We start from the raw sequence: 47,576 nt of genomic DNA, 5'->3' as shown, positions 1-47,576 counted from the left end.
GTGGCGCGGGCGGCAGCAGGCCGCCGGCGGCCAGGTGGCGTTCGAAGGCCGCGGCGTCGTCGTGTGCGTGGCTGCCCGCGAGTTGGGGACAGGTGCGGGCGAACGCGGCGAAGGCCTGCAGGTAGGTGTCGCCCAGGGCGAGGCCGAGCCAGGGGTGGTGGGCGCGGGCGGCTCGGGCCCGCTTCTCGAGCAGGGCCCGGGACTGGACCCGTATCCGGTCGGCGTCGAAGCCGGGCGGGATCTCGCCGGCGCCGACGAGGGCGGCGAGCAGTGCAGCCTGGGCGGCGGCGAGCGCCGCGCGGGGTTCACCGCCGGGCACGGGCCCGGCCGGTGGCGACGGCGGCGCGGACGGCGCCCAGTTCGGCGGCGAGTTCGGCGTCCGGCGGGTAGTCGCCGTCGCGTTCGAGGAGGACGCCGGGCACCGGGGCGCGGGCGGCGAGTTCGGTGAGGAGGGCGAGCACCGCTGCGGTGACGGGATGGGTGTGCGAGTCGTGCCAGACGCCGTCCCGTTCGACGCCGCCGGCGACATGGACGTAGGCCAGCCGTTCCAGTGGCAGCCGGTCCAGCACGGCCAGCGGATCGGTGCCGAGATTGACGTGGGCGGTGTGCAGGTTGGCCACGTCCACCAGCAGGAACACCCCGGTGCGCTCGACCAGTTCGGCCAGGAACTCCCCTTCCGACAACTCGTCGTCGGGCCACGCCAGCAGCGGTGCGATGTTCTCCAGGGCGAGCGGTACGGGCAGTCCGCCGCGCGCGATCCGTACGTTCTCGGCGAGCACGCCCAGCGCGTCCCAGGTCCGCGGCACCGGCAGCAGGTGCCCGGCGTTCAGGCCGCCCGCCCGGGTGAACGCCACGTGCTCACTGACCAGCGGTGCGCCCAACGCCTGCGCGCACCGGGCCAGATGGGCCAGCCGCGGACCCTCCGGCCGCTCGGCGCCGCCCAGCGACAGCGACACCCCGTGCGGCACCACGGCGGCCCCTCGCCCGCGCAGCGCGACCAGCGAATCCGGCAGCCGCCCCGGATCGAGGTTCTCGGCGACGACCTCGACGAAGTCGATCCCCGGCAGTCGCTCCACGGTCAGATCGATCTCCGCCCGCCATCCGATGCCGACCCCCAGCGCCCCGATCGGCCCGTCCGCTCCCCCGGCCGCCGACGGCTCGCCGGGCCGGCGCTCAGCCGCCGCAGCCGCCACCGCCGCCCCCTCCACCGCAGGAGCCACCACCGCAACCGGACGCCCCGCCGCAGGAGTAACCGCTGGAGCCGCCGCCACCGGACGCCGAGGAAGCGGCGAGGGAACCGTAGAGCGCCGAGCGCAGGGTCGCGTCCTCGACACCGGCCGCGCCCAGCACGGCGACACCCAGAACCGCGGCCGGTACCGCGGCCGGTACCGCAGTCGGTACGGCGGCCCCTGTCGCGGCGTAGAAGCCGTGGCGGCGGCGGTCGGAAGCCGAACGCGCCCGCGCGGAGTCCCGCGCCCGCACGCCGGCCGTGGTGAGCCGCGATCCCCTCGCCGCCGGCACCAGCAGCATGAGCAGGAGGACCGCTGTGCCAATGAGAGCGCCGGCCAGGAACCCGACCGGCCGGTGCAGCCGGACGCCGTTGACGAGCCGGGCCACGCCGACCGCGAAGACGAGCGCCGGCAGCAGCGCGGTGGCGCGCACCGCCCGCCGCCGGGCCGATCCGAGGACGAGGCGCCGGGCGACGGCCGACGCGGTGACCGCCCGCACCGCCGCCGAGGGGGCCGCCAGGCGGCGCACGCCGCCGATGTTGGTGCTGCGCACGTATTCGACGCAGCTCAGGACGGCCTGTTGGACCGGGTCGTCGGGCGTGCCCCGTCCGCACGAGGTGATCGTGTGATTGCGGGCCACCCGCAGGCGGTCCTCGGCCACGAGCGCCTGGACGGCGGTGTCGACGACCCGCGCGGCGCCGCCGCTGAGCAGCGCGAGGGTGTAGACGTCCACCGGGTCGCTGTCCGTCCGCCGCGCCCACAGCAGGACCCGCCGGATCAGCAGGGCCAGCGCCCAGGCGACCAGCAGCGCAACCGCGTACACCTCGAGGAACCGCGGGCCGCTCAGACCCCAAGGCTCGTTCACGTCGTCCTCCCCCGAAGAAGGCGAACCGCCCCGACAACAGCAACCACGCCCACCCGACCCCGATGGTTCCGGGCTGCCGCGACCGCGGCGGCGCACCCGGCCGGACCGCCCTCCACCAGCAGCCCACCCCTCAAACCGGGCCCCTGCTGCCAAGTTCAGAGCCCGGAAGGCCAACAAACTCAGCTTCCCGCGCGCTGCGCGCGAGGCTGCTCCCCCGCCCAGCACCCCACCGCGCCATCAGCACCTCGAACCCGCAGGCCCGTACGCCGACCCCTTCGGGCCGGTCGACGCGCTGCCGGCACGGTCACGCTGAAACGGCCCGGTGCCGGCCCCCGCCCCGGGAGCGGAGGCATCGGCTGGCAGCGGCGACCGCCGGCCTGTTCCCGATGGGACTTGTGCCAACCGGCTGTGGGAGCGAGAGCAACTGCCTGCAGCGGTGCGGTGCCGCGGCCGTGCTCGACGAGCTGGAAGTGGGGTAGCCGTCGGTCCCTCCGTGTCGGCTCAGCTGGGCACCCGCGGGGTTCGGGTGCCGGTTGGCCGGCTCGACGAAGCGGTGCTGCGCCGGCTCCTCGGGCAGGACAGCGGAAGATGCCGGGCCCTCGAGGAAGTAGCCGAAGCGTGGGTGCGGTGCTTCGAAGGCACCGAGCTGCTCGAAGAATTGCTCCCTCGTCCAGTCGTCCCGTCGTCCAGTTGCCCGGGAAGCGGATCACGTGGCGCTCGATCCGGCCGCGCAGTCTGCTGGTCGCGGCGGCCCATCCGCCGAGCGGATCGCTGTCCAGGTGCCACAGTCGGTCCGGCAGAGCCATGAAGCGGTCCGGGCGGCCGAGGTGATCAGAAGGATCGAAGCCCCTGGCCAGCTCGCGCCTGGTCCGGCTCGGGATCTGCACGTGATGGCGGCCGAGCCACAGAACGTCCTGCGACGCCATGCGTTCGGCCTGGTCCGGCTTCTCCTGCTCAAGAACCGCGTCGGCGATGTCCGGCAGGCGGTCGTCGGGGCAGGCGTCCAGGCCGGCCACCAGCCGCCCGTGCTTGGTGTCGCCCCGCACCCGGCGGGGGAAGGCCGGGGACTTGCGGGATCGGCCCCCGGGATCGGTCCTGCCGCCGTCAGTCCTGACCGGGTTCGGCGAGCCGGGCCAGGGCCAGCGCGTGGGCGCGGTCCAGAGCGTCGGCAGCCTCGCACGGGACGTCCGGACGGACCCCGGTACCTTCCCAGTTGGTCCCCGAGACCGGATTGACGGCGCGGCCGACCGGGATCGTGGCCTCCAGGTGCGGGTGCACGGTCCAGCCCTCGCGCGGGTGCGCGCCCCCGCCGGTCCGCTCCCCGACCACCTGCGCGCGGCCCAGCTGTTGGAGGTCGTAGCTCAGTTCCTCTCCCCCCGAGAAGGTGCGGCGGCCGGTGAGCACGTACAGCGGCTTCGTGCCGCCGAAGCGCGGCCCGGGCACGTACGGCTGGGTCCAGGACTGCTCCTGGCGGTCGTTCTCGCGCCAGTGCATGGTGTTGAGGTGGGTGCGCTCGTCCAGCAGGTGGCTGCAGACGAAGGCCACCGTGTCGGGGTCGCCGCCCCGGGTGCCGCGCAGGTCCAGGATCAGCGCGCGGGCCCGGGACACCAGCCCCAGGGCGGCGCTGAGCGGCTCGGCGGCCCACCCGACAGGGAACAGCACCGGGCCCAACTCCAGCAGGGCAACCTCGCCGGACATCAGTTCCAGCCGTGGCACACCGCCCAGCGAGGCGTCGAAGTCCCGTCGCAGCGCGGCCAGCGTCGCCTCGCCCTGTCCGGCCGGGACGGGTTGTGCGTGGTGGAGCAGCCGCAGGTGGCGGTCACCGTTGGACGATTGCAGATCCGCTGTGACCAGGGCGGCCAACTCCTCGGCGGATGCGGTGGCGTAGGCGCCGTCCGCGAGCCGCCGGCGCAGCAGCCCGGCCAGTTCCCCGGCGACGTCGGGGAAGACGTAGTGGTCCAGGAGGAGGGCCGCGGTCTTCTCGACGACCGTCGAGGGGGACAGCGGTAGCGGCGCCGGTGGCTGTACCCGGAGCCGGTCGTGGTCCAGTCGGTCCTGCTGATCCTGCGGCTGCGGGGGCTGCTGGCCAGGGCCCTGGTCCTGGTCCTGGTCCTGGCTCTCGTTCTCGTTCTGGTTCTCGTCCGGTTGCCGGGGCGAGTGCTGTGCGGGAGTCGTCATGCGGAGGAGTAGAGCAGGGTGCTTGTCAAAGCGTCAAGAGTTTTAGACACTTAGCCCCATGGCCGAAGAACCCGGGAACCGGGCGCACCAACTGGACGCGCAGCACATCGTCGAGCCCGCGCAGTTCGCGGCGCTCGCCCACCCCCTGCGGCAGCGCCTGCTCTTCGCACTGGGCCACCGCCCAAGCACCATCAGCCGCCTCGCCGTCCAGCTCGAAGCCGCCAAGGGCAGCGTGGCCCACCACCTCAAAGTCCTGCGGGACGCCGGGCTCGTCCAGGTCGCCGAGACCCGCCAGGTCCGCGGCGGCACCGAGGTCTACTACCGGCGCAGCGCCCGGCGCCTGATCGTCCCCGATCCCCGCCCGGAGGGCACAGCGGCGATGCTCACGGCGGTAGCGCAGGAACTGGGCCGGTCCCCGGACGAGACCGCCCTCAGCCTCCGCCACCTGCGGCTGCGTCCCGAGGCCGCCCGCGAGCTGGCCGAAACCCTCACCCGGCTGGTGGACGAGGCGCAGGACGACGAGGGGGAGCAGGACGGCCCCGAACCCCCCTCCTACGGTGTCCTGGTGACGGTCTACCAGCTGGCCGGGGAGCAGGCGCAGCCGGACTGACGCAGGACACCGACCGGCTCTTCCCGGCTGCCGGAGCCCTCGCCAGGGTGTGCGGATGACTTCCGCGGACAGCTCCACCGGGTCCGGCGGACGGATCGGGCCCGAGCAGTTCCACGAGACCGAAGACTGGAGGACTGGCGGGTACTGGGCGAGGGCGCATGCGCGTACTTCCGCACCGGATCGTTCGCCGCCGGTGCCCGCTTCGTGCTGGCCGCCGGCGACCCGATCGGCCCCGAGGACCACCACCCCGACCTCGACCTGCGGCAGGACGGGGTGGCCGCCCCCGCCGGTGCGGCGGCTCCGGCCGACCGGGAACTGCACGTCGCCCTGCACCGGGCCGTCGCCAGCCTGACCCCGGCACCCGAGGTCAGTGCCGTCGGTGGTTGAGCACCCCGATGAGGGTGGCGAGGTCGGCGGCGCCGGCCGGGTCGTCGGCGTAGCGGGTGGTCTGGAGCGGGCCGACCTCGGGAAGGACGATGTCCTCGCGGGCCAGGACGTGCACCAGGGTCAGCAGGGCGGCGCGGGCGTTGCCGTCGGTGAAAGGGTGGAAGAACGCCACGTCGAGGTAGGCGCGGGCCGCGCGGGCCGCCGGCGGGATGTCCGGGTCGGTCGTGTCGCGCAGGCAGGAATCGAAGTCGGCCCGGGTGTTCGGGGTCAGTCCGTAGCGTTCGCGGCCGGCCTTCGCACAGGCGTCACTCGTGCGGAAGGGTGCCTCGGCTGCGCCCAGGACCTCGCGCTGCCAGCCGGCCAGCAGGGCGAAGTCCAGCGGGGTGCGGCGGCCGGCGTCGGCCCGGGCCAGGGTGTGGGCGGCGAGCAGACGTTCGGCGCGAACGGGGTCGCGCCGGCGCACCGGCCCTTCGCACCAGGCCCGGAAACCGTCGCGAGCGGCCGGATCCCGCCGCAGGACCGGTGCCTGACGCCAGTCGGCTTCACGGCGCACGCGCAGCCAGACCGCGAGGCTGTCAGTCGTGGCCATGGAGATCCCCCAGCGCCTCCCCCTCACGGTGGTCCCGGTTGGGGGTCTGGCCGGTGAGGCCGGCGGCGAGGTCTTTTCCGACGGATGCGATCAGCTTCCGTTTAGGGGTGGTCCAGCTCTCGAACCGGCCGCCGATCGCGCTGTTCACCGCTCGCGCGGCTTCGGCCCGGTCCGTGCCGGTGGTGATGAGGTACCAGCACAGCACCATCGAGGCCTTCCCGTACCAGCCGCCCTCCGAACCCGTGCCCAGCGCGTACGTCACGAGCCGGACGCAGGCCCGCTCCAGGTGCCGGCCGCGGTCCTCGGGTGCGGCGTCCGGCGGCGGCGCCAGTTCGGCGAAGCGCCGAGCCGCCCGCTCCAGCCACTGCCGCCACTCCAGCAGCGCCGCTACGACGCGTGCCGCGGTTGCGTCGGGGGTCGTCACCGACTTCGCTCCGACCCAGCTGCCGATGGGCCCGCCGTCGTGGCGGGACCAGCTCCATCCCCAGGCCCAGGCGCCGTACCGCTCCCGGATGACCCCGTCCACCTGCCTCTCGCACCAGCGTTCCCCCTCCCACCAGCCGGCCCTACCGGAAGGCACCGGCGGCACCCACGCGCCGACCAGCAAGCGGAGCCGCGCCTCCTCGGCCCCGTCCCAGGCGAACGAATGGCGGACGGGGTCCAGTTCGTCCCAGTCCCGCATGCCCTCGGCACGAAGACCCCCGGGCGCGAACGATATTCCGAAACCGCACCTCGGCGCGGCCATGCGCGCGGTCCGTCACTGCGCACCACGTGTCAGCGGAACGCTGACGTGCTTGGTCGCGGCGCTGAGCAGCCACAACCCGGCCGCCAGCCCGGGCGGTGGCCCGCTTCTGGCGCAGCGCCCGGGTCTCCGCCGACCGCCGGGTGCCCGGCCCGAGGGCGTCCGCGATCCGCCTCCGCGAGACCCGGCAGCCGGGCTGCACGGATCAGATCCCGCTCCAGCGTGTCCGGGTCGCTACACAGCCGCGCGTTGTTGCTTGAGCCGCTGAAGCCGTGTGACCTGGACAATTCCCCTTGTCTGATTGTCCAGCACGCTTCTCGCTGGACAATTTCGGCTCTAGAGATGGGAGGACACAACCAGGAGCTCTGAGGCGGATGAAGGACCTCGGCTGTTGGTGACGACGAAAGGGAACACGTGAGACGTTCACTGCTCGTTACAGGAAGCGCGCTCGCCGGCCTGCTGCTCCTTGGCTTCTCGCCGGTCGCCCAGGCGGCCACGACCCCTCCGGGCGGCGGAGGCGGCGGGACAACCGTGTACGTAGCGACATACGGCAACTGGGCGCTGTGCCAGGCAGCGGGGCTGCTCGAGATACGCGGTTATCAGGCGGTCGCCTACGACTGCCTGAACACCGGCACCGGCTCGTACCTGCTCTACATCGCGCCGAGCTGAACCACCATCCGCATCGCCGATGCCTGACCCGCACCGCGCAACCAGCCAGACGGGATTGACGGGCACGTACGCGATCCTGTCCGTAGCGAACGGCGAGTCCGTGACCGCGGAGGTGGACGACACCGGCAACAACTACGGCATGCTCCGCGCCCGATCCGCGACCATCGGCCCCTGGGAAACCTCCAACTAGGGCTGACCGGGACGCGGCACAGTACCTAGAGACCATCGAGACCGGGACTGAGGCGAGCCGACGGCCACGCCCGGGAACGCGCTGAGAATCCGGCGGCATCGCGGTGACGTTGTCAGCCGACTACGTCACCGCGATCAGTCCCGATGAGCCCCACGGGCTCACCACCGGGAACGCTCCCCCGCCGCGCCCGGACCACGCGGACGCAGCCCGCGTGCCCTGCACCGCCTGAGCCTTGTCAACGACCCGGACCCCACCAGCGCGCCCGGTGAACTGGCCGGGCCGGTGCGCGTTGTGAAACACGCCCTACTGGGCTCCGGGAAGCAGCGGGCGCATGAAAGTGCGCTCGTAGCGCAGCACACAGCCGCTCTCGTCCCTGATGCGGTCCGCTTCGATGAACTCGGGATCCCTGCCGAACAGGGTCCGGTACTCCTCGTACGCGGCGAGGCTGGGAAAGCTGAACAAGGCGAACGCCTTGTCGCTGGCGCCCTCCGCCGGCAGGAAGTACCCGTGGTGCGTACCGCCGTGCCGGTCGACCAGTTCCATCCAGCGGCGCCCGAAAGCCTCGAACGCCTCGATCTCCGCCGGATCGATCACGTACTCGACCACGCAAGTAATCATCCTGCGAGGCTAGCGCCCGCTCACCATGCCCTCCCCCGCGGGCGCTGCAGCCCACCGGGTGAGTCGTCCGGGCAGTCTCCGGAAGCGGTGGTCGGGGAAGGCCGCGGTTCCCCTCCCCCCCCCGCCGTTCCGCGGACGACCGTGAAGGCGCCCTATGCGCCGCGTCGGCGCGCCGGCACGTCAGTGTCCAGCGGCGCCGCACGTTGTCCCGGTCCTCCTTGACACCCGTCAGCTTCAAGCCCCCGGACTCGATGGCAGCGATCTACCCGCTGCGTACGTCCACAGCGGAAGAGAGGAGCCTGTGAACGCAGGTGTCGACACCCGGGTTCCGAGCGGCAACCGCCGCCTCGGTCACGCGCCCGCGCCCCCATATCTGCTGCAGCCCCGCAGTCGGCGACAACCTCAGCCCAAGCAGCCGGCGGCTCCAGCGCAGTGTCCGCGCTTCCCGCGGAGGCAAAGGATACTGCGCGGTGTTTCGGCGGTTCAGCGTTGCCGTCCTTCCGCACCCTCAGTGCGGCGCAGTGCAAGCGTGAAGGCCCCGGCGGAGCCCGCGAACAGTGCGGCGCCGGCGATCGACCATGCCAGCCGCAGACCCGTCAGATCTCCTGCGAGCAGGTTGACGAGGACTCCGGCAACGTAGATCGCCGCGCCCGCCAACCAGATCCGCACTGCCAAGCGGCAACGGTCCTCGAGGGTTCGCCCACGGACCGGGCGACCCCCACCTCGGGGGGCGGGCTTGTTCACCGAGGGCTCCATGCCTCCCGTGTGCCCCGCGCCGGGCAGACAACAACCAGGACGGCGAGAGAGGGGCCGGCCAGGACTCAGGACCGAATGGCCAGCGCGAGTATCACCGCGGCTCCCACCATCTGAACGACTCCGGTTATCCGGAGGAGTCGTGAGTAGTTCTCAGGAGCCAGCGCAGCCGGCGGGTGCCGTTTCCAGAGTTTGAAGCCCCTGTTGCGCCGCGGGATGAGCTGGGGCCATATGACCTGGACCACGCTTACGGCGAGGATGAGCCACATGACCGGGATGAAAACAGGGTCACCATGGAGAATCATGCTGGGAGGGTAGGCCGTAGCCCGGCCCGGGGACCAGCAGCCCGGCGGTCAGTGCCACTGAGCCGATACGGGACGCGGAAACGACTCCGAGCCGGCCCCGGCTACGAACCACCGCTACCGGCGTGCTCCCGCCGCAGGACCTCGTTGCGGCGCACAGCCGCCCAACTGCTGACCGTCATCGAGCCCCACAGCAGCACCTTCCACAGTGCTCCCAGAATGCTTCCGGCGCTGGGATGGTCCACAGCCACGTAGACCAGTCCAGCCACACCGACGACGGCAAAAACCAGAAGAACCCATCGAGCCCACTTCAGACAGTGGAACAACCACGAAGGAAGCGGGGCGGGCGGGGAGCTGAGAAGGCTCATACACGCCTCCTGCCCCTCCAGGCCGGAAGATAAAGAACAAGCTGAGTTCCCGTTTGAGTGGTGTGGGTGGATGGATGACGGTGTCGAGGAGGGCCCGGGCTTCGAGAGGGTTGCCACCTCAATACCCGTACCCGTTGCAGCACTCGGAGTCATGCCACGGCGTGAGCTCGTGACGAAGATCAACCATCGCGGGGGAGGCGGTAAATCCAGGTGTGCCCCACCGACCGCCCCCGGTATCGTGCGCCGGCATGGCATCGGAACTGGAACGCCCGCCGCTCCAAGCGGATGAATCCACTGCGCTCATCGGGTGGTTGGACCTGCAGCGGCAGATCCTGCGCTGGAAATGCGAGGGGCTGAGCGAAGCGGACGCGCACCGCCCGGTCATCGCGACATCACCGCTCATGACGATGGCCGGACTGATCTCCCACATGCGCTGGACCGAGCACATGTGGCTGGAGGTGCTGTTCCTCGGCGGCGACGAGAAGCAGAACCCGTCCTTCGACGAGTCGAGCGAAGACGCCGACTGGCACACCGACGGCCGCCCCCTCGCCGAGCTCCTCGCGGAGTACGAGGCCCAGTGCGCCCGCAGCAACGAGATCGTCGCCGCGGCCTCCCCCGGCGATGTCGGCCGCCACCCCGGCTTCCGCTCCGGCAGTGCGAATCTCCGCTGGATGCTGATCCACCTCATTGAAGAGACGGGGCGGCACGCTGGGCACGCGGACGTCGTCCGGGAGTTGCTCGACGGCACGAAGGGATATTACTAGCCTGGCCCGCCCCGGCGAGGTCTCAGGTCAGGCCGGTGGTGCGGTCGCCCAGCCGTTGGCCACCGAAATGAGCGCGCTCGCCAGCTGCGCGGACTGCATCGCGATCTCCTCAGGGGGAGAGGGCCGCCCGCGCTCAAGCCACCAGGTGATGGACTGGGTGAACATCGCCCCGAGCACCGTGGCCGCCAGTCCGTCGGGCGGCGAGGCGGGCGCCGACTGGCCGGGGCGGGCCGGTGGTTGGAGCGCCTCCGGTACCAGGAGGTGCTCCTTGACCATGTCCGTCAAGGACGCGCGCATCTTGGCCGCGAACCAGGTGCTGCCCTTCTTGCCCAGCAGCGCGGCGTAGAAGCGGTGGTACTGGTCGATGTGCTCGAAGAACGCCACCCAGCGCGCGGTGGCCGGCTTGGCGTCGCCCTGGTCGGTGGCCGCGCCCAGCAGTGCGTCCAAGGCGTCATCGAAGATCTGCTCGGCCAGGTGGAACTTGTCGTGGTAGTTGCGGTAGAACGCCGCTCTGCTCACCATCGCCCGTTCGGTGATCTCCCCGACGGTGAGTCGGTCGAAGCCGCGCTCCTCGATGAGCTCTATGAGCGCGTCGCGCAGCAGTTTGCGGGTGCGGCGCACCCGGACGTTCGCGGTGGCCGGTGCGGCGGACTGAGACACTTCGCGCTCCTTGTCCCGAACGAAACACGACGGACGATCTGATCCTTGTCCTCCTGCGGGTGCCTCGGAAGGCTGGTCACCGCACAGACTGCCCCGCCTGAGACAGGCTGTCTCGCAAGGGTGAGGGTGTCAATCGGTTGCCGAAGTCACTGAGGAGCCACCCCCCGTGAAAGCCATTCGTGTCGGAGAGTTCGGCCCACCGGAAGTCCTCCGGGTCGAGAAGGTCGACGATCCGAGCCCGTCGGACCGTCAGGTCCTGGTCGAGGTCAAAGTGGCCGGGGTCACCTACGGCGACATCATCGTCCGATCCGGTCGCTACCCCTTCCCCGTTCCGTACGTGCCCGGTCTCGAGGTGGGCGGCACGGTCGTGGCGGTCGGACCGGGAGTCGACCCGGCCCTGGGCGGCAAGCGGGTCGTGGCCAGCACCGTCGGCATGACCGGCGGCTACGCCGAGTTCGCCCTCGCCGAGGCTGACAACACCTACGAGGTCCCCGAGGAATTGTCGCTCGACCACGCCGTCGCGGTGTTCCAGGCCGGCGCCATCGCCGTCGGTCTGGTGTCCGCGCTCGGGGTCGGCAACGGCGACAGCGTCCTGATCACCGCCGCCGCGGGCCGGATCGGCTCCCTGCTGGTGCAGCGCGCCAAGGCGGCCGGCGCGGGCATCGTGGTCGCGGCTGTCGGCGGCGCGCGGAAGGCCGCCGCCGCGGCCGAGTTCGGCGCGGACGTCGTGGTCGACTACAACGCTGCCGACTGGGACGCCGAGGTCAAAGAGGCCACCGGCGGCCGCGGTGCGGACATCACCCTCGACGCCGTCGGCGGTGAGATCGGCGCCCGGGCGCTGAAGGCCACCGCGGACGGCGACGGCAGGTTCGGCCTGTACGGCTTCACCTCCGGCAGCTGGGTCGAGTTGGACGCGCACCAGATCGGGCGGCGCGGCATCACCGTCGTCGGCGCTCTTGGCATCACCTTCGCCAAGCCCGGCCAGGAGCAGCGCGCCGATGTCGCGGAGGCGCTGCAAGCGGCGAGCGCCGGCAGGCTCGTCCCGCGCATCCACGGCAGTTTCCCGCTGGACCGCGCCGCCGAGGCGCACGCCGTCGTGGAAGGCCGCGGAAACATCGGCGCCGTCCTCATCAACCCATGACGGCCCGAAGCGCTTGGGGGCGCCGGCTATGCCGTCTGATCCGTGCGGATGATGCGCGGGTTACCCGGCTGACCAGAACCAACGACCCACGGCCGGTCACGAAGGCGTGGAACGGTCCGTGCTTGCCGGACCCGGTTCGGGAGATGCTGGTTCATTGGAGGCCGCGAGCGTGCCCAGCAGGGCGAACGCATCAGCGGCCGGGGTCTGCGCGTCGACGTGATAGACGACCATGGTCTGGCCGTCGGTGCCGGCGACGATCAGCTTCTCCCGATGCAGCACGATCTCGCCGACCTGGGGGTGCTTCATCCGGGCGGGGCCGCCGCTGGGGCGCACGACGTCCTGGCGGGCCCAGAGCCGGCGGAAGTGCTCGCTCTTGAGTGACAGCTCGCCGATCAGGGCGACCATACGTGGATCGTCGGTCTCGGTGCCCATGGTGGCGCGGAGCTGGCCGACGGCCGCCGCGGTGGCCTGCTCCCAGTCCTCGTGCAGGTCGATCTCGGCGGGGTCGAGGAACGCGGCGAGCAGTCGGTTCACGCCGGGTCGCATGTTGGGGGAAAGGGTCTGTGCCATCCGGTTCGCCGCGAGCACGTCGAGATAGCGGTTCTGGACGAAGGCCGGCATGGGCAGGGCGTGCAGGAGCGACAGGGTACCGGCTGGAACCTTGTCCGGCGCACGGGTGCGCCGCCGCGGCCTGGGCCGCGCAAGGCCGTGGAGGTAGGCCAGCTGATCAGTGTCGAGGTGCAGGACGCGCCCGATGGCTTCGAGTACCTGGACCGAAGGTGTGCGGTCGCGGCCCTGCTCCAGGCGGAGGTAGTAGTCGGTGCTGATGCCGGCGAGCATGGCGACCTCTTCGCGGCGCAGGCCCGGGGTGCGCCGGTGGCCCAGGCTCCGCAGCCCTACGTCCTCCGGCCGGATCTGCTCACGGTTCGCACGCAGGAAATCACCCAGTGCGTTCGGAGCGGTCGGCGTCTGCACGGTGCCCAGTGTAGGCAATGTGACCACTGGTGTGAGTGTCCCTGATTGTCCTAGGAAGATGTCAGCACTCCCTGCCGGTGAGGTCCCGCGGCAACCTGGTGAGTGCCCGGTGCGGATCGTCGATCCGAGCCGCACGGGGGCCAACGTCACGAGAGCCGTCACGAGAGCCGTCACGAGAGCCGTCACGAGAGCAAGGAGCAGCATGATGAAGCAGGTGAAGCTCGGTGGTCTGACTGTCTCGGCCGAGGGTCTGGGCTGCATGGGAATGAGCTCGGTGTACGGCGACGCCGACTGGGACGATTCCGTGGCCACGATCCAGCGGGCCGTCGACCTGGGTGTCACGCATATCGACACCGCCAACGCCTACGGCCAGGGTCACAACGAGGTCCTTGTGGGCCGCGCGGTCGCCGGCCGCCGGGACGAGGTCACCATCGCCACCAAGGTCGGAATGGATTTCACCACCGGTCGCGGCAAGGTCGTCATCAACAACGACCCCGACTACATCAAGGCCGCCGCCGACGCCTCGCTGCTACGCCTGGGCACCGATCGCATCGACCTGTACTACCTCCACCGGGTCACTCCCGACATCCCCCTCGAGGAGTCGGTCGGCGCCATGGCGGAACTCGTCGCCGAGGGCAAGGTCCGCCACCTGGGCCTGTCCGAGGTCAGCGGCGAGCAGTTGCGGACGGCGTACGCGGTTCACCCGGTCGCGGCGGTGCAGAGCGAGTATTCGTTGTGGACGCGCGACCCGGAGACCACGGTCGCCGGTGTGGCCGCGGAGCTGGGGGTGGGTCTGGTGGCCTACTCCCCGTTGGGGCGTGGCTTCCTGACCGGAACGGTCGACGCGGGCGCGCTGGCCGCGAACGACGGGCGCCGCCGGCTTGCCCGGTTCACGGTGGAAGCCGCCGCCGCCAATCAGGCGATCGCCGACGCGGTGAAGGACGTCGCCGAGGCCAAGGGTGTGACGGCGGGACAGGTCGCCCTCGCCTGGGTCGCCGCCCAGAGCGGGAAGCTCGGCACCCCGGTGGTCCCGATCCCCGGCACGAAGCGAGTCAAATGGCTGGAGCAGAATGTCGCGGCTCTCGACATCGAGTTGAGTGCTGAGGACCTCGCGGCCCTGGACACCCTGGCCGCCAACGTGGTCGGCGCACGGTACTGAAGCGGAACGATCGTGCCGAACAGAGGCAGTGGCCGCCACCCTCGCGGCCGTTCTCGACCTGCTTGCGGTCACCTGGCTGATGGTCGGCGCGGCCGCCCGTGTCGATCCCGGCGAGGCGAGCACTCCCCGCACCTCCCTGGCTCTGAGCCGGCGGCGGACGCTCACGGCGGCCGGGGCGCTCGCCCTCATGGTCGCACCCTTCGTTGCCGTCCCCGTCGTCGCCGAGGCGGTCGCCGGGCACCTACCGTAACCGGGGTCCACCCGTCGCCCCGGCGCTGCGCCTGGCCGATTCGCCGCCGCGGTCACCGTCGTGCTCGCCCTGGCCGCCTCGCCGTGGGCCGGCTACCTCGCTACCCGCGCCTTCCTCGCCGCCCGCCGCCGCCTTCCTGGCATCTCGCCGCCGCCTTCCTGGCATCTCGCCGGTTTCCTGGCCGGCGCCCACCGGCGCGCCGTTCTCCGCCAGGTCGGCAGCGTCTACCAGTTCCGGCACGCCAAGCTCCGCGACCGGCTGGCCGAGCGCCAGGGCGCGGCGGAGCCCGGTGTGCCCGACTGAGCATGGTTTCGGACTGCCTGCGGGACCATGTCTGGTCCTGTCCGGTCCTGTCGGGTCATGCCGCACCGGGCGGCGGGGTCCAGGGCGGGCGCGGCAGGCGACGAAGTCGGGGGCGACTGGTTCCGGGGTGCTCATCTCGCCTCCCGGCATGCGAAAGTCCCCGGCTCGGTGAGCGCGGGGCCTGGGTTTCCGGGCTGGGTGTCGCCGGATCTCAGGACGAGGGGCAGACCGACCTCTTGAGGAAGTCGCGGCCGTTGGAAAGAAGCACTGCCGGGTCGGCGGCGATCACCGGGTCGAAGGAGCTGACGTCAGCGGCCAACCATGTCGCGACCCCCGGGTCGTCTGTGCCCGTGTCGACGTGGGGAGTTGTCGTGCTGCTCGGAGCAGATGCTGACGCACGGCTCGGAGCGACCGCTGCCATGCTGATCGGAGCGGTCGTCGCGGGGGCGCTGCGGTGTGGGTCGCCTCTTGCTCCGGGTGGAGAGGCATCAGGTCGGCGTGGGCGACAGCGTGTCGCTCGTTGCCCGGGCGCTTCCGAGCCCACTCCGCGTTGCCAGGACCCCAGCAACCCCTGGCGCCGTAACCCCGCGCGCCCGGGGGCTCGCCATGCAGTGGGTCCCGTCATTCGCCGGGATCACGAGTGCCCCTCTGACGGCTCGGCCGCGGGTCCGCCACCGCGGTGGGCCGCGTGCGTGCCCCACCGCGACGCGAACGCACCACCCGGACCGGCCGTACCGCAGGCCGCCGACCGCCGTCCTGGGCGGCCTCCGTACCTGGGTCGTCCGGGTCGGCAGCAGGAGGCCGTCTGCGGACCACCGTGACGACGAGGGCAGCAATGGCGCTCACGGATACCGCGAGCCCTCCCAGACCCGTGATCGCGCCAGCCACCCACCGCCATGCCCGGGTCCAGGAGAATCCGCGGCCGTTGTCCTCGGGCGCCGCAACATCGACGCGGACGGTCACGGGCGGCTTCTCAACGAGCACGGTGTTGCTGTCACGCAGATAGGCGGTCGCGGTGAAAGCGAGGCGTGCCTCCCCGGGGTTCCGCGCGCTCACGTCCCACATCCAGGTGGCCCTGTCGGTCTTCACCAGAACGTTCTGACGCTCCGACGACAACGGCACGCACGCGATTCCGGCGCCCGAGCAGTGCAGCTTCACCCCGATCTGCGCACCCGCCATCACCGGGGCTTGCGCCTCATCAGGCCCGACAGGGTGCCAGCCACCCAGGATCTCGACTCGGAACGACCGCGGCTCCCCGCCCGCCACGAGCGCCAGGCTCCCCACTTCGGTATAGACGAGTTGCCCCTGGAACAGCAGATGACGGGCCTGGTCGATCTCTTCGATGTACTCCCGTTGACCGTTGGTTCCCCCAACGCTTCTGGGCGGGTTGCCGTCGGGCCCGAACAGAGCCTGCCCGACCGCCCCCGCCAACAGGGAAGCCGCCAGGGCGACGGTCCACATGAGCAACGCGTACTGCCAGTTGGGGAGATCCCGCAGCCGCTGCCGCCTCCAAGGTGCCGCACCCATGCTTCCTCCGCGCAGGTTGAATGCTGCTGAGCCTGCCGGATACCGTTCCCGTGGGCTGCTCCATGCTGTCCCATCCGGACTGCCGAGCGCTGCCATTCACCCGAAGACGCGGTGGCGGCGATCCGGCGCAGCCAGCTCCGTTTTGACGGAGAGCCAGGTCCGGAAGACGGCGCTGAGCCGGGGCAGCGCGCGCTCATGTCGGCGCCCGCGTCATTGCGCTCTGGCTCGGCCACGCCGGGGTCCGATCCACCGACGCCCGTATCCACACCGCCATGACCATCTGCGACACTCCCCGTGTGATGACGCCCAGAGAACTGCGCGAGGCGTGCCCGCCCGGTGGAGGTCCTTACGCCTGCCCCTGTTGCAGACTCCTGACCCTGGACGCCCGCTGCACGTGGGAGATCTGCTCCGAGTGCGGATGGGAGGACGACGGCCAGGACGACCTGAACGCCGACGAAGTATGGGGCGGTCCCAACGGATCGGAGAGCCTGACCGGTGCGCGCGAAAGCTACGCTCAGTACAGCGCTGGGGCGAGAGCTGCGGATGAGGATTCACTGGTGAACGGCGGCAAAGGTGCTTGGTGGGCACCCTCGGCGCGAATGATGCGCGACATGGGTCACTCAACCTGAGTGCTCGAGTCCTCCTCGCGCATGGACTTCGGGCGAGAGGGGGAGACCTTTTCCGACGACATCGTCGCGGCCGCGATGATCGACCGCTCAGTCCATCACGCCGAGGTCCCGACCCCGACCGGCGACTCCTATCGGACCCGCCAGCAACGCGAACTCCCGGCGAAGGAGAACCGGGCGCACCATGAGTGAGCCCCATCAATCGCGCCGGTCGGCCGAGCGATAGCTGTGCTTTCGCCCTTCGCGGTCCTCGAACTCGACGCTGAAGGACAAGCCGATCCCCCGCACGAGCCCCCAGCAGCGCAGTTACGCGATCGGGATCCACGAACCCGCTGAAAACGACGGGCTCCCGCAGAGTCAGTTCAAGTTCCGCGCACTCGTTCTCGACCAGGAACTCGGTCCAGCTCGATCGGCGGACCCTCCAGCCGAGTTTTAGCTGCGTCGCGCCGGTGTCTTTGAACCCCAGGACAGCCGACACCGGCCTATACGGTGAACGCGAACCACTGGTTGGCTGATGAACCGCGGAGATACAGGTGCCGTCCCCGTCCAACGGGTAGCGCGTATCGCTTCAGTGGTGCGCCGTCGGGGCGGGTGAGCTGCGCTTCTTCGATCAACACCACGTCGTGTCCCTTCATGCGGCAGCGGTGGAGCCGGTCGTGCTGGCGGTCCCCGCCGAGCATGACGATCTCCTCGCCCTGTACAGCCATCCCCAGGGGAGCAGCTACGGGCGACTTCCGGATGCGGGTTTGCCCGTTCGTGCGGACCTCCAACAGGGGGAAGGTCGGGTGGTAGCTGGCCCAGGCCACGTCGTCTTCGACGTTGAGGGCATAGACCGTATCGATGTGTTCGACGCCCTCGGGAGGCGAGTATCGCCACTCCCTGCGTCCTCCACTGTCCCAGCGCACCAGACCGGCGAAGCTGATGGGGTCGGCGTAGACGCCTTCGTCGGCGTAGGCGCTCCATACATGGTTCCGCCGGTCCGCGATCAGGAACTGCATCGCACGGCCCATCTCGAAGGAATGTCTGCTGCGGCCGTCCCGGCCGTATATCTGCGCAACGCTCTCTCCCCCGGGGCCGCGACCCTGAACGATGAGCCGTCCGTTGGGCAAGGTGTCCACATGGCCGGCCCGCACGCCCACACCGTGCAGGGTCCGCTCTTGTACGGTGCCGCCGTCGCCGGTGACAAGCAGCGCGTCATAGGGGTAACTACGGGGTCCCGGATACGGACTTCCGTACGGATGGGGTGTGAGTTCCGCATCGGGGCAGATCAGCCAGAGGGCCCTGCCCCATGCGTCCACCGTGGTTGCCAAGACCTTCCGATGGTCGTACTGCCGCGGCAACAGTGCGTGAAGACGCAGTGCCACCTTTCTCAAGAGATCACCTCGCGGGCGAGCAAGCCTGGTCCGGCCATGGTGGCACACGGCAAGACCGGCCATCTGCCATCACCGGCTGCTTGCTGACCCCCAGACAGCAGAGGTTCAAACGCAAGCTCGGACAGTGGGCGGGTGATCGGGGAAGGAGACCGCGTACTGCGGGTCGCGGGTCGTGGTGATGCGGACGTGACGCAGGAGTTCGCGGATGATGCCCGCATTGCCCATGGCCCAGCCGGTGGCGGGAGGAAGGTCGCTGGGCGTTTCGCGGTGTTCGTGGTTGGACCAGCGGACGCCGTCGGTGTCGGTCGTCGCGCGCGCCGCGAGGTCGGCGACGAGAATGTCGGCAAAGTCGCGCCCGTCGCCGTGTTCGACCTGACGGTCGCAGGCGAGGGCGAGGACGCCGGCGGTGCCGCAGCAGCGGCCGTTGTTGTCCCAGAAGCCGGGGCGGATCCGCCGCGGGACACCGGAGTTGACGACGGTGTGCCAGCAGCGGTCGGCGAGGACGGGCCAGGCGGGGGCGTCGGGCAGGACACGGCTCAGGAGGCGGAACACCTGGGCGTCGCCGGCCGGGCCGTGGCACCAGCCGTAGCTGTAGCGTTCGCTCTTCTCGTGCTGCTGTTGCGGGTCGGAGTGCGGGACGAGGAAGCCGTCCGGGCCGGCCTCGTTGCGGGAGACGACGTCGGCGGCACCGGCAAGCGCGAGGTCTACGAGGTCAGGGCGGTCGGCGGCCCGGCCCACGGCGGCGAGCGCATAGACGATGCCGAGAGTGCCGTGTGACAGGTGGTGCAAGCGCGGAACGGCGCCGGCCCGGAACTCCCACTGAACGCCTGCGGTGGTGGGTTCGGCGGTGCCTGGGTAGCGGCCGACGGCAAGCTGGGCGAGGTCCAGGTCGCCGCACCACAGCGCCGCGAGCGCGATGCCGGCGTTGCCGACGATCAGTTCGTAGCGGTCGTTCCACCCCGCGCCGTCGTAGCGGGACCGCAGGACGTCCAGGGCTCGGTTGGCGGCCTCCCCCGCCGCGGTGTCGCCGAGCACGCGGTGCACGCCCCTCAACGCGACAGCCATTCCGGCTACACCGGTGTACAGACCGCTGTACTCCCAGTCGTCCACCGCGGCGGCAACGCTGCGGACACCGCGCAGGGCCGCGTCCGCGTACCGGTCGTCGCCGAAGTGACGCCACGCGTCGAGGAGGGTCGGCAGCACACCCGAAGTCCCGCTGTACAGCGTCGGGTTGAACTCGTCGTCGTCCAGCGTTCCCGGCCAGGTCAGGCCGCCCTCGACGTCCTGAGCCGCCTTCAAAAGCCACTCGAGGGCCCCGACGGCGAGCGACTCCGCGTCATCCGGTGCACTGATGGTCACCGCCCCAGGCTTCCACAGAGCCGGGCCACCCTACGACCCGCATCAATCCACGCCGCCCCATCTGCTCGCCGAAGGGACACGGTGACCCGTCGGCGAACGCTCGTCTTGTCGGACAACCGTGAGTTGACCTGCTGCTTCGGGGTTGACGACGTGGGCGTACGGGCCAGCGACTGGGACTCCCTGCCCAACGGACGGCTTATCCGCTTCGGCAAACTCAGTCGCCGCACGATAAACGACGACGACCCTGCCGGAGCCGAATGCCTGGAAGATGCCGTCGCCCCCGCTGTGCACCTAAGGGCTGTGCCGTAGTCCCCGGCGGGTCTGGCCGCCGAGGGCGGCATCGGCGTCGAGGCCCCGTGTCCGGGCGGTCCGCCGGAGAGGACGGTCAGAGCGAAGGAATTCAGCCCGTAATGGGTGCGGCGGGTGGGGTGCTCGAAATTGAGCCACATCAGCAGTTCGGTGTCCTGTCGCACCGCGCACGCGAGTTGCCACTGCCCTTCACGTCCAACGCCTTGGCACGAACAGTGCGGTCACGCGCGCGGCGGGCCTTGGCGTAGAGGGCGGGCCAGGATGGCCTGCCCCCAGGGGCGCAGGCCGTCGCCACCAACTCGCGGACGTCGGCGACGACGCGCAGGGCCTGCTCGCTCCGCACCCGCCCCGAACGGTGCACGTCACGCCGCGACGGCGCCCCCAACGGCGGTACCGGGGCGGCTACCGCTATTCGTTGTGCGCCGGTGGCATCATCAGGACATGGCTGTGATCGAGGTCGTTCAGGGTGACATAACGCTCCAGGAGACGGACGCGATCGTCACCGCGGCGAACGAGTCACTCATGGGCGGAGGCGGCGTGGACGGTGCGATTCACCGAGCGGCGGGGCAACGCCTGGCGGACGCGGGTGCCGCAATCGGTCCCTGCGAGCCGGGCGACGCGATGGCGACGCCGGCCTTCGATCTCAATCCGCCGGTGAAGCATGTGATCCATACGGTCGGCCCGGTCTGGGAGGGCGGTCACTACGCCGAGACCGAGGTGTTGGCCTCCTGCTACCGCCATTGCCTTGAGATCGCCGATGAACTGGGCGCGAAGAGCGTCGCGTTTCCGGCGATCGCCACCGGCGTCTACGGGTTCCCGGCTGAGGAAGCTGCGCGGATCGCCGTCGCCGCCCTCAGGTCCTCGTCGACCGGCGTCGAGCAGATCAAGCTCGTAGCCTTCGACCAGCAGGCGCATGACCTGCTGGTCGCCGCCCTCGCTTCAGGCACTACAAGTCCTGGCTGACGATCCAGGTGTGGTGTCAGTTCGGAACGAAAGCGTCGGACCACATCACCAGAGAAAATGGCCGGCATTAGCCTCCGGCATCCACGGGAGTGGTGCGAGACGTTTACCCCCCAAGCGCTGGGGTCAGCTTTCGGTAACAGTCGTTTCCCGCTCCGCACCTGCTGGGTGCCGTGTGCCTCCAACGTCAACGAGTAGCGGGCGGACATGGCTGCACGTGGCCGCGTCGCGCAGTGAGCGGTACGTCGCTGCCATGTCGCCGATGTCCTGGGGAACCTCGGCCGCTACTACGCCCACGGCTCGGAGTAAGCGTTGAAGTGTCTAGGCCTGGTGCCCAGTTCTCCGGGTCGTAGCTGCGGAGGTTGACGAAGAGCCGGCGTCGGGGTTTGGCGGTGGCCTGGTGCTCCCACTGCAGGACCAGCGGGGTCTTGCCGGCGTCCGCCCAGTACGTGTCGCCGGACTCCGGCCAGGTGTGTGGGACACGAGTGGTTCTGCCGGTCGAAGCCGAAGTCGGCCGGCGCGGCGGTCCACGCCGCGGGCGTCGTCGTCGCAGTTCTCCAGTCAGGTGACCTTCCGGGTCATGCCGCTCACCGGCAGCCGGGACGCGGCTGCGACTTCGTTCACTCGCGTCGCCCGGTTCGGGGCCTCCGACAGGTTCAACCTGGCCGGGTATTCCGAGAGGGGAAGGTTCTGATCCTGCCTGAGCTCGGTATCGAGCAGGCGGCGCAGAACCCGTATCACCCGGCCCAGGGGGAGCAGAGCTTCCTCGTCGATGGTCAGGGGGCTTCCTGGCAGCTCGCGGGCGGCGAGTGCTCGACGGCTGACATGCTTCGATCGCAATTGCTGGCAAAACGGTCCAGAATTCGACAGCCACAGCTCACCCCTGGTGCCTATTGGCGTCCGCATTCGAGGGCTACGTGTCGGGATGGAGGTGGCATCACTGATCGGCCTGCGACAGAGTGTAGAAAAGGAACAAAGAGCCTGTTCGACACCATAACGATCGAAGGATAGTACGCATGATCCACACGACCGTCGACAACATCGTGGTCCCCGACACTGCAGTGACAGAGGCCGCCCGGGACGTGGCATCGACATATCTGTCGCCCGGACTGTTCAACCATTCCCAGCGCGTATACCTATGGGCCGCTGCTCGCGGGACCGCTCTCAGTATTCCCTTTGATCCGGAATTGCTGTACGTGGCGGCGATGCTCCACGACATCGGCCTGGTGACGGCATTCGACAGCCATACCATCGCCTTCGAGGAAGCAGGCGGACACGTGGCCAGCGTGTTCGCAGCCGGAGCGGGATGGAGTGCGCACCGCCGACAGCGGCTCTCGAAGGTGATTATCCTTCACATGCAGCTGGAGGTCGAGGCTTCCGCCGACCCCGAGGGACACCTACTGTCCAACTCCGCTGCCATGGACGTCGTCGGGACGAACCTGGACGACTTCGACAGCGGTTTCCGGAGCGAAGTGCTGGCACACTACCCACGCCTCGACTTCTCCGCGGACTTCCTCGCCCACTTCCAGGATCAGGCCGCACGCAAACCCGGCAGTGCCGCGGCCGGCATGATGCGCATCGGCGCTGAGAACCTTATCGCGGACAACCCCCTGGACTGCCCCCAGCTGAGTGTCCCAGCTTCCCCGAGGAGCGGGTACGCCCGCGCTGTGGCGGTACGAGTTCGGGGCGGCGGCGCGGCTTATGGCAGCGAGCGCGTGAGCCACACCAGCTCGCCACGGTCATCTGTCGAGACGTGGTCGCGCTCAAATCCGACCTTTTCGAGGACACGAAACGATGGCGTATTCCAGGACCGCACCGTGGCCCAGAGCCGCTTCCGCCCGGTCGTGATCGCGGCATCGAGCACCGCGGAAGCCGCCTCCGTCGCGTAGCCACTTCCGTGCGCGCTCCGAAACAGCTCGTACGCGATCTCGGGCTCGTCGACGGAACTATGGCCGACGATGAGCCCGCAATACCCGATGAAGTCCCCCCGTTCACGGCGGTTGACGGCCAGCAGGGCGATCCCAGTCAGTGCCGGCGCTGCGAGTTGAGTCGCAATGACCTGCCTGCTGCGCTCGATTGATGGCGTCCCGGCGCCCCGTTCGGCGGCGAGTGCGCGATGGTTGTCTACATCGGACTCAGCCCACGGTCGCAGCGTCAGCCGAGCGGTTTCGAGTCGGAGAGGCATCGGCTGATACGGCATGACGCCACCTTATCCTCGCCATCGCACGCTGCTGGTGCCTCATCAGGCAACATTCGCCCGGTCACGACGTGGCCCAGGCATTCGTCGGTGGCGTGTTTGCTCCGCCAGATGTTGAAGAGGCGGATCATGCTGCCCTGGGGTCTTGCGGGTGGGGTGGTCGGTACCAGCCAGCGCGAAGAAGCGGAGGGCCGTGAACTGGGCCTCGATACCCTTCTGTCAGGGGCTGTTGGCGGGGGTGAAGGCGATCTCGACGTGGTCGGACCCCGTGCGGTTGGGTGTGGGTGGCACGTCCGCTTGGCCTGGGCTCGTGCGCGGGGTCCTTGAGCTCACCGTCCGCTACGAAGCGACCGTGCCGGTCGCAGCTATCAACGAACGGCTGAGACCGGCCGCTTCATTCGGAACGTGCAAGGATCCGCCGCGCATCGGCAGCAGCTGGCGAAAGCTTGGCTTCCTTCAGGTCCGCCAAGGGGACCCACTCGGCTGCGTTGGTGGAGCCATCGATCTCGCCCACCACCGTCGTCCCGTTCTTCAAGTCAACGGCGTAGAACAACGCCGTGAGGTTCCACTCCACCCCGTGCCGCTGGGCCGCGTACGTCCGTGCGTCAAGCAGTCGAGCGGCACCGAGTTCGAGTCCTGTTTCCTCGCGAAGCTCACGGGCCAGAGCCACCATGGGCTGTTCACCCGGGTCGATCCCTCCGCCCAACAGGTGCCACAGCCCGGGCGGGAAGATTGGTGAAGAGTCCGACAATCGGGCCAACAGCAGGCGATCGTCCTCCACCGCGATCGCATATACCGAAACGCGGATCTGCATGCGACCACCCACCAGTCCAGTCCCTCCCCACACCGGATTGCTGCCAGAGGGGAACTTTATCCCCATCAAAATCCACGTTTGCAACAGACCCTAGAGATCCTGGTCCGCAAGCCTGGCGCCTTCCCGGCTCGACCTCTCTCGAACAGGGTCGCTCGGCAATGAAGTTCACCCGATTCATGACGCCTGGTGAACCCGGGCCATGAAGTTCCACGGCGAGCGGAACGGCATCCGCGAACCGATCGAAGTGCTCTCGCTCGGACGGGACATGCCGCACGAACGCGTCGTCGCCGACCTGGCCGCGGCCCTGCAAGCCAATGCCCGGCTGACCGATCACGGTAGAGCGATCCTTGTCGAACGTGTCCGCTCGGGGCGCCCGGTCGGCCGTGCGGCGGCCGAGATGGGTATCTCGTCGGCCACGGCCCACACATAGGTCCGCTGCTTACGGGAAGAGGGCGAGCCGGCCCCGCACGGCACCCCACCGCACCCCGCACGCGGTGGAAACCCAGGTGTGCGAACTGCGTCGGGCCCGCGAGCTCGGGCCCGCGCGGATCGACCTGGTCCCCGGCCTGCCGGCCTCCGCCGTCCACCGCGTCTCGACCCGGCACGGCACGGCCTGAACCGGCACGCCTGCATGGCCCGCCCGACCGGCAGCGTGATCCGCCGCTACGAACGCGACCGGCCCGGCGAACTGGTCCATGTCGACATCCCGCGGTGCCCGTGACCGGCAAGGTGAGATGCCTCAAGGCGCGGCCGATTCGGCGGTCAGTTCGCCCGGCACACTTCGCCGTTCCGCCGCGTCCCGTAACTGTGCCCTCCCGCCCGCCATTTCCGCAGCTCACAAAGGTGGATGTCCCGCGATTGGGTCACCGGTGCGCCGACTGTGGCGCAGGACGCGGCGCGGACCCAACCTCGTGAGCACGGCCGGAACCAGGCCGTACCGCTCACACAAGGGAGAAAACTCGATGGACATCCGCGGAAGTCTCGCAGTCGTTTCCGCTGCGGTCGCTCTCGTCGGGGTCGGACTCATTGCACCGGCCGCCCAAGCCCAGCCTCAGTCGTCCAGTGCCGTGGTCAGCCCCATGACCTCTGTCTCGTGCGGCGGCCACTCCACCAACGAGCCGACGATCAGCGAGTGGAGCTCGAACGCCCAGGCCGTCTACACACTGCAGTGCATGCTGAACAGGTCGCTGCTGCACACGACAGTGACGGTGGACGGCAGCTTCGGGCCCTCGACGCTGAGCGCGGTCAAGCGCTTCCAGTACTGCGACTACCTCACTGTCGACGGCATCGTCGGACCGCAGACCTGGGGGGATCTGGTCTTCTGGGCGGGCAGCGACAACTGGGTCGACAACCCCTGCCGCTGACGCCTGGTTGCCGGCCCGCGAAGGCAAAGCGGCGGGCCGGCAACGCCGCCTGGGCTCGCCTCCATGGGTATCGCGCTCCTGCCCTCGGCCGGCTGCACGGCGTCTCGCGCGCCGACGAGGGAAGCCGGTCAACGCCCGGCCCGAGACCGTACGCGGCCCGGTCGCAGCACTCGACCTGGTCCTCAACAACGACAGCGGACGAGTCCACCTCGAAACCCCCCTGAACCACCGCTGCGCGGGGCTCGGCGAAGACCTCACGCGGCAGGTCGGCCGCCGGTGCCGGATGGCGGAAGTGGACTGCGGCTTGGCAGGCGATGGCGAGCTTGTCGGTGGGCATGGCGAGGCCGCGCCGCTGCTCCAGGCGCTTGATGCCTCGTTCGACGGTGTTTCGTTGCTTGTCCGCGAGTCGGTCGAAGCGAGGCGGGCGACCACCGCGGCGGCCTCGTCGTGGACGGTGACCGATCTGGTCGGACGGCTGCGGAATGGCGGCGCGGATTCCTCGGCGCTGCCTATACGTCCGGATAGCACGGACCCATTGGCGCGGTCGGCCAGAACAGCTACGGGCCGGATCCGGGGGCCGGCCAGGGCCCCTCCGAGGCACGCAGATGCGGGCCACACCGTCCCGAAGGCCGGTGCGTCACCGGCATGACCCGCCGTTCTGGTGAAAGCAAGAGGGCGGGCCCGCCCATCAAACAGACACGCCGCAACCCAGACCCAGGGTCGTAACGGCACGGCGGCCGCCTTGTCCCGATTCGGCAACGCCGCCTCCTGCGCCCTCGGGAAGGCGCATCCTCGCTCCGCAAGGGTGCGCGTCCCAGGAGGTTCCGTGTCGCCTCCGCAGTTACCGCCTCTGAACGACCGATACCAATACGATCTGGCACGCGTCACCGTGCTGCGCTGGTTCGGCGTCCGCGCCGACTTCCCCCACGACGCGCGATATCGTTCCCGGATGTCCCCGGTGAACCTGCGTCACGCAGTCCGCGCGATCATCCTCGACCAAGACGACCGCATCCTGCTGTGTCGGTTCGACATCCCGAAGCCAGAGGGAACGAGCGTCGTCTGGGCAGCCCCCGGAGGAGGCGTCGAAACCGGCGAAACCCTCCTCACGGCCCTGCGTCGGGAACTGCTGGAGGAGGTGGGCCTCACCCTCGACGCAGACCCGCCCCACGTGTGGCACCAAGAGGTCATCGATCCCGGACACGCGGCCGGTTACGACGGTGTGATCAACGACTACTTCCTGATACGCACCGCGTCCTTCAACCCTCGCGGCGCGCTGTCCGACGCTGAACTCGCCGCCGAGAACATCACCAGGCTGGAGTGGTGGCGGCTGCAGGACATCACCGACTACCACGGCACCGACCTGTTCTCCCCCCGCGACCTCGCCAGTCCGCTGGCGACACTCATCTCCAGCAACCTTCCCGACAGGCCGGTGCCACTCGGCCTGTGAGCCGTGTCCACAACCCCAGCCGATCGCCTCACAGGCGCAACACAGCGTGGACCCGAGTCAGGCCCGTGCCTGGGGAATCACGTGACCTTCTCCCTGGGGAATTTCGTGACCGTCCACACGGCCATCGTCCTCTTCGGCTTCTACCCCCAGTGGCGGCTGTCGCAGGCGGTGATGGCGAAGCGCACGGCGGTGCTCCATGTCCTCTCCCATCGGCTCCCGCGGAATCTGCCGGGCGGACGGGCGCTGACCGACGACGAAGCGAAGGAAATCGACTTGTTCGAGAAGGTCTCACAGAGTCCGTCGAGCGTGATCGACGGGCAGACCGTGGCGGCGACCCTGCTGTCCGTCGCCGGGGTCCTGGTTCCCTTGGCGGTGGCCGCCCTCGCCCGGTAGGGCGTCATGGGTGACGGAGGTAGGGTACGGGCAGGTGGCGTACGCTGCTGTGATGGATATCGGTACCGTGACCGGTCCGGCTGAGCAGACCCCTCGCACCCCCCTTGCTCCCGGTGCGGGGATCAAGGAGCCGGAGGCCGGTGTCGGCGGACGGAATGCGCCCCCGATCGGTGGGACAACAGGCAGCGCCGCATACGGGCTGGAAGACGGTGCTGAAGCGCTGGTCCGGTTCCTGGCCGGGCGGCGCTCCGCGGTCGTCCTCAGCGGGGCCGGTTTGTCCACGGAATCGGGTATCCCGGACTACCGCGGGGTTACCGGCCGCCTGCGGCCATCCGTACCGATGACCTTCCAGGACTTCACCGCGGACGAGGCGAACCGGCGCCGGTATTGGGCTCGCAGCCATCTGGGCTGGCGGGCCATCACACAGGCCCGGCCCAACACCGGTCACCTGGCCGTGACACGTCTGATGCGCTCGGGCCTCGTCTCCGGGGTGATCACCCAGAACGTCGACGGCCTGCACAGCGCCGCCGGAGCCCCTGAGACGATCGACCTGCACGGCAGGCTCGACCGTGTCGTGTGCCTCGACTGCGGCGACCGCAGCGCCCGTGCGCGCTTGGACGAGCGCCTGGCCCACGCCAATCCCGGCTTCCGCGACATCACGGCCGCCACCAACGCGGACGGGGACGCCGAACTCCCGGCTGCCCGCACCGCGGACTTCCGCATCGTGGCCTGCGAGGCCTGCCGCGTCGGAACGCTCAAGCCCGACGTGGTCTTCTTCGGGGAGAACGTGCCCGCCGAGCGCGTTCAGCGGTGCTACGACCTGGTCGACCCGTCCTTCGCCCTGCTGGTCCTGGGCTCCTCCCTCACCGTGATGTCCGGGCTGCGCTTCGCCCGGCGCGCGGCGCGCCAGGGCACTCCGGTGGCGATCGTCAACCAGGGCCCCACCCGAGGGGACGCACTCGCCGCACTTCGGCTCGACTTGCCGCTCGGACAAACTCTCACCGCCCTCGCCGACCGATTCGGCGCCTGACGCACGGCCGTCTGCGAAGCCGCAGAACCTTGCGAGTCAGTGCGGCCACAACCCGGCAGGCGCCCAAGCCCATATGTCGCGCTCCCGTGCAGCCCTGGCCGCTCCGGCGGCCTCGCCCGCCGGGGTGGTCGTCGCACTGCCGCTGCACAGCGCCGCGAGCTGATCCGGCGTAGGCCCTGGAGCGGACAGCACCGGACAACCCCGAATGCCTGGTTGAACTACTGGGGCCCTCCGGCGGTCCGTTCGCCACCCGCCGCTCCGGGGGGAGGACACTCGGTCAGGTGATGCGGTCGACGTAGATGCGTGTGGCCTGGGGTTTGCCGGGTTGGATTTCTCCTCCGGCGGTGAGGTATTCGCCCCAGGCGACGCGGTCGGAGTCGCTGGAGATCCGGGGCCGAACCGCGGTCCCGCCCCGCGAGACCTGCCGGGTGGCGCCGGGGGTTCCGTCGGGGTTGAGGAAGGTGACCATCACTGCCGAACTCGCACCGGCTGCGCCCCAGTAGGCGATGAACCCGGTCCCGGGGACAGCGTTGCCCTCGGTCGGTCCGCTGACGGCCTTCGTCGGTCGGTCCCGGCCGTCCAGGGATCGGGTCCACAGGGACGTCGGGTCGCCCTGGTCGGGTTCCTGCCAGACGACCCTGCCGGCCTGGGCGCGGGGCAGGGCGGCCTTCCCGCTGGTGGTCAGACGTTGGGGGTTTCCGCCGTCCACGGGGATCTCGAAGACGTCGGTGCCCTGGCGGGTGGCGGTGTCGTAGACGACCCAGCGGCCGGCGACGCTGGTGGAGGAGGGGCCGACACCGCTGATCAGCGTCCGGTTGGTGCCGGTGGCGATGTCGTAGGAGTGGACCTCGCCGGCCCGCTTGTCCTTGGTGAGCTGGGTCCACACCACGTGCCCGGCCGAGGCCGCGGGGACGGGCACGATGCGCTCGGCGCCGCGGCTGGTGGCGATGACCTGGTCGTGGCCGGTACGGATGCTGGTCAGGTGCATCTTCCAGCTGACGTCTCTGGTGTCGTCGGTCTGCATGGCGGGCTGGTCGGTCCAGGCGATGTAGTCGCCCACGCCGGCTGCGATGTCGCACTGCCCTCGCGGGTAGCGGCTGCGTGCGACGACCTTGGCCTTACGGGTGGTGAGGTCGATGACCGTGACCTTGTCGTCGGTGCGGCCGTCGGCTAAGGACGGGTCGGCGGAGCTGTACAGCAGGTAGTGGGACCAGACCTGCACATGGGAGACCTGGTTCTCGGTGATGTCGAAGTGAGCCAGGGAACGGATACGGGTTCCGCCCGCGCTGTCGGTCGCGGCCGACGTGCCGGTCCCGGGTCGGGGCGTCCTGGCGGTCGGAACCGGGGCCGGGGAGTGTGAGTCCTCGGCCCTGGCGTTGCCCGGATGCCCGGAGCAGCCGGTCAATGCCAGCAGTGTGATGGCGGCGGTGCACAAGGCCGGGACGGCGCGAGGTCGCGGGCTCTGCCGGGCATTCATCAGGGGTCTTCCTCACGGTTTGGCGTCAGGCGACGATGCCCCGGGGCCGCGAGGGGTTGATGGGTCTGGCCCGCCTGCGCTGCGGTCACATCTTCGTCCAGCTTTGGGCCGGGTTCGGCGTCGGGCTGCCCACAGCCATACCCGCCCGCAAGGTCAAAAGCCGCGCGGCGGAGGAACGTCCGATCGCACGAGGCGGACTCGCTCGGCTGATACGCGGCCGGGCAGGTAGACGAATCCGTTGCCGTTGTCGAGGAGCAGCCCCTCATCGATGCCGTCCACGGACCAGAGATCAACCGGCCCACCGGTGTTGTTGATCTGAAGGAAGAACTCCGCTCCTTCCTCGCCCTGACAGACGAAGATCCCCTCCACCTCAGGGCGGCGGCTGCCGGCGATTCCCGGTGCGGCGCCCATCCGGGTCCAATCCAGGCCATGCTGTCCGATCGACCGCCGATTGAGCACGGACGAGACGTGGAAGAAGTTCGGCGTATCAAACACGCCAGGAGTATAGGAGGCAGTGGGGCTTCCTCCGCGCCTACCGCAGGTGCTGTACGGGGACGTGGTGGACAGCGCGGTCGACCTGGTCGACCGCGCTGTCCAGGACGGGCAGGTGCGGCAGCGTGCGCTTCGCGAAGCGAATGGCTAACTGGCCGACTGGCCGACTGGCCAACTGGCCAACTGGCCGACTAATTGAATCAGTTGTGCTCAGCGTCCCAAAGGCGCACGGTCCGGGCGGTCACCCCCTGGAGGTCGGTGCCCGTGGTCGTAGCGGTAAGCCCATCCGACCCTGCTGTGAATGACTCCAGTAGCGGCGTCGTAGTTGAAGGGTTCGTAGTCCGTCCTGGTTACGCAGCTTCGTGTGGCGGCGACGCCGGTGTGGCTGAGCGCGTCAGCGACGCGGATGACCGGCCGGTCCACAGCCATGCGTGATGGCGGGTGCGGCCAGCGATGTCAGCACTGTGCACGGCGGCCACCACTGTCATCACCGGCCATGCGAGCAAGGTCGTCGCCATCTCGAGGGATCCCACGTCCGTGCCCAGCGCCACGTCCAGAACCTCGGCGGGGAAGACCAGGGCTGCAAGTATCGCCCCTGTGAGGGCGGGCCCCCGGGAGCGGCTGTCGACGGCCCGCCGGTAGGCGAGCGCCAGACCTCCACCGATGAACACCCCCATCAGGGCGCCCTCCGGCGTACTCCCGAGCAGGAGTATCGCGCCGTCACGCGTGAGATGAACCGGGACGTGCTGTACCCGCCGGGCAGTTGTACGGAGCAGTCGTCAAGACCGGTGGATTCGTGGCCAGATGGCGTGAGACGCCGTGTCGGGGGGAATCGGGCGGGGTGCTCGACCGACCAGGGGCGGCGGGGGGTGACATCACGTCCTTGCCAGATGTTCGTGCGGGGGTGAGCAGGAGTCCGGAATGCCTCTCAGTCGGCCACGCCCAAGGTCACGGTGCGGGATCCGGGTGTGAAGTCGCCGAAGGACTGTTGCCATGACTCACCGGGCCAGTAGTACGTCACGCGGCCTTCGACGGGCCGGTAGTGGGCCGTGTAGAGGGTCCTCGACCCCTGCTCTTCGACGGGTCGGTACAGCGGCGGCTTCAGCATCGCCGCGACGTCCGCGCCCGCGGCGCGGATGGCGCGCAGCCGTTCCTGTGTTTGCAGGGCCCGCTCCTGCTCGTCGGTCACCGGCAGGTGCTGGTGATTGGCGGCGCAGGCATCCGGCGCCACCATCGGTGACATATCCGGCCCCACGAACACCGTCACCGCCTTCACAGGATCGACGAGGGTGGGGTTCTGTGGGACGGCGTGACGGGCAGGGACCGCAGCCTGCCGACCGCTTTATCGACGGTGTCGCACGTCTCCAGCAGGTAGCGCACCACGATGAGAATGGCGAAGCCACGTCCGTAGGCGGAACGTCCGCCCCAGGTGAGCGAGACCGCGAGACCGGCGTCGTTCATCCCGTCCAGCAAGCCCCACAGCACGTCCTGCATCCCGATCACAGGGCGCAGGAAGCAGGAGGAGACGATGGCGCCCTCGCACTGATCGGGCGGGAAGTCGTAGTTGCGCAGCAGAGTGCCGTTCTGGCCGATCTGGGTGCAGCCCGGGGAGAACGGCCGCAGCGCCGCGTGGGTGAGGAAGGCTCCCGCCTCGGGCCCGCCGAGTTGGCCGGCCAGGCGGTCCAGAGCCGGGACCAGTTCCGGCATGTGGGCACGGAACAGCGCCCGAACGCGATCCGCGCCCTGCGGAGTCCGGCCCTCCTCGGTCAGCAGGCTTTCCATCTCCCGCCACAGGGGCCGGGCGTAGGCGGCCCACCGCCCATCGCCGCCGTCGCCCACCTCGATCGCCTGGAAGGTCTTGAGCTGTTCCCGCACGGCTGCCACTCCCCCTGTGCGAATCGGACGAGGCGCGGGCAACCTAGCTCATTGCGGGGCGAATCACCAGGGGCCGCCATCGGGGACGGCCAGGGCGCCGGATCTGGTTGAAGCCGCCGGACGCGAGCGTGGCCGATCCCCCGTAGGCGATCGCGTCCCGCCTTGACGGAGACGGTCGGACGCGGGGGGAACGGCGGGCCTTCGAACTCGGAGATCTCCCGCCGGACATCGGCTGAGTCTTCCGCCGCGTCCGCCGGATGCGTCGCGGTGCGGGCCCCGGGGCGCACGCCCCGCCCATCGCGGCGCAACCGTCCGGCACCCCGCGGCCGTCCGGCAACCCAGGTCGAAAGTGCCGACGCCGTCCATGCCGGAGGCAACGCCCTGACGGTCCGGCAGGCAGTGTGGCAAGCTATGACGCCGGTTCAAAGGGGGAAACGCACGATGGCTGATCTCGGCTACGATCTCGTGGCCCTGGACGGGTTCGGCGGGCAGCTGCGCCGTATCAAGCAGGGGCTGGAAGCGAGCCGCTCGTTGATCGACGCGTATGACGCGGACTTCGGCCACGATACGGTCCGGGACGCGATGCATCACTTCGAGAAGCACTGGCGGGACGGGCGCGGCCATGTGGAGCACACCGCGGAAAGCCTGTCCACGATGGTCACCGAGGCGGTCAAGGCGTGAACCAAGGTCGATGAGGATCTCGCCGGGCAGTTGCGTGACAGTGTCGGGGGGCAGCGGTGAGCGGGGGTGCGGGCCCGCGGCTGGATGTCGGGATGGGCTATACGCTCCAGGTGCCCGGCAGTTGGTTCGAGGTGGATGTTCGGCCCGCCACACGGGCGGCCTCCGCCGCCGAGCTGGTGGGCGCCCGTCTCACTGACCTGCCGGAGCTGCGCGCGCGGCGCGCGGACGTCGTCCGGCTGATCCGCAAGCAGGCGGCGGGCGCGTGGGACGCGGGGGCGGTGTACTGCGCGGTGATGGCCGAGCCGGTCGCCGACGGGCTGCTGACCGCCTGCGTCACCGTGTCGTTCGTGGCCGGGCCCGCCGATGCCCGCAGCGACGCCGAGGACCGGATCGGTCCGCTGATCGCCCAGCTGACCTCCACGTCCGCGCAGCGCGAGGACGATCCGTGGACCGAGGTGACCACCCTCGAGCTGCCGCACGCCGGGCCGGCGGCCCGCAGTCACGGAGTCGAGGATGTCGAGGACGCGGCGTCGGGGCGGTCACTGCGTGCGGTCACCATGCAGACCTTTGTGCCGCTGCCCGATGTCAACCGGGTCGCGATCGTCTCGTGCAGCAGCCCCGCGGTGGAGGTCGCTCCGGCGCTGCTGGACGTGTTCGATGCCGTCACGGAAACGTTTCGGCTCTTTCGTACCGCCGATCTTCTGGAGCGTCGTCCCTGATGGCCCGGCCCGCGGACTGGCACGTGCTCGACCTGACCGAAGACCCCACCCCCGGTGACCCGTTGCGGGTCCGCGAACTGGCGCGTCGTACCCGGCTGATCGCGGACGACGCCGAGTCCGCCGCCCGCAACGTCCGCGGCCTGGCCGGGGACGACGCGACCTTGACGTGGATCGGGGCGGCCGGCGATGTGTTCAAGGACGCGATCGGCAAGTTCCCCGGGCAGCTGGACAAGGTCGCGCACTCCCACCACATGGCCGCCGACGCGCTGGGGACCTACGCCGACGACCTGGACAACGCGCAGGGCCAGGCCGACCGGGCACTGTCCCAGGCCAGGCAGGTCTACGACCGGGTGAGGTCGCTGCACTCCGAGCTGGCGTCGGCCGGCGCCACCCTCAGCGGCCTGGACAAGACGCCCGCTCCACCCGACCCCGAGCAGGTCAGGAATCGAGCGCGCAAGCACACCGCCGCACAGGACCGGGTCGACTCCCTGACGTCACAGCTGTCCGGCCCGCAGGCGCAGCTGGAAGCGGCGAAAAAGCTGGCCCACCAGGCCGCGGGGCTGCGGGAGTCGGCCGCAAGCGCGGCCGGGAAAGCACTGCACGACGCGGCAGACTCGGGCATCCCGCCGGACTCCTTCTGGCACAAGCTCGGCGACCTCGCTGCCAAGGTGTGGCACGGCATCGTCGTGGTCGCCAAGATCGTCGTCGTGGTCGGCGGCATCATCGCGCTGATCATCGGCGGCCCGATCGCCTGGATCGTGTTCGCCGCGGCGCTGCTGGTCCTGGCCGACACCATCTACCAGTACACCCAAGGCAGAGCCTCGCTGTGGGATGTGGCACTCGCCGCTATCAGCTGCATCCCGATGACCAAGGGCCTGACCACGCTGGCCGAGCTGAAGACCGCCTTCCAGGCCGGCGGGCTGATCGGCGCGGGGGTGCACGTCCTCGGCGCGGGCTGGGGCGCGGTCAGGGGGTTGGGCAGCCTGGCCGAGGTGGCCTGGGAGGGCAGGTCGGCGCTGCCCGGCCTGATCCGGGCGCTGCCGTTCACCGCCTGGGGCAAGCTCACCCAGATGTCCTCGGAACTGCGCTACGGCGCGAAGGGCCTGCTGACCGGTTTCGGTAGCGGCTTCGCCGACGGCTCGGCGTTCTTCGGTTCCTTCCGCAGCGGCTTCGCCGAGGCGAAAGACGGCTGGAGCGCGGGCCGGTCCACCGCCCGCGGCCTGCCGTCCTGGCAGGCCCGGGCCTGGCAGGGCAGCGGCGCCTACCCCGGTATCGACGTCTTCCATGACACGGTGGTCTCCGCGGGAACGGACCTGGAGGTGCTGCACCCGGCGCTCACCGGTTTCGCGGTGCCCGAGGGCACGATGGCCAAACTCGGCCTGGACTCGGCCGGGATCAGCCGGGGTGTGCAGGTCGGGCCCTCCGACCTGGTCCCCGGCCGGATCCTGCACGAATACCGCACCGAGGGGGTCACCATCCACTTCAACGCCGACACCCCGGCCGCCACCGGCATCGCCCGCGCCAACGCGCAGTTCGGCGCCGGCGGCCTGCCGCAGTTCTTCGTGCCGAACCTCGCCGACCACATCGCCTCCGGCACCATCTCGGTGATCGACTCCGGCGGCAGCGGCCGGGTGCTGCCCATGCTCAACAAAGTCGTCGCCGACACCAGCGGCGGCGGGCATATTCCGCTCACCAATTTCGACCTGCCGCCCGGGTCTTCGATCCTGACCAACCAGCGGACCAAGGACACTTTCAATGCCGGTGTCTCGTTCGTCCACGGCGTCGGCTCCGGCATGTTCCGCGGCGCCCAGGCCGGCGCGGACGTCACCGCCCCGACTCGCTGAGGCCCCATGACCAGCAACGACGACCGCCCCCTCATCTCCTCCAGCCCAGACCCGGACCGCCCTTACTCCCATCTCGAACCGGTCGTGGCGGCCGAACTGTCCTGGGGCAACCGCGTCCTGTCCAACTGGGGCCGCACCGACCCCCTGCTCGACGACCGCACCCTGTCACTGATGCGGCCCTTGCACATCGACCAGCTCCGGCAGACATTCCGCTTCCCGCCCACCATCCGCCTGTACGCCGTGCTCCCCCGCCCCGGCTACCGCGAGAAGGGCCGACTGCTGCTCTCCGACACCGAGCGGTACGTGACGATCTACTCGCCGCTGCCCAAGGAATGGACCCAGGCAGGGGAGGTGGCACTGTGAACCAGGAGCCGGACCGGCCGCCGCCGGACGCTCCGGACTCCTCCGAGTCCTTGGAGATGGCGGTCAACCCGCTGATCTTCCGCATCGCCGACAGCAATGTCCTGATCGGCGTGCAGCCCACCGACCGCGGGCCCGAGCTCATGTACACCGATACCGGCGACCAGCTGTGCGCGGTGGCGTACACCGACCCCGAGGAGATCCGGCGCGACCTGCCGGGCGGATACCGGCTCTTCCAGATCACGGTGCCCGAACTGCTGCAACGGCTGGCACCGGGGTGCGGCCTGGTCGTCAACCCCCGTGCCGCTTCCCCGCTGGTGGTGATGCCTTGGGAGCGTGACGCCGTGATCGCCGCGGGCCGGCCGTTCCCAGCCGGCGCTCCCGTCCGTATCAAGCAGGGCGGCGATCATCAGCCGGACCTCATCGCCGCGGCGCGGCCGAGGGTCGAGGCCCTGAGCGGGGTGCGGGCGGTGTATCTGACTCGCTATCAGGTCGCCGATGCCCGCGAGAAGATCCTCGTCGCCTACGACCACGACCCCGCCGCGCCCGGCGCCGACACCGCGGCGGCCGAGGCGTTCGTCGCCGCCGCCGCGCAGATCGGCCTGCCCGACCCGATGCAGATCGTGGCCCTGCACGACATCCCTGACGAACTGCGCCGCATCGTCCTGGCCGACGTCCCACCCTGCTACGTACGGGCCGACCCTGCCTGACCCGCGTTCCCACCCCTCGGGAACCGGCCGGGCCGACCGCCTCCCGCAACCGTCGAGCGCGCAGTGCACCTCGCCGAGGCCGACAAGCCGACGACTCCCCCGGAGCGGAGGCCGTGCGGACGCGAGGAGCGACCAGCGGACGGAGCCCGTCAGACGTTGAGCGACAGGCCACGCCCGCTGCTGGCCGTCTTCGATCAGACGGTCGGGTCGGGCATGATCTCCCGGACCTCCTGCGCGCAGCGGCACGCGGCAGCGATCTTGGCCGCCCACTCCAGCGCGTCCTCACGTGAGGGCACATCAATGACGGAGAACCCGCCGAGCACTGCCTTGGTCTCCGGGTACGGGCCACTGGTGACGGTCCCGTCGGTGGCCACGACACTCGCCTGCTGAGTTTGCAGTCCACCACCAAAGACCCACACACCGGCGTCCTGAGCCTTGCGCACCACCTCGTGCGCGGCCTCGTCCAGCGCGGGCAAGTCCTCTTCGGCAAAGGTCATCGCGCCGTCATCGAACGAGATCAGGTACCGCGTCATATACATGGCTCCCCAGGTCGTCGGCCTCCTCCGGCCGCCTCTCACCCTACGTCCTACGTCGAATGCCTTCCTTCCGAACCGACACTCCCCCGGCGTCCGAAGTGCGGCGTCCCGGCCGGTTGGTACTGCACTCGTAGATCGTGATCTTCCTGTCTGGTTCACGGCCTGTCGGCGGTATTGGCCGGCCCTGGGTGAGCGGGATCAATCCGTCCGGGGCCGGAGGGCGGCCGCCGCCTCCAACAGAGACCAGCCGTCGACCTCCACCGCCCGCTGCTCCGGCTGCCATCCGCGGGCCGAAGCCGCATCGAGCAGGGCCCGGGCGGCGCCTGGTTCATGCAGGTTGAGGGAGCCGCCCTGGATGTATCCCACGTCCCCGGAGCCCATGGGGGCAGCGCCGACGTATCGGCCCGGGCCGTCGGCGAAGACGATGTGCAGTGGGCCGCCGGTGCCTGCCGGCTGCGGGTACAGCGTGAGGGTCTCGCAGCAGTCCGCGAACCGGCCGCCGTCCAACACGCGGTGGCGGTGGCGGAGCGTCCACAGGTACACCCGTCCGTCGGCGATCAGTCGGCGGGGCCTGCTCGAACGGCGAGGCATGGTGCCGAGGGTACGACCTGACCCTCCGGGCACGGCGCGGCGCGGCGCGGCGGATCATGGTCGGAGCCGTCAGCGGATGGCGGCGGTGGTGACGGCGCCGTGGGGCGACCATCAGCGGTAGTGGGCCAGCTGCCGGCCCCGCGCGCGCTTCCGGCGCGGCCCGCCGCTTCGGGTTGCCGCCGTCGACATCGTCGCCTGTCACGGTCTATGGCTGGAGGTCGCGCTGGTACCAAGTGCCTGACTTGCCGCCGAGATCGGCCGGGGTGGCAGGGCCGACCGGGACGAACCCGGCCTTGGCCAAGACTCTCTGGGACGCGGCGTTGTCGTGGGAGGTGGCCGCCCGCAGTGTGAGCACGCCGTGCATCTCTGTCGCCCTCCGGCACAGCTCCCGGACGGTCGCGGTCGCCACGCCGCGGCCGGCGACCCGCTCCGAGACCCGGTAGCCGAGTCTGGCGGTGCCGTCCTGCACGTCGTAGAGGTTGAACCTGCCGAGCACCGAGCCGTCCTCGGCGACGAGCACGTAGAAGGCGCAGGTGCCGGCCTCCTGCTCGGCCAGCGAAGCGTTGTACCGGTCGGTGAACCGGTCGAAGAAGTCGTCGCCGCGGTCGGAGATCGAAGCGGCGAAGTAGGCGCGGTTCGCCAGCTCGAAGGCCAAGACCGCCGGGGCGTGGGCAGCATGCAGTGGCTTCAGCTTGGGCATTGCCCGACCTTACCCAGCGGGTTCGCTGAGGCCACCTGGTTTTGCTGACAGCTCGGTCGCCGCCCCCAGCGGGTCGTAGGTGTCGGGTCGATATTCGGGCTGGGTTTCGATCGAAGTCGGTCTTCGCCGGAGTGACGCCGAACGAGGTAACCGGAAGCCACTTCGCCCAGCAGCGGCGCGGACATCGGCGCGGACTGGGCAACGGCCGCGGGCAGTGACAGCAGCAGCGCGAGCAGCCCCACCACGAGCCCGACTGCCCCGGAAGGGCGGCCCCGGCGGCCCCGAGCCCGACAACGCCCGGCCGGCCTGGGACAGCACCGACCACCGGCGGGTCCGCGTCCGCAGGGACCGCCACGGGAGGGTCCGGCTCCGGCTCCGGCTCCGGCTCCGGCTCCGGCGGGTCGACCTCCGGGGGCAACGCCCCAGGAGCTTTGGCCGCCACCGGGACCGACCCCGCTCCGCTGCTGTTCGGCGGCGCGGCCGTCGCGGTGGCCGGTGCCGTACCGGTGACAGGGGAACGACGCGGGGCCCGCCGCGACCACTGCTGACAGGCAGCGGTGTCGCCCTGGGGCGTTCGTGCTGCTTCGAGCGAACCCGGCCCTTTGATCGCGGTGCGGAAGCGCCGCCCAGCATGACGCACAACGGACATCCCGGATCCTCAACAGGACGGCGCGTCATACGGGGACGAACGTTGCTTACTGCGGCGCGAGGCCGTGTCTGACCATTGATCTCTGCGAAGCTGAGCTGTCCGAGGCCGGCGCGGAGGGGTCATGGGAAAGTGACTGTCCGGACGGGCCACGTTTCGTCGATCCGAAGTAGGCGCGGACGGCGTCCGCCTCCCGGGGCACGAGAGTGGTCGCGGGGCGGTCGGCGAACCGGCCGTCGGCGGACACATGGTCGTTGTGACCGTGCGAACGGCCCGGGCGAGCTGCTGTCCCACCGTCCCGTCGCCGTCCACCGCCGACCGCACCCTCGGCATCGGGTCGGCCACCTGCCATGTCCGTTCACGCCGGTCACCGCCCGGGCCCGCGTCCACCACGAAGCCGTACTCGGCTTCCGGTAGGTGCCCTCTCCGACGAAGCCGCGCCCGGGCGGGAGACCGGTGTGCCGTTCGGCGGGCTTCCGGGCTCAGCGGGCGGACGGGTCGGCCGCTGCGCGACCACCATCCGGCCCGGCGGAGTCAGTCGGTCGAGGATGGGCGACCGGGCGGCCTGGCCGAGCAGTGCGTCGCCCCGGCACCACCTGCGTGGTCAAAGGCGGTTGAAGGCGCGGCGGGCCGTGGTCTCCCGCGGTGAAGGAGCGGGGCGACAGTTGGAGGACCGCCCCCGCCGCGCCGGGGGGCGGCCCGTTCCCGGGGCCAGACGCCGGCCGGCGACAACGGGCAGACGTCCGCGCACCGCGGGTGTGCTGATCGGGTCAGCGCAGAGCGGCCTCGCCCGCGTGGACGGCGCGCATGGCGCGCTCGACCGTCTCCTGGGTTTCGCCGACCGGAGCCACGTAGTCGAGGACGCCGCGCGCGGCGTCCTCCCCGAGCAGGCGGGTGATCACCCACGCCGCGAGGTACTGGGACGCCAGGCAACCGCCCGCCGTGGCGATGTTCCCCTCGGCGTGGAACGGCGCGTCCAGCACGGTGACACCGCAGGCCTCGACAAAGGGCCGGCTGGTGCGGTCGGTGGACGCCGGCATGTCGTCCAGCAGCCCGAGCCGGGCGAGTACCAGCGCGCCGGAGCACTGCGCACCGATCAGCTGACCCGAAGGGTCCAGCAGCAGCCGGGAGAGCAGCCGGTCGTCGGCCACGACCTCGCGCGCCTTCACGCCGCTGCCGATCAGCACGGCGTCGGCTCCGGTCACGAACTCCATCGGGCGCTGCCCGGTCACCTCGACGCCGTTCATCGACGTCACCACGGGCGTCGGTGTCGTGATGAAGGCTTCCAAGCCGCCCTTGCGGCACCGGTTGATGAGTGCGGACGCGATAAAGCTGTCGAGCTCGTTGAATCCGTCGAAGGTGACCACGGCTACCTGCATCACAACCCCTTCTCGTACGGCATCGGATCTGCGGTCTGACTCGTGTGCGGTCATGGGGCGAGGGCCTGTCAGCCGGTGAAGCCGCGGACCTCGACGTCGTCGGGCTCCAGAAGGCGGCCGTCCTGCGCGCGCATGTCGAGGCGGGCCACGGGCAGGCCGTCACGCTTGTCGACGAGTCCGAGCCACTCCTCGTCCGCGCCGAACAGATTGTCCTCACCCCACTGCCGCAGCGCCACCAGCGGGACCCGCAGGGCCATGCCCTTCTCCGTCAGCCGGTACCCGCGGTACGCGCTGCCGTCGGACGCGGGGGCGGTGGCCAGGACGCCGTGCTCGACGAGCTTGGCCAGCCGGACGCTGAGGATGTTCTTGGCACAGCCGAGGCTGCGCTGGAACTCGCCGAACCGGGTCATGCCGGCGAGGGCGTCCCGGACGATGAGCAGCGACCACCAGTCGCCGATCTCGCCCAGCGAGCGGGCTATGGGGCACGACGCCCCGCTGAGGTCCGTCTTGCGCATCGGCGTCCTCCCCGGACTAGTGGTTTCACTATTAAACCTTACGCGGCGGGCCGGCGGTCGGACGAGCCGGGCGCTCGCTTGCGCCGGTGGTGCACGCGTGATACTGGTTTAAAAACGAAACCACAGGAGTTGAGATGAGCTTCGCGTACGCGTCGATCCGGACCCGGCAGGAAGCGGGTGTCCTGTTCGCCACCCTCGACGCCGACCCCCTCAACTTGATCGGCGCCGATCTGGTCCGCGACCTCGTCTCGCTCGTCGACACGCTCTACAACGACCCCGGTGACGTGCGGGTCGTGGTGATCGACAGCGCCTCCGCGGAGTTCTTCTCCGCGCACGTGGACCTCACGGCGGTCCCGCAGTACACCGCCGAGGCCGCCAGGGCCGGCGGTCCCGGTGACGCCTCGCTGGGCATGTTCCTGCACAAGCTGGCGCGGGTCCCGGTGATCACCGTCGCCAAGGTACGCGGCAGGGCCCGCGGTGGCGGCAACGAACTCGCCCTGGCGTGCGACATGATCTTCGCCTCGCGCGAGAAAGCGGTCGTCGGGCAGTTCGAGGCCGGCACGGGCGCACTGCCCGGCGCGGGCGGCATCCAGCACCTGACCCGCCGACTGGGCAGGACACGCGCCATCGAAGCCGTCGTCGGCGCGGACGACTTCGACGCCGACCTCGCGGAGCGCTACGGCTGGATCAACCGCTCCCTGCCCGATGCTGAACTGGACGGCTTCGTCGACCGCCTGGCCAGGCGTATCGCCGGCTTCCCGCCGGAGGGCGTCAAGGCCGCCAAGCGCGCCATCAACGACCTCACGCTGGCCGGCCCGGCGAACATCCGCTCCGACGCGGCCACGTTCCAGGCGCTGATCGCGCTGCCCGAAACCCGCGAGCGGCTGAACTACCTGACCGAGCGCGGCCTCCAGACGCCGGGCGGGACCGAACACGACCTGGGCAAGGCGGTGGCAGAGTTCCCCGGCTGAGCGCGAAGCGCGCCGGGCACTCCCCCGCCGGATACCACCGGCCGGAGGCGGGAGCGCCCGTCAATCCCGACGGCCCAGGGCGCTGCCCAGCTGCGACAGCAGGAGACTCCTGAAATCCTCCGGCGCCGCGCCGCCCTGATGAAGGACCCGGGGAATGATGAGACCGGCCAGGATGGCAAGGAGGAAGTCCACGACATCCGACGGACGGTGTTCGGGACGGAACAGCCCTGTGTCGCATCCCTCCTGAACCGCCGCCAGGAAGGGCTGGCGATAGCGTCTGTTGACTTCCACGCTGTGCTCGCGCAGTTCCTCGTCGCGCATCGCCGAGCGCCAGAACTCCAGCAGCGTGCGCTGCACCGGCTCGGGATTCCCCAGGCTGCGATCGATCAGGGCGACCAGACGCTCCCACGGATCGGCATGCGCCGCGGCCAGCTCCGCAAGCGCCTCGACTTCCTGATTCGTCGACCGCTGAAGGGCTTCGATCAGCATGTCTTCCCGGGATCCGAAGTAGTTCTGCAGCGTACTGACCGCCGTGCCGCTGGCGGCCGACACATCGGCGAAGCGGGTCCCCTCGTACCCCCGGTCGGCCAGCACCTCTATCACGGTGTCCAGGACCGTCAGCCGCTTGCGTCCGCCGGCACGTCTCGTCCTCTTTTCAACAGGCATAACAATACGGTACAGCGATACCGAAGTCAGGCCAAAGCCGACAGGTGACAGAGCGCCGTGCCCGCCGCCCGACCACGGGACACCACCACCAGATCATTGCAGGGACAGCAGCCGCAGCCGCGCGCCGCACGAGACCGCCGCCGAAGCGGCCGACGCGCGAGCGCAGCACCTCGGTGCTGTCGGGCCGGAGCCGGCGGCCGAGGCAAGGCGGACCCCTTCCCCGCCGTGGCGGGCCGGCGGCGCGGTCGCCCACGTCGGCGGCAAGGCCCACCCGGAAGCCGCGTCGTCCGGTCGGCGAGGAGATCTGCTTCCGACTCGGGTCACCGTCCGTCTCCGTCCCCGCGAGATCCGGGGACGGCGACGGAGGGCGTCACGGCGGAGACCGGGAGGGGGTCAGCCGTGTTTGGCGACGTATTGCGGCACCCAGAAGGCGGTGCGGTCGAGGTAGGCGGTCTGGGCGGCGGCGCCGGACGTGCCGTAGGCGCCGTTGTAGGTGAGGTAAGTGACGGGGTTGGTGGGCGGGGTGTTGGTGGCGGGCTCGATCATGCTGCCCTCGTGCCATTCGTTGAAGGACGTGATGCTCACCCAGGTCGACCGCCACGGCGTCGGCGAAGCTCGGGACGGCGGTGTCGGACCGCTCCTGAGCGGTGCGCAGCGCATCCAGGGTGCGGCCGATCCTGACCCGCACGGTATCGAGCAGGTCGAGCTGCTCCTGCCGTCCCGAATCGGCGGCCGGACGCGCGGTCACCCGCCGGTCGACAACGGTGCCGCCGGCGTCCAGCGCCTCGCGCAGTCAACCCATCCCCTGGCCTGCTCCACCACCGCGGGCGCGCGTCGGGGGAAAACCCGGGGACCGGCGACGCCATGCCCGCCGGGACCCGTGGGCTCCCGCACGCGTTCCCCACCAGGAAAAACTCCGGTTCCCGGCGGAACATGGCACGGGAGAGGCAAAGCAGCGAAAGGGAGCACTTCCATGCCGGACACCACCACCGTCGCCGTGCTCGGCGCGGGCGCGCTCGGCGCCGCGATGGCAGCGCGGCTCGGCGAGACCGGACACGAGGTGCGGTTGTGGAACCGTACGGAGGCCAGGGCCCGCGCGGCGGCGGAGAACGCTGCGGGCGTCACGGCAGTGCGCACTGCTGCCGATGCGGTCTCCGGCGCGGCCGTCGTGATCACCGTGCTCCGTGACGGCGACGCGGTGTCGGCCGTCATGTCGGATGTCCTGCCCCGGCTCAACGATGGCGCCGTCTGGGTCCAGGCGAGCACCGTGGGCCCGCACAGCGCCGCCGCCCTCGCCGGCATGGCTCGCGATCACGGCGCCGACTACCTCGACGCACCGGTTTCGGGAAGCACCACTCCCGCCCGGCAGGGCAACCTCGTCTGGCTCGTCGCCGGCCCGGAGGATGTCCTGGCACGGGCACGCCCCGTGCTCGACGACCTCGGCTCGTCGGTACTGCACGTGGGCACGGGAGTGGAAGGCAGCGCCGTCAAACTGGCGGTCAACGCCTGGATGGCGGCGGCCACGGTGGCCATGAGCGACGTCCTGGGCCTGTGCGACGCACTCGGCATCGACCATGCGACCTTCGTCCGCGTACTGCAGGCGGGCCCGCTCGCCATGCCCTACGAACTGCAGAAGGTCGACGCCATGGACCACACGTCGTACGCCCCCGGATTCGCCGTGCAACTCGCCCTGAAGGACCTCGACCTCGCCGCGATGGCCGCCGCCCCCAGCCCCCTGCTCCAAGCCGTCCGCGACCGCCTGGACGCAACCGCCGCAGCCGGACACGACCAGGACGACCTCGCAGCCGTCGACCACCTGAGGAAGCCGCCACCACCCGGCCACCCGGGCCGAAGCAGCGAGGCCGGGCCGTAGAGAGGTCTTCGATCCGACCCCACCCGCCCCCCGTCTTCCCGGCGGCACGGGGCGGCGGCGGGTATGCGATCATGCTCTCTCGGCGTGGACGGGGAGGATCATATGACCGCGTTGATCATGATGGCAGCGGCTGACGGTCCACCAGCAACCGCCGGGACCGAGCTGGCCGGATTTCTCATCTGCTGCGCCACGGGGGCCGCGGTCATCACCTACGGTCGGATGCAGCGCCGTTCGGGCCGCAACATGTTCCTGCCCGACCGGCCGTTCCGGTTCGGCGGAGTCCTGCACCAGCCCCCGCCCGAGCGGAGGACACGTCGGGCGGTCGGCCGGTTCTTCGAGATCGTCGGCTGGATCCTTGTCGTCATCGGCATCATCAACGGTCTCGTGCTGCTCTGAGCCGGCGCTTTCATCAGTTGCTCGGTGACGGGGCTGCCCCGCCGCTACGCCACCGGCATGTCGAGCTCTCCGACCGGACACCCCGCTGCGACCTGTTCCAGCGTCCCGCTCCGCCGGGTCAGCGGGCCACATGGGCCCTTCGGACACGATGGCCAGGCGTCATGGCCGTCCGTCCTCAAGGGCCGCCTGTCGGAGGGGGTTTGAGCGTGTGCCCATGCGAACAGGGGGAATCGGGCGGCGTCCGCGCCCAAGCTCTTCCGGGCGGTAGCGGACAGCAGGGGCCGTCCGGTTGCCGCGCGGGCGGCCGGCTCGGCTGCGAGCATGTGCAGCCGGGGCCGTCCCGCGGATGCGGCCACGCCCCGGGCGTTTCGATCAGCCGCCCGGAGATGTCGCCGAACCTGACGCTGTGCGCCGCACAAAAAGTGTCGGCGGAAGGCTGACGCGCCTGGTCCAGGCGCTGAGCAGTAGCATCCCGGCCCCCGGGCCGGGCGGTGGCACGCCCCCCGGTCGCAGGCCCTGGTCTTCACGAACGGGCGGTGCCCAATTCGCTTACGTGCGCTGGGCCTCCCCCGCGCCTAAGACGTCGTTTCTTATGGCGGCGCGGTCGTTGAAGGTTGCATGGCGGACTTGGTTGAGCGGTTGGTGCCGGAGGAGTTGTGGGTGCTGTTTCGGCGGGTGGTGCCGCCGACTGAGGTGAAGCGTCCTCAGAGTGGTGGCCGGCGCCGGGCCGGGGACCGCGAAGCTCTGGCCGCGATCATCTTCGTGGCGACGTCAGGCTGCACCTGACGGCAGCTGCCGCCGGTCTTCGGTCCGGCCTGGCCCACTGTCTACCGGCGCTTCGCGCAGTGGAGCCGGGACCGGGTGTGGGCCAGGCTGCACCGAGTGATCCTTGATGAGCTCGGTGCCCTCGGTGAGCTGGACTGGTCGCGATGCGCCATCGACTCCGTAAGCGTCCGGGCCACAAAAGGGGGCCTCTGACGGGACCGAATCCGACCGATCGCGGCAAGCTCGGATCGAAGATTCACCTGCTCACCGACAGGAACGGACTTCCCCTGTCGCTCGGGATATCTGCGGCGAACATGCACGACAGCCTGGGCCTGGAGCCGCTCGTGCGTGGGATCCCGCCCATCCGCTCCCGCCGCGGCCCGCGCCGGCGGCGCCCGGCGAAGCTGCACGCCGACAAGGGTTACGACTACGACCATCTGCGTCGGTGGCTTCGCAACCGTGGCATCCGCCACCGCATCGCCCGCAAGGGCGTGGAGTCCTCACAGCGGCTCGGCCGTCACCGGTGGGTAGTGGAGCGGACCGTAAGCTGGCTGGCCGGATGCCGACGGCTCCACCGCCGCTACGAGCGCAAGGCCGAACACTTCCTCGCTTTCGTCGGCATAGCGGCCCTCCGCATCTGCTTCTGTCGGCTGACTACCTAATTCCCACGACGAGGGCGAGGTGGTGAGCCAGCCCCGTCAGAGACCCGATGGGTGACGGGAAAGCCAGTCGGCATGCCGATCGCGCATCTGATCCCGCTCCTCGGGCGCGGCGAGAAAGACATCGGCGCCACCGTCGTAGGGGTGGTAGATACGTCCCATCTGGGTGTCGGTGACGAGGACTCCCGCAACCTTGTCGTCCGCGATGTCGCGGAGCAGCTCGTCGAGGCAGCCGTATTCCCAGGTCTGGCGGGCGGCGAAGAGGTGGCAGTAGGTACGGAACTCCGGATCCGGATCGTCCTCCACCAACAGGCTCTGCCAGTAGCCGGCATCTTGCCGGAATCGCGGAACCTCGGCTTCGGTCGCCCAAACTGGAGTGATCACGTAGACATCCTCACCGGCGAACAACTCATCGAGGACGGTGTTGTACCGCTCCAGGACGACGGTGTACTCGCTCTCGTCGTCCGCGTATCGCTTCGACTCCGGCAGGCTGTGGAACCGCACCCAGACATTCCGGTACGGGTCGCGGAGCTTGTACCCAACAGGAGGACAGTTGGGCCAGTGCTGCTGCCACAACCCCGTCAAAGCCGCCGTTACGCCTCCAGACATCTGCCGTACCCGTCCTCTCCCGCAGCGGCCTCTACCGATGGTCATGATGCCCCGCGCCCGTTCACCAAGAGAAACGACTTCTAAGACGATGTCTCACGTGGCTGTGCCGTGAAGTGCGGCATGATTGTTCTTCGTGGGTGCTGATCTGTCGCAGCGGCTGGTTCCTGACGGGTTATGGGATCTGGTCGCGCCGCTGCTGCCGTCGTTCACGCCTCGTCGCCAGGGTGGCGGTACTGCGCCCCTGGACGAGCGGGCGGTGTTCACTGCCGTGGTGTACGTGCTGACCAGCGGGTGTGCGTGGCGGCACCTGCCACCGTCGTTCGGCGTCTCGCCGGCCACCGCGCACCGCCGGTTTGCCGCATGGACGAAAGCGGGTCTGTGGCGGCGGCTGCACCGGGCGGTCCTGGACGAGCTCGGTGCGCGCGGTGAACTCGACTGGTCATCGGTGATCATCGACGCCGCCTCGGTGCGGGCGAAAAAGGGGGTCCGCTGACCGGGCCGAACCCGGTCGACCGCGGCAAACCCGGCAGCAAACTGCACGTACTGTCCGAGGCCCAGGGCATCCCGCTGGTCGTCGGCGTCTCCGCGGCGAACACCCACGACAGCCTGGCCCTCAAACCCCTCGTGAAGGCGATACCGGCCGTGCGCTCCCGGCGCGGACCGCACCGGCGACGCCCCGGCAAGCTCCGCGCAGACAAGGCGTACCACTCCGCCGACACCCTCACCTGGCTGCGCAAACGCAACATCGTCGCCCGCATCGCCCGCCCAGGCATCGAGTCCTCCGAACGGCTCGGACGCCATCGCTGGAAGATCGAACGCACCATCTCTTGGCTGTTCGGCTACCGTCGGCTCACCGTTCGGTACGAGCGCAAGGGCAGCCACTTCCTCGCCTTCCTCGGCCTCGCCGCCACGCTGATCTGCTTCAAGAAACTCGCCAAACTCACCACATGAGACATCGCCT

The 47,576-nt window shown here is 70.1% G+C and carries 53 protein-coding genes and 6 pseudogenes; 29 read left to right on the top strand and 30 right to left on the bottom strand.

What is annotated here, in order from left to right:
* The 4 genes and pseudogenes from GA0115240_RS19565 to GA0115240_RS19555 all read right to left on the bottom strand — a co-directional run.
* Window positions 1–1,127 (bottom strand): annotated as a pseudogene (locus GA0115240_RS19565) (DUF692 domain-containing protein); the annotation flags it as partial.
* Between the two features lie 46 nt (window positions 1,128–1,173).
* Window positions 1,174–2,094, bottom strand: coding sequence for a TIGR04222 domain-containing membrane protein (locus tag GA0115240_RS19560; protein ID WP_161302303.1), 921 nt, complete (start codon window positions 2,092–2,094; stop codon window positions 1,174–1,176).
* Window positions 2,095–2,398: 304 nt separating this feature from the next.
* Window positions 2,399–2,767, bottom strand: a pseudogene (locus GA0115240_RS39310) (hypothetical protein); the annotation flags it as partial.
* Between the two features lie 431 nt (window positions 2,768–3,198).
* Complete coding sequence (locus GA0115240_RS19555) at window positions 3,199–4,272, bottom strand: S41 family peptidase (protein ID WP_093737979.1); 1,074 nt, start codon at window positions 4,270–4,272, stop codon at window positions 3,199–3,201.
* A gap of 58 nt (window positions 4,273–4,330) precedes the next feature.
* On the opposite strand from GA0115240_RS19555, the gene GA0115240_RS19550 reads away from it, so the two are divergent.
* Both GA0115240_RS19550 and GA0115240_RS37005 read left to right on the top strand, forming a co-directional pair.
* Window positions 4,331–4,882 carry an ArsR/SmtB family transcription factor gene (locus GA0115240_RS19550; RefSeq protein ID WP_093737977.1) on the top strand — a complete coding sequence of 184 codons (552 nt, stop codon included), beginning with the start codon at window positions 4,331–4,333 and terminating at the stop codon, window positions 4,880–4,882.
* Window positions 4,883–5,086: 204 nt separating this feature from the next.
* Window positions 5,087–5,269, top strand: a complete 183-nt coding sequence (locus tag GA0115240_RS37005; RefSeq protein ID WP_176725114.1) for a hypothetical protein — start codon at window positions 5,087–5,089, stop codon at window positions 5,267–5,269.
* Here GA0115240_RS37005 and GA0115240_RS19540 read toward each other — a convergent pair.
* Both GA0115240_RS19540 and GA0115240_RS19535 read right to left on the bottom strand, forming a co-directional pair.
* Window positions 5,250–5,858, bottom strand: coding sequence for a Fic family protein (locus tag GA0115240_RS19540; RefSeq protein WP_202451548.1), 609 nt, complete (start codon window positions 5,856–5,858; stop codon window positions 5,250–5,252). The genes GA0115240_RS37005 and GA0115240_RS19540 overlap by 20 nt on opposite strands.
* Window positions 5,845–6,540, bottom strand: coding sequence for a hypothetical protein (locus GA0115240_RS19535; protein ID WP_093737975.1), 696 nt, complete (start codon window positions 6,538–6,540; stop codon window positions 5,845–5,847). The genes GA0115240_RS19540 and GA0115240_RS19535 overlap by 14 nt, the downstream gene beginning before the upstream one ends.
* 591 nt (window positions 6,541–7,131) lie before the next feature.
* Here GA0115240_RS19535 and GA0115240_RS37000 point away from each other — a divergent pair.
* Both GA0115240_RS37000 and GA0115240_RS36995 read left to right on the top strand, forming a co-directional pair.
* On the top strand, window positions 7,132–7,269 hold the full coding sequence (locus GA0115240_RS37000; protein WP_161302301.1) for a hypothetical protein: 138 nt from the start codon (window positions 7,132–7,134) through the stop codon (window positions 7,267–7,269).
* A 19-nt stretch (window positions 7,270–7,288) separates the two neighbouring features.
* Window positions 7,289–7,459, top strand: a complete 171-nt coding sequence (locus GA0115240_RS36995; RefSeq protein ID WP_161302300.1) for a hypothetical protein — start codon at window positions 7,289–7,291, stop codon at window positions 7,457–7,459.
* 303 nt (window positions 7,460–7,762) lie between these two features.
* Here the strand turns inward: GA0115240_RS36995 and GA0115240_RS19530 are convergent, their stop codons facing one another.
* The 3 genes from GA0115240_RS19530 to GA0115240_RS36990 form a co-directional block, all read right to left on the bottom strand.
* Window positions 7,763–8,077: an NIPSNAP family protein gene (locus tag GA0115240_RS19530; protein WP_093737973.1), complete on the bottom strand. Its 315-nt coding sequence runs from the start codon at window positions 8,075–8,077 to the stop codon at window positions 7,763–7,765.
* Between the two features lie 483 nt (window positions 8,078–8,560).
* Entirely contained in the window at window positions 8,561–8,752 is a 192-nt protein-coding gene (locus GA0115240_RS19525; RefSeq protein ID WP_141708897.1) for a hypothetical protein, read from the bottom strand.
* 484 nt (window positions 8,753–9,236) lie between these two features.
* Window positions 9,237–9,401: a hypothetical protein gene (locus GA0115240_RS36990; RefSeq protein ID WP_161302298.1), complete on the bottom strand. Its 165-nt coding sequence runs from the start codon at window positions 9,399–9,401 to the stop codon at window positions 9,237–9,239.
* Window positions 9,402–9,748: 347 nt separating this feature from the next.
* On the opposite strand from GA0115240_RS36990, the gene GA0115240_RS19515 reads away from it, so the two are divergent.
* The gene (locus tag GA0115240_RS19515) at window positions 9,749–10,264 is read left to right on the top strand and encodes a DinB family protein (protein ID WP_093737967.1); all 516 of its coding nucleotides are present in this window, start codon (window positions 9,749–9,751) and stop codon (window positions 10,262–10,264) included.
* Window positions 10,265–10,291: 27 nt separating this feature from the next.
* Here the strand turns inward: GA0115240_RS19515 and GA0115240_RS19510 are convergent, their stop codons facing one another.
* Window positions 10,292–10,924 carry a TetR/AcrR family transcriptional regulator gene (locus tag GA0115240_RS19510; RefSeq protein WP_093737965.1) on the bottom strand — a complete coding sequence of 211 codons (633 nt, stop codon included), beginning with the start codon at window positions 10,922–10,924 and terminating at the stop codon, window positions 10,292–10,294.
* A gap of 166 nt (window positions 10,925–11,090) precedes the next feature.
* On the opposite strand from GA0115240_RS19510, the gene GA0115240_RS19505 reads away from it, so the two are divergent.
* The gene (locus GA0115240_RS19505; protein WP_093737963.1) at window positions 11,091–12,065 is read left to right on the top strand and encodes a zinc-binding dehydrogenase; all 975 of its coding nucleotides are present in this window, start codon (window positions 11,091–11,093) and stop codon (window positions 12,063–12,065) included.
* A 96-nt stretch (window positions 12,066–12,161) separates the two neighbouring features.
* On the opposite strand, the gene GA0115240_RS19500 is transcribed toward GA0115240_RS19505, so the two are convergent.
* Window positions 12,162–13,040: a helix-turn-helix domain-containing protein gene (locus GA0115240_RS19500; RefSeq protein ID WP_256069891.1), complete on the bottom strand. Its 879-nt coding sequence runs from the start codon at window positions 13,038–13,040 to the stop codon at window positions 12,162–12,164.
* A 202-nt stretch (window positions 13,041–13,242) separates the two neighbouring features.
* On the opposite strand from GA0115240_RS19500, the gene GA0115240_RS19495 reads away from it, so the two are divergent.
* From GA0115240_RS19495 to GA0115240_RS19485, 3 genes are read left to right on the top strand one after another with little or no spacing between them, the layout of a single operon-like run.
* Entirely contained in the window at window positions 13,243–14,199 is a 957-nt protein-coding gene (locus tag GA0115240_RS19495; RefSeq protein ID WP_093737959.1) for an aldo/keto reductase, read from the top strand.
* A gap of 28 nt (window positions 14,200–14,227) precedes the next feature.
* Complete coding sequence (locus GA0115240_RS19490) at window positions 14,228–14,449, top strand: hypothetical protein (RefSeq protein ID WP_093737958.1); 222 nt, start codon at window positions 14,228–14,230, stop codon at window positions 14,447–14,449.
* A 60-nt stretch (window positions 14,450–14,509) separates the two neighbouring features.
* Entirely contained in the window at window positions 14,510–14,752 is a 243-nt protein-coding gene (locus GA0115240_RS19485) for a hypothetical protein (protein ID WP_093737956.1), read from the top strand.
* Between the two features lie 621 nt (window positions 14,753–15,373).
* On the opposite strand, the gene GA0115240_RS19480 is transcribed toward GA0115240_RS19485, so the two are convergent.
* A complete protein-coding gene (locus GA0115240_RS19480) occupies window positions 15,374–16,213 on the bottom strand; it encodes a hypothetical protein (protein WP_141708896.1) in 840 nt (279 codons plus the stop codon).
* A gap of 338 nt (window positions 16,214–16,551) precedes the next feature.
* Here GA0115240_RS19480 and GA0115240_RS19475 point away from each other — a divergent pair, with 338 nt between their 5' ends.
* On the top strand, window positions 16,552–16,908 hold the full coding sequence (locus GA0115240_RS19475) for a CPCC family cysteine-rich protein (RefSeq protein ID WP_093737953.1): 357 nt from the start codon (window positions 16,552–16,554) through the stop codon (window positions 16,906–16,908).
* Window positions 16,909–16,929: 21 nt separating this feature from the next.
* On the top strand, window positions 16,930–17,097 hold the full coding sequence (locus GA0115240_RS19470; protein ID WP_272919917.1) for an ATP-binding protein: 168 nt from the start codon (window positions 16,930–16,932) through the stop codon (window positions 17,095–17,097).
* Window positions 17,098–17,387: 290 nt separating this feature from the next.
* Here GA0115240_RS19470 and GA0115240_RS19465 read toward each other — a convergent pair whose 3' ends face one another.
* Together GA0115240_RS19465 and GA0115240_RS19460 are read right to left on the bottom strand one after the other, a co-directional pair.
* Window positions 17,388–18,269 carry a hypothetical protein gene (locus GA0115240_RS19465; protein WP_256069893.1) on the bottom strand — a complete coding sequence of 294 codons (882 nt, stop codon included), beginning with the start codon at window positions 18,267–18,269 and terminating at the stop codon, window positions 17,388–17,390.
* Between the two features lie 114 nt (window positions 18,270–18,383).
* Entirely contained in the window at window positions 18,384–19,637 is a 1,254-nt protein-coding gene (locus tag GA0115240_RS19460) for a lanthionine synthetase LanC family protein (RefSeq protein ID WP_346267956.1), read from the bottom strand.
* A 750-nt stretch (window positions 19,638–20,387) separates the two neighbouring features.
* Here GA0115240_RS19460 and GA0115240_RS19455 point away from each other — a divergent pair.
* Together GA0115240_RS19455 and GA0115240_RS38365 are read left to right on the top strand one after the other, a co-directional pair.
* Complete coding sequence (locus GA0115240_RS19455; RefSeq protein ID WP_093737951.1) at window positions 20,388–20,909, top strand: macro domain-containing protein; 522 nt, start codon at window positions 20,388–20,390, stop codon at window positions 20,907–20,909.
* A gap of 1,013 nt (window positions 20,910–21,922) precedes the next feature.
* A pseudogene (locus GA0115240_RS38365) lies at window positions 21,923–22,159 on the top strand (HD domain-containing protein); the annotation flags it as partial.
* A 446-nt stretch (window positions 22,160–22,605) separates the two neighbouring features.
* Here the strand turns inward: GA0115240_RS38365 and GA0115240_RS19440 are convergent.
* The gene (locus GA0115240_RS19440) at window positions 22,606–23,106 is read right to left on the bottom strand and encodes a GNAT family N-acetyltransferase (RefSeq protein ID WP_093737949.1); all 501 of its coding nucleotides are present in this window, start codon (window positions 23,104–23,106) and stop codon (window positions 22,606–22,608) included.
* A 391-nt stretch (window positions 23,107–23,497) separates the two neighbouring features.
* The gene (locus GA0115240_RS19435; protein ID WP_237555021.1) at window positions 23,498–23,917 is read right to left on the bottom strand and encodes an NUDIX domain-containing protein; all 420 of its coding nucleotides are present in this window, start codon (window positions 23,915–23,917) and stop codon (window positions 23,498–23,500) included.
* A gap of 265 nt (window positions 23,918–24,182) precedes the next feature.
* Between GA0115240_RS19435 and GA0115240_RS38360 the strand changes: the two are divergent.
* Both GA0115240_RS38360 and GA0115240_RS36985 read left to right on the top strand, forming a co-directional pair.
* Window positions 24,183–24,629 (top strand): annotated as a pseudogene (locus GA0115240_RS38360) (leucine zipper domain-containing protein); the annotation flags it as partial.
* A 367-nt stretch (window positions 24,630–24,996) separates the two neighbouring features.
* Complete coding sequence (locus tag GA0115240_RS36985; protein ID WP_161302296.1) at window positions 24,997–25,281, top strand: peptidoglycan-binding domain-containing protein; 285 nt, start codon at window positions 24,997–24,999, stop codon at window positions 25,279–25,281.
* A 292-nt stretch (window positions 25,282–25,573) separates the two neighbouring features.
* Here the strand turns inward: GA0115240_RS36985 and GA0115240_RS38355 are convergent.
* Window positions 25,574–25,971 (bottom strand): annotated as a pseudogene (locus tag GA0115240_RS38355) (transposase); the annotation flags it as partial.
* A gap of 136 nt (window positions 25,972–26,107) precedes the next feature.
* On the opposite strand from GA0115240_RS38355, the gene GA0115240_RS19415 reads away from it, so the two are divergent.
* The 3 genes from GA0115240_RS19415 (at window position 26,108) to GA0115240_RS19405 (ending at window position 28,151) form a co-directional block, all read left to right on the top strand.
* Window positions 26,108–26,728, top strand: coding sequence for an NUDIX hydrolase (locus GA0115240_RS19415; RefSeq protein WP_256069890.1), 621 nt, complete (start codon window positions 26,108–26,110; stop codon window positions 26,726–26,728).
* Between the two features lie 81 nt (window positions 26,729–26,809).
* Window positions 26,810–27,121, top strand: a complete 312-nt coding sequence (locus tag GA0115240_RS19410; protein WP_093737944.1) for a hypothetical protein — start codon at window positions 26,810–26,812, stop codon at window positions 27,119–27,121.
* 52 nt (window positions 27,122–27,173) lie between these two features.
* The gene (locus tag GA0115240_RS19405) at window positions 27,174–28,151 is read left to right on the top strand and encodes an NAD-dependent protein deacetylase (protein ID WP_093737943.1); all 978 of its coding nucleotides are present in this window, start codon (window positions 27,174–27,176) and stop codon (window positions 28,149–28,151) included.
* 277 nt (window positions 28,152–28,428) lie between these two features.
* Here GA0115240_RS19405 and GA0115240_RS19400 read toward each other — a convergent pair whose 3' ends face one another.
* Together GA0115240_RS19400 and GA0115240_RS19395 are read right to left on the bottom strand one after the other, a co-directional pair.
* Window positions 28,429–29,628: a hypothetical protein gene (locus GA0115240_RS19400; protein ID WP_093737942.1), complete on the bottom strand. Its 1,200-nt coding sequence runs from the start codon at window positions 29,626–29,628 to the stop codon at window positions 28,429–28,431.
* A 153-nt stretch (window positions 29,629–29,781) separates the two neighbouring features.
* Entirely contained in the window at window positions 29,782–30,123 is a 342-nt protein-coding gene (locus GA0115240_RS19395) for a hypothetical protein (RefSeq protein ID WP_093737941.1), read from the bottom strand.
* 19 nt (window positions 30,124–30,142) lie between these two features.
* Between GA0115240_RS19395 and GA0115240_RS38350 the strand changes: the two genes are divergently transcribed.
* Window positions 30,143–30,271, top strand: coding sequence for a hypothetical protein (locus GA0115240_RS38350; RefSeq protein ID WP_256069889.1), 129 nt, complete (start codon window positions 30,143–30,145; stop codon window positions 30,269–30,271).
* Window positions 30,272–30,470: 199 nt separating this feature from the next.
* Here the strand turns inward: GA0115240_RS38350 and GA0115240_RS19390 are convergent, their stop codons facing one another.
* From GA0115240_RS19390 to GA0115240_RS38340, 3 genes are all read right to left on the bottom strand, one after another.
* Complete coding sequence (locus GA0115240_RS19390) at window positions 30,471–30,797, bottom strand: hypothetical protein (RefSeq protein WP_093737940.1); 327 nt, start codon at window positions 30,795–30,797, stop codon at window positions 30,471–30,473.
* A 251-nt stretch (window positions 30,798–31,048) separates the two neighbouring features.
* Entirely contained in the window at window positions 31,049–31,396 is a 348-nt protein-coding gene (locus GA0115240_RS38345) for a C45 family peptidase (RefSeq protein ID WP_237555020.1), read from the bottom strand.
* The gene (locus GA0115240_RS38340) at window positions 31,393–31,995 is read right to left on the bottom strand and encodes a carcinine hydrolase/isopenicillin-N N-acyltransferase family protein (RefSeq protein ID WP_256069888.1); all 603 of its coding nucleotides are present in this window, start codon (window positions 31,993–31,995) and stop codon (window positions 31,393–31,395) included. Before GA0115240_RS38340 ends, GA0115240_RS38345 begins: the two co-directional genes overlap by 4 nt.
* 441 nt (window positions 31,996–32,436) lie before the next feature.
* On the opposite strand from GA0115240_RS38340, the gene GA0115240_RS19380 reads away from it, so the two are divergent.
* The 5 genes from GA0115240_RS19380 (at window position 32,437) to GA0115240_RS19360 (ending at window position 36,309) form a co-directional block, all read left to right on the top strand.
* Complete coding sequence (locus GA0115240_RS19380; protein WP_093737939.1) at window positions 32,437–32,676, top strand: hypothetical protein; 240 nt, start codon at window positions 32,437–32,439, stop codon at window positions 32,674–32,676.
* 92 nt (window positions 32,677–32,768) lie between these two features.
* Window positions 32,769–33,395 carry a hypothetical protein gene (locus GA0115240_RS19375; protein ID WP_093737938.1) on the top strand — a complete coding sequence of 209 codons (627 nt, stop codon included), beginning with the start codon at window positions 32,769–32,771 and terminating at the stop codon, window positions 33,393–33,395.
* Entirely contained in the window at window positions 33,395–35,239 is a 1,845-nt protein-coding gene (locus tag GA0115240_RS19370; RefSeq protein ID WP_093737937.1) for a putative T7SS-secreted protein, read from the top strand. Before GA0115240_RS19375 ends, GA0115240_RS19370 begins: the two co-directional genes overlap by 1 nt.
* A 6-nt stretch (window positions 35,240–35,245) precedes the next feature.
* Entirely contained in the window at window positions 35,246–35,602 is a 357-nt protein-coding gene (locus GA0115240_RS19365; RefSeq protein ID WP_093737936.1) for a hypothetical protein, read from the top strand.
* Window positions 35,599–36,309 carry an enhanced serine sensitivity protein SseB C-terminal domain-containing protein gene (locus GA0115240_RS19360; RefSeq protein WP_093737935.1) on the top strand — a complete coding sequence of 237 codons (711 nt, stop codon included), beginning with the start codon at window positions 35,599–35,601 and terminating at the stop codon, window positions 36,307–36,309. The genes GA0115240_RS19365 and GA0115240_RS19360 overlap by 4 nt, the downstream gene beginning before the upstream one ends.
* 194 nt (window positions 36,310–36,503) lie before the next feature.
* Here GA0115240_RS19360 and GA0115240_RS19355 read toward each other — a convergent pair whose 3' ends face one another.
* The 5 genes from GA0115240_RS19355 to GA0115240_RS19335 all read right to left on the bottom strand — a co-directional run bounded on the left by GA0115240_RS19355 (window position 36,504) and on the right by GA0115240_RS19335 (window position 40,676).
* On the bottom strand, window positions 36,504–36,842 hold the full coding sequence (locus GA0115240_RS19355) for a YciI family protein (protein ID WP_093737987.1): 339 nt from the start codon (window positions 36,840–36,842) through the stop codon (window positions 36,504–36,506).
* Window positions 36,843–37,043: 201 nt separating this feature from the next.
* Complete coding sequence (locus tag GA0115240_RS19350; RefSeq protein WP_176725115.1) at window positions 37,044–37,436, bottom strand: hypothetical protein; 393 nt, start codon at window positions 37,434–37,436, stop codon at window positions 37,044–37,046.
* Window positions 37,437–37,641: 205 nt separating this feature from the next.
* Window positions 37,642–38,136: a GNAT family N-acetyltransferase gene (locus tag GA0115240_RS19345; protein WP_093737933.1), complete on the bottom strand. Its 495-nt coding sequence runs from the start codon at window positions 38,134–38,136 to the stop codon at window positions 37,642–37,644.
* A 1,416-nt stretch (window positions 38,137–39,552) separates the two neighbouring features.
* Window positions 39,553–40,161, bottom strand: a complete 609-nt coding sequence (locus GA0115240_RS19340) for a DJ-1/PfpI family protein (RefSeq protein WP_093737932.1) — start codon at window positions 40,159–40,161, stop codon at window positions 39,553–39,555.
* A gap of 68 nt (window positions 40,162–40,229) precedes the next feature.
* A complete protein-coding gene (locus tag GA0115240_RS19335) occupies window positions 40,230–40,676 on the bottom strand; it encodes a winged helix-turn-helix transcriptional regulator (protein WP_093737931.1) in 447 nt (148 codons plus the stop codon).
* A gap of 134 nt (window positions 40,677–40,810) precedes the next feature.
* Here GA0115240_RS19335 and GA0115240_RS19330 point away from each other — a divergent pair, with 134 nt between their 5' ends.
* Window positions 40,811–41,647 (top strand): enoyl-CoA hydratase/isomerase family protein, encoded by an 837-nt coding sequence (locus GA0115240_RS19330; RefSeq protein ID WP_093737930.1) that lies wholly within the window; start codon window positions 40,811–40,813, stop codon window positions 41,645–41,647.
* 60 nt (window positions 41,648–41,707) lie between these two features.
* Here the strand turns inward: GA0115240_RS19330 and GA0115240_RS19325 are convergent, their stop codons facing one another.
* Window positions 41,708–42,313, bottom strand: coding sequence for a TetR/AcrR family transcriptional regulator (locus tag GA0115240_RS19325; protein ID WP_093737929.1), 606 nt, complete (start codon window positions 42,311–42,313; stop codon window positions 41,708–41,710).
* Between the two features lie 393 nt (window positions 42,314–42,706).
* The gene (locus tag GA0115240_RS19320; protein WP_256069887.1) at window positions 42,707–42,898 is read right to left on the bottom strand and encodes a hypothetical protein; all 192 of its coding nucleotides are present in this window, start codon (window positions 42,896–42,898) and stop codon (window positions 42,707–42,709) included.
* Window positions 42,899–43,286: 388 nt separating this feature from the next.
* Between GA0115240_RS19320 and GA0115240_RS19315 the strand changes: the two genes are divergently transcribed.
* The 3 genes and pseudogenes from GA0115240_RS19315 (at window position 43,287) to GA0115240_RS19305 (ending at window position 46,009) form a co-directional block, all read left to right on the top strand.
* A complete protein-coding gene (locus GA0115240_RS19315) occupies window positions 43,287–44,186 on the top strand; it encodes an NAD(P)-dependent oxidoreductase (protein WP_093737927.1) in 900 nt (299 codons plus the stop codon).
* A gap of 102 nt (window positions 44,187–44,288) precedes the next feature.
* Window positions 44,289–44,582, top strand: coding sequence for a hypothetical protein (locus tag GA0115240_RS19310; RefSeq protein WP_093737926.1), 294 nt, complete (start codon window positions 44,289–44,291; stop codon window positions 44,580–44,582).
* A gap of 618 nt (window positions 44,583–45,200) precedes the next feature.
* A pseudogene (locus GA0115240_RS19305) lies at window positions 45,201–46,009 on the top strand (IS5 family transposase).
* A 36-nt stretch (window positions 46,010–46,045) separates the two neighbouring features.
* Here the strand turns inward: GA0115240_RS19305 and GA0115240_RS19300 are convergent.
* Window positions 46,046–46,510, bottom strand: a complete 465-nt coding sequence (locus tag GA0115240_RS19300; protein ID WP_093737925.1) for a DUF3885 domain-containing protein — start codon at window positions 46,508–46,510, stop codon at window positions 46,046–46,048.
* Window positions 46,511–46,760: 250 nt separating this feature from the next.
* On the opposite strand from GA0115240_RS19300, the gene GA0115240_RS19295 reads away from it, so the two are divergent.
* Window positions 46,761–47,566, top strand: a protein-coding gene (locus GA0115240_RS19295) for an IS5 family transposase (protein WP_161302305.1) whose coding sequence is annotated in 2 segments (ribosomal slippage) — window positions 46,761–47,091 and window positions 47,091–47,566 — 807 coding nt in all. Because the reading frame shifts where the segments join, the coding sequence is not laid out codon by codon here.
* The last annotated feature ends 10 nt before the right edge of the window (window positions 47,567–47,576 follow it).

The sequence above is a fragment of the Streptomyces sp. DvalAA-14 genome, assembly GCF_900091855.1.
Lineage (GTDB): Bacteria > Actinomycetota > Actinomycetes > Streptomycetales > Streptomycetaceae > Actinacidiphila.
This window is presented reverse-complemented; position numbering and strand designations above follow the sequence as displayed.

Coding starts and splice junctions, on each gene's coding strand:
- GA0115240_RS19400 (WP_093737942.1), bottom strand. CDS start 29,628: ATGAATGCCCGGCAGAGCCCGCGACCTCGCGCCGTCCCGGCCTTGTGC.
- GA0115240_RS19475 (WP_093737953.1), top strand. CDS start 16,552: ATGACCATCTGCGACACTCCCCGTGTGATGACGCCCAGAGAACTGCGC.
- GA0115240_RS19355 (WP_093737987.1), bottom strand. CDS start 36,842: ATGACGCGGTACCTGATCTCGTTCGATGACGGCGCGATGACCTTTGCC.
- GA0115240_RS19390 (WP_093737940.1), bottom strand. CDS start 30,797: ATGGGGGTGTTCATCGGTGGAGGTCTGGCGCTCGCCTACCGGCGGGCC.
- GA0115240_RS19555 (WP_093737979.1), bottom strand. CDS start 4,272: ATGACGACTCCCGCACAGCACTCGCCCCGGCAACCGGACGAGAACCAG.
- GA0115240_RS19470 (WP_272919917.1), top strand. CDS start 16,930: ATGGACTTCGGGCGAGAGGGGGAGACCTTTTCCGACGACATCGTCGCG.
- GA0115240_RS19480 (WP_141708896.1), bottom strand. CDS start 16,213: ATGTGGACCGTCGCCCTGGCGGCTTCCCTGTTGGCGGGGGCGGTCGGG.
- GA0115240_RS36995 (WP_161302300.1), top strand. CDS start 7,289: ATGCCTGACCCGCACCGCGCAACCAGCCAGACGGGATTGACGGGCACG.
- GA0115240_RS19345 (WP_093737933.1), bottom strand. CDS start 38,136: ATGCCCAAGCTGAAGCCACTGCATGCTGCCCACGCCCCGGCGGTCTTG.
- GA0115240_RS19440 (WP_093737949.1), bottom strand. CDS start 23,106: ATGCCGTATCAGCCGATGCCTCTCCGACTCGAAACCGCTCGGCTGACG.
- GA0115240_RS36985 (WP_161302296.1), top strand. CDS start 24,997: ATGACCTCTGTCTCGTGCGGCGGCCACTCCACCAACGAGCCGACGATC.
- GA0115240_RS19550 (WP_093737977.1), top strand. CDS start 4,331: ATGGCCGAAGAACCCGGGAACCGGGCGCACCAACTGGACGCGCAGCAC.
- GA0115240_RS19535 (WP_093737975.1), bottom strand. CDS start 6,540: ATGCGGGACTGGGACGAACTGGACCCCGTCCGCCATTCGTTCGCCTGG.
- GA0115240_RS19365 (WP_093737936.1), top strand. CDS start 35,246: ATGACCAGCAACGACGACCGCCCCCTCATCTCCTCCAGCCCAGACCCG.
- GA0115240_RS19375 (WP_093737938.1), top strand. CDS start 32,769: ATGGGCTATACGCTCCAGGTGCCCGGCAGTTGGTTCGAGGTGGATGTT.
- GA0115240_RS19315 (WP_093737927.1), top strand. CDS start 43,287: ATGCCGGACACCACCACCGTCGCCGTGCTCGGCGCGGGCGCGCTCGGC.
- GA0115240_RS19530 (WP_093737973.1), bottom strand. CDS start 8,077: ATGATTACTTGCGTGGTCGAGTACGTGATCGATCCGGCGGAGATCGAG.
- GA0115240_RS19455 (WP_093737951.1), top strand. CDS start 20,388: ATGGCTGTGATCGAGGTCGTTCAGGGTGACATAACGCTCCAGGAGACG.
- GA0115240_RS19370 (WP_093737937.1), top strand. CDS start 33,395: ATGGCCCGGCCCGCGGACTGGCACGTGCTCGACCTGACCGAAGACCCC.
- GA0115240_RS19435 (WP_237555021.1), bottom strand. CDS start 23,917: ATGCAGATCCGCGTTTCGGTATATGCGATCGCGGTGGAGGACGATCGC.
- GA0115240_RS19515 (WP_093737967.1), top strand. CDS start 9,749: ATGGCATCGGAACTGGAACGCCCGCCGCTCCAAGCGGATGAATCCACT.
- GA0115240_RS19540 (WP_202451548.1), bottom strand. CDS start 5,858: ATGGCCACGACTGACAGCCTCGCGGTCTGGCTGCGCGTGCGCCGTGAA.
- GA0115240_RS19495 (WP_093737959.1), top strand. CDS start 13,243: ATGATGAAGCAGGTGAAGCTCGGTGGTCTGACTGTCTCGGCCGAGGGT.
- GA0115240_RS19340 (WP_093737932.1), bottom strand. CDS start 40,161: ATGCAGGTAGCCGTGGTCACCTTCGACGGATTCAACGAGCTCGACAGC.
- GA0115240_RS19330 (WP_093737930.1), top strand. CDS start 40,811: ATGAGCTTCGCGTACGCGTCGATCCGGACCCGGCAGGAAGCGGGTGTC.
- GA0115240_RS19310 (WP_093737926.1), top strand. CDS start 44,289: ATGACCGCGTTGATCATGATGGCAGCGGCTGACGGTCCACCAGCAACC.
- GA0115240_RS19380 (WP_093737939.1), top strand. CDS start 32,437: ATGGCTGATCTCGGCTACGATCTCGTGGCCCTGGACGGGTTCGGCGGG.
- GA0115240_RS19335 (WP_093737931.1), bottom strand. CDS start 40,676: ATGCGCAAGACGGACCTCAGCGGGGCGTCGTGCCCCATAGCCCGCTCG.
- GA0115240_RS19350 (WP_176725115.1), bottom strand. CDS start 37,436: ATGCCTCGCCGTTCGAGCAGGCCCCGCCGACTGATCGCCGACGGACGG.
- GA0115240_RS19405 (WP_093737943.1), top strand. CDS start 27,174: ATGGATATCGGTACCGTGACCGGTCCGGCTGAGCAGACCCCTCGCACC.
- GA0115240_RS19325 (WP_093737929.1), bottom strand. CDS start 42,313: ATGCCTGTTGAAAAGAGGACGAGACGTGCCGGCGGACGCAAGCGGCTG.